Consider the following 57,671-nt stretch of genomic DNA (forward strand, 5'->3'; position numbering starts at 1 on the left):
GATGGATAGGTTCGCCTGCTGTGGGAGAGGCCCATCGAGACCACTGCCTCGACGGTTCTGGTCGCCACCGACGGCGGGTCGATGACGGTGACATCGATCCCCTGGTCGGCGAGCCCTGCTTGGATCAGGTGCGCCTTCCCCGCCAGGCTGGTGCAACCGGGGATGATCACGTGGGCTCCATCCTCCTCGACCGCCCTCGTACTCACGTCGATCGCCACCGACAGCGTCTTGGCCATGTCGTCGTCGAGTTCCATCACGGGGATCTGGAGCGATCGCACCGACGCCAGTCGACAGGTCAGGCCGTAGCGGTCGACTTGCCGTTCCACCAGTGGAATCAGCGAGTCGAGGACGGTGAGCACCGAGAACCGGTACCCGAGCGTCGCCGCCAGGTGCATGGTCGGCTCTGCCGGACCGAACACCGGGATGTCGAGTAGTTCTCTTGCGGGTCGCACACCCGGGTCGAGCATGCAGTCGACGATCACGGCATCGACTCCCTCGTCCTGGGCCTCGACGGCCCGGGCGAGGATTCCGGGGATTACCACAGCCAGGTCCCGATGGCTCTCCAGCGAGACGGTGCCGTGGGTGAGCGTGGTGATGGTCACCTCGGTGTCCGGGCCGGCCGCCAGCCGGTAGGCGTCGAGTGACTCCTGTTCCCAGCTGGTGGTGATGGTCGGGTTGATCACCCTGATGTGCATCATGTCCTCCCCGATTCGAGTCTCGGCCCCAGCTCCATCGACGGGTCGTGCCACTCGAGTGGTTTGGCGACGGGAGGCGGGTAGCTCCGGCGACTGTGTGTCACACCGAGTCGGATCATCGTCTCGATCTGGCGGATCGCCACCAACAGAGGGTTGAGCACCGGGACGGCGGCACCTCGCTCAGCAAGCATTCGCGCCGCGATGCCGGCCATCGACGACAACAAACTGCACCCCGGAATGATCACTCCGGCGCCGTCCTCGAAGACGGCGGCGGCCGATGCTGCAACGAAGGCGTCGAGGGTGGCGCCCGGGTCCGTCACGAGTTCGAGCACCGGCAACCCGAGGGCCCGTACCGGCCCGGCGCTGTCCGACAAGCCGTTTCGGGCGATCAGTTCCTCGACCATCGGGATGTCCTCTTCACTCGTCGTGACAATGGCGAATCGGTGACCGAGCATCGACGCCAGATGCATGCCGGCCTCACCGGGAGCGGACACCGGGATTCGCACCGCTTCCCGGGCGGCGTGGAGCCCCGGATCGTCCATGCAGTTGACCACCACTCCGTCGGCGCCGGACTGCTCGGCGAGAATCGCCTGCTCGATGATCCCCGGCACCGCGAGCTCGTCGTCGACGCGCGATTCGATCGAGGCGGTGCCATAGTCCAGCGCCACCGGCTCGAGGATGATCCCCGGATCGTCGAGGAATGAGGCCATTTCCTCGTTCCACTCGTTGCTTATCGTCGGGTTGATCACCCGAATCCGCAGCACGGTCTGAGTCACGGTCATGCGTTACGCTCCCTCACAGTTGGCCAGTAGACGGAAGGCGATCGACTCGGCGAGTATCCCCCGCTGCAATTCGCGGAGATCCACGCTCTCATCGGGACCGTGCTCACGGCTGAGATGGTCACCGACACCGGTGAGCAGGATCGCCGCATCCGGATACCGTTCGGACAGATCGCCCACAATGGGGATCGAGCCGCCGATGCCGATGTCGGCGGCGTCCCGCCCCCAAGCAATCCGGAATGCCTCACGGTAGGCGTCGTAGGCGGCACCGGTCGTGTTCATTCGGAACGCCTCTCCGAGCCCCCAGTTGCCGATGGTGAGCCGGGCTCCCCACGGCACGTTGGCCACCAGGTGTCGCTCCAGCGCCGCCCTCGCCCGCTCAGGATCCTCACCCGGCGCCAGCCGAAGACTGATCACCGCCCGCGCCGATGCAGCAAGCTGGTTGATCTCCTCTCCCACCGGTGGGGCGTCGATCGCCAGCACCGAGATCGCCGGACGGGTCCACAGCCGGGAAGTGAGGTTCCCGCTACCCACCAACTCGACCCCCTCCATCATGCCGGCAGTCTCACGCAACTCGTCCTCGGTCAGGTCGAGCGGATCGACCTCGTAGGCGACGAGACCTGGGACGGCGACGTTGCCCGCCCCGTCCTGGAGCGACGCCAGCAGCCGGACCAGGGCGCTCAACGCGTCGGGCACCGGCCCGCCGAACATTCCCGAGTGGATCCCGCTCTGGAGCGTTCTCACTTCGATGGTGCAGTCAACGAGACCTCTGACCGACGTGGTGAGCGATGGCGCTCCGGTCTTCAAGTTGCTCGAGTCGGCGATGACGATGGCGTCTGCCCTGAGCTGCTCCCGGTACGCGTCGAGGAAAGCGGTCAGGTTGGGCGAGCCGATCTCCTCTTCCCCTTCCACGAGAATCTTCACGCCCACCGGCGGACGGCCACCGTGAGCCATCACGGCACCGAGATGGACGGCGATGCCTGCCTTGTCGTCGCAGACCCCGCGTCCATACAACCGGCCGTCTCGCTCTGTCGGCTCGAACGGCTCACTCACCCACTCTGCCGTCAGCCCGGGCGGCTGCACGTCGTAGTGGGCGTATAGGAGCACCGTCGGCGCCCCCGCCGGAGCGGGGATCTCACCGAAGACGGACGGATGGGCACCCTCGATCTCGAGCAGCCGCACGTCCTGCATCCCTGCTTTGGCAAGCAACGCTGCCGTCGCCACAGCGGCGCGGCGCACCTCCTCGGCGGGATACTGCTCGGCGCTCACCGACCGGATGCGGGTGAGATCCTCGAGCATACGCCGAACCGACGGGAACAGCTCGGCCACGTTCGCCACCAAGTCGTTATGAGATGTCGTGTTCGTCACGGATCCTCCTGTCAGTATCCGGTCGCTCCCATTGACCGGCAGAGCTCGGCGAGTTCAGGATGGACATAGCGGCCGTGGTCCTGGATCTGGACATCGTCGAGCCACACCGAGGGCGACAGTACGACGCCGTCGGAGTGGATAGGCGAGCCCATCGCCGAGGCGCCGAGTCCGAATTGCATGCAACCGAACACACGCTCGTCCTCGAGAATCCGCCCCGTGGGCTCGGTGACGCCCGGGTTGAATCCGTAGCAGGAGTGATCCATCAGGCGGGCTGCCGGATGATCGAACGCGCCGAGCCATGTCTTGTAGGCACGTGCCTGACGACCGCCTTCGACGCGGGTCACGCAGCCGTTCTCGATCGAGAGGCTCACCGGTTCGGCGAGCAGCCCGATGGAGGCGGGCGGCCAGATGGTTCCGTCGTAGACCAGCACGCCCTGGTAGCTCTCCCGGTGGGCCATGTAGCCCGACTGGCCGCCCAGCATTTGGGCATATCCACCTTGGCTGGGTGGATCCTCGAAGAAGGGGTCACCCGCCGGGTCGATGGTCATGGTCAGGTCGGTACCGAGGTCACAGGTGATGCGCACCTGCTCGGCAGCCTGCGACATCACGTACAGGCGCGTCGCCATCTCCTGAATGGCGGCGTAGTCCACACGGCCGACGGTCCGCACCAGCATGTCGACGTCCATGCCGGTGAGCTCCACGTAGACGCAGCCGGCGTCGATCGCCTGGTGATACGCCTTCGAATAGAGCTGATAGGCAACGCTGAAGTTGACCCACACATCCGCGGCGACGGCGGCCCCCGCCACGGGCGCCGGTGCGTCCTGCATCGGCTCGGCCAGCGTCGGATAGGAGATCAGCGTGGGAATCCCACCTACCGTGTGAACGGCCGCGGCGGTCGCCTGGGCGACCCGCCAGTCTGCGGCTGTGTCTGCGGTGATCAGCACCTCCTGTCCAGGTGAGATCGGCCGTACCTCCGTCACCAGCTTCATAGCCGCGTGGGTCAGTTCAGGGGAGTAGAAGTCCGCAAGAGTCTCTGTGCCGAGCTTGCCCACCATCCTCACCTTCCTTCCATGAGTTGCTCGATCGGAACGTAGGCGAGGTCGAACCCGTAGTACCGGGGTCCAGTTGCACCGTCGAGCGCTTCGGGGGTGCGCTGTTCTTCGAGACCTCTCATCCCGACGGCCACCACTTCGTCTCCTTCGGCAATGAGCGTGTTGGTCGTCCCCTCGCCGGTCAAGGGATAGGCGAGTGTCACCAGGTCGGGGCTGCACACCCACGGTTGCCCGTTGAGCCAGGTGACGTGGTTCTCGTTCTTGAACCAGACCCGCAGAGTGTCGCCCTCATATGAACCGGAACCGGTGATCTCGAGCGTCCCGAACATGTAACCGTCGCGATCCTCCCAGTCCTTCTTGGTGACGATGCCCTCGAAGAGCCGCCATCCGCCGGCCACTGCGATGGCTGCATCGATCGGATCTTCACCGCGCTCGGTGGCGGATCGCATCGCTCGCCCGATGGCGAGGCATTTGCTGAGGGTCCCCCGGACGAGGATCTCCTTCATCTCCGAGCCGGGCAGCACCGTCGACGCCAGGGTGGTGGTCCCGAACGCGGCGACCGCCAGCATCTTCCCGATCCGTTCCAGCATGTGCGGGTTCACCGTGTAGGTGACGATGGCGACGTTGCCCCACTGATCGACAGATGCAAAAGGCCAGCTGTCCTTGCCGGCGAGGAACGGCGTCCCCTGCATCTCGTCGGGGATGGCACGACCGGCGTAGTCCCCATCCACCAGTGGGACTCCGAGACGCGCGGCCGTTACCAGAGGAGCAGGTGTGTTTCCCGCCCCCAGCTCGGCGGCGACGAGACAGCCGATGGGATCGCCGAGGTACCGGCCCAACTCCTTCACCGCCTCGGCCATCGAGTCGTCCCCGAACCGATCCTCGAGGTGCATCTTGGCGATGGATTCCTCGATTTCCGGACCCTTCGGAGCGATCGACCCCATGCCATAACAGGTAGCGGTCGACGTCTCGTCGGGGATGTCGTCGACATCGACCCATTCCAGGTCGAGCCCCTCGTGGAGCGCGGTGCGCAGCATTCCCATGCCCCACTCCACACTGCCCCCTCCCCCGGTCCCCATGAAGAGGCAACCGCGTACGAAATCTTCGCAATCCTCCGGTGTCTTGAGTCTTCCGTTGGGCAATCTATTCCTCCTGATCGGTGACGCAACCCGCCTCTCCGAGGCGGATTTCGGTTCGATGGTCGGCAACGTTCTGAGTGTCGGGTTCACGCCTCCCCGTCATTGAGAATGTGACAGGCCACCGGGTGGCCGGTACCTCTCGAGTCGAGCTCGGGCACCTCCGCCCGGCACCGCTCGACGGCGAGCGGGCAACGCGGTGCAAACGAACAACCCGAGCCGATCTGCTCTCGATCCCGGGTCTTCGGCTCGGATGTCCGCTCACGGCGCCCGATGTTGGCGATTGACGGCATCGAGCCCAGCAGAACATCTGTGTACGGATGCCTGGTCCCGTCCGCGAAAATCGCTTCGGTTGTGCTTATCTCCACCACTCGACCCAGGTACATCACCACCACACGGTCACAGACATGGCGGATGACGCTCAGGTCGTGGGAAATGAAGAGGTAGGCGAGCTTCTGTGTGGCCTGGAGCTCGTCGAGCAGATTGAGGATCTGTGCTTGCACGGAGACATCGAGAGCGGAGGTCGGCTCGTCGAGGACCACCAACCGCGCTCCGAGCGCGAGGGCTCTCGCCACGGCCGCTCGCTGGAGCTGACCGCCACTGAGTTCGTGAGCGTATCGGGTAAGCAGGTCCCCTGGCATCCCCACCCGCCTGAGTAGCTCACGGACCTCGGTCTCGAGCGCTGCGCCACGCAGGTCGGTGTGCGTTCGGAGCGGCTCGGCCACACACTTGAGGATCGTGAACCGGGGGTCGATCGACGAGTACGGGTTCTGGAAGACCATCTGCACGTCGCGTCGCAGCTCCCTCGCCCTCTTGCGGGAAGCACCGTGGAGGTCTTCGCCGTCGAGCAGCACCCGGCCTTCGGTCGGGGCGAGCATCCCCATCACAATCCTGGCAAGCGTTGTCTTGCCGCAGCCGGACTCGCCCACCATCCCGACCGTCTCCTCTGCGCCGACCACGAGGTCGACCCCGTCCAATGCTCTGACATGTCCACGACCCGCCCCGCTACGCGACGCGTAGTCCTTTGTCACGTTGACGAGCTCGAGGAGCGGTGTGCTCACGACCGTACTTCCGTCATAGGGAGGTGACAGGCCACACCGTGGCCATCGGTGTCCTCCACCCACGGCGGCCTGGTCCGGCAGACGTTCATCGCCTCGGGGCATCGGGGCCGGAAAGCGCAGCCCTCGATGGGTGCGAGCCCGTCGGGCACGCTTCCCTCGATGACCCGCATCGCCTGCTCGGGTCCGATCGCTTCGGGCAGAGCCGCCAGCAGTCCCGAGGTGTAGGGATGACCGGGGCGAGTGAGTACCTGGATCGTGCTCCCCTGCTCGACCACTTTCCCGGCGTATGCGACCGCGACCCGATCGCACACCTCGGCCACCACCGCCAGATCGTGGGTGATGAGCACAATCGACAGACCTTCTCGTTCTCGCAGATCGAGCAGAAGGTCGAGGAACTGCGCCTGAATGGTCACGTCGAGAGCCGCTGTGGGCTCGTCGGCGATGATCATCTCGGCCCCGCAGGCCAGGGCCATGCCGATCATCACCCGCTGCTGCATCCCCCCGCTCAGCTCGTGAGGATACGAACGAAGGATCTGCTCGGGGTAGCGCAGGCCGACCGCGCCCAACATCTCGATCGAGAGTCGAACCGCCTCGGGCTTTCCCACGCCGCGGTGGAGTCTCACGAGCCGGATCATCTGTTGGCCGATCGTGAACACCGGATTGAGCGAGGCGGCAGGGTCCTGGAACACCATGGCGATGCGGCGGCCTCGCACGCTCATCATCTCCTCGTCGCTCTTGCCGACCAGGTCCTCGCCGTCAAAGACAACTCGTCCCCCGACGATGCTCCCCGGATGGCGAATCATGTTGAGCACCGCCATCCCGGTGACCGACTTGCCGCAGCCCGACTCACCAACCAACCCGAAGATCTCGCCGCGAGCGACGTCGAAGCACATCCCGTTCACGGCGTGCACCGTTCCGGCGTGCGTGCGGAAGTGGACCCGAAGGTCCTCGACGGAGAGGAGCGGGCCGCTCACGACACCACCCTCCTCGTGCGGGGATCGAGAACGTCACGGGCAGTGTCTCCCAACAGGTTGAATGCCAGCACCACCAGGAAGATCGCCACACCGGCCGATCCGGCATACCACGGACGGCCGATGAAGTAGATCCGCCCGATGCTCACCATCTGGCCCCAATCGGCGGTCGGCGCCTGGACCCCCAGCCCGATGAAACTGATTGCAGCAGCCATGAGGATGGCGGAGCCCATGTCGAGGGTCGCCTGCACCAGCACCGGGGTGAAGACGTTGGGAAGGATGTGAGAGGTGATGATCCGGCGATGGGGCACGCCGATGCTTCGCGCCGCCTCGATGAAGTCCCTCGACCGAAGCGAGAGCGTCTGGGCGCGCACGATCCGCGCGTACCAGGGCCACCAGGTGAAAGAGATCGCGATCATGGTATTGAAGAAGCTGCCCCCCAGAGCGGCGGCCAACGCGATCGCCAGGAGAAGCGGTGGGAACGCCAGGAACACATCGGTAATCCGCATCAGGAGATGGTCGATCCTTCCTCCGACATAGCCTGCGACCGCACCAAGAGGAACACCGACGAGGGCGGCGAAGAAGACCACGAGGAATCCGATGCTGAGCGAACTCCGACCCCCGTACAGGACACGAGCGAGCACGTCGCGACCGAGGTAGTCGGTACCGAGCCAATGGGATGAACTCGGCGCCAGGAACTTCTCGGTGATGTTGGGCGCTCCCAGACCCTGGTCGGCATAGGGCGTGAGCCACGGAGCGAAGATCACTCCGGCGATGATGATCCCGAGCACCAGGAGCGACGCTATGGCCAACGGATCGCGCCGGAACGCCTTCCACATGAGCCGCCATTCACTGACGCTGTGCAGGACCGGGCCGGGATCGTCTGCAGTCGGGACGGGGTTCTCAGTCACCACGGATCACTCCAACACCACGCGGGGGTCGAGCGCCGCCTGAACCAGATCGAGGACGAGATTGATGACCACGTAGAAGAGCGTGACGATCAGCGTGACCGACACGATCACCGGAAAGTCCACCGCCAGTACGGCATTGGTGACGTAGGCACCAAGCCCGGGCCACGAGAAGATCACCTCGATCAGGATCGACCCGGTAAGGGAGAACACGAACGACAGGGCAAGAGCACTGAGCGTGGGAATGACGGCGTTCTTGAGCGCCAGCACAAACAGGCGGATGCGTCGTGGCACGCCGAGCGTCTCGGCGGCCAGGATGTATTTCTCCGACAAGACCTCGATCATCGTCGAACGGGTCATCCGGATCACCAGCCCCACCGGGTACGTGGCCAGTACCACCCCTGGCATGATCAGATGCACCGCCGCGTCACGGAACGCGACCCAGTTCCCTGCGATTGCCGAGTCGATCAGCAGGAACCCGGTCACCGAGACGATCGGGTGGTTGAGCGCCACGTAGGTCGACAATCTCCCACCCAGCGGGAGGAGGCCGAGCTTGCCGAACAGGAACAACTGAAGCAGGAGACCGAGGAAGAACGTTGGTACCGAGATGCCGGCGATCGAGATCAGCCGAGTTGCATGATCGAGCACGCTCCCTTTGCGCGCTCCCGAGAGAACACCGAGCGGAATCCCCAGCAGAATGGCCAGGGCCATGGCCACCATCACCAGCTCGAGCGTGGCCGGAAGGAACACCTTCACGTCCTCGAGGATGGGTCGGCGGGTGGTCACCGACGTACCCAGGTCACCACGAAGTAGGTCCTCGGCATAACGGACGTACTGGGTGGTGAGCGGCTTGTCGAGCCCGAGCTCGCGAGTCACCCGCTGGATCTGCTCTTTAGTGGGATGGGGCCCAACCCAGGCTGCGGCCGGATCGGACGGCACGACACGGGCGATGAAAAAGGTCATCACCGACACGCTCACGATGACGAGCACCGCCATCGCCAGTCGCTTCGCCACATATCTCAGTCGTGCCCTGTACACGTCACCTCCAAGGAAAGGAGATCGGCCACCACACGCCGGCGGCGACGGGCGGTGGCCGATCTCGCTGGCGTGTCAGCGACTCAAGTCGTAGGCGAACACGACGTGGGGGTACGCCGGGTTGTCGACATACCCTTTGATGTCCGCCCTGGCGACATGGATGTTGGCGACGTCGTAGAGGAACACTGCCGCGGCATCATCGACGAGCATCTTCTGCGCATCGATGAACATCTGGGTCGCCGCCTCACGATCCACGCCCGACGTGGCGTCCGCCTTGTCTATGAGGGCGTCGAACTCGGCGTTCTTGTAGTAGCCGAGGTTGAAGAGTGTCTCGTCCTCGCTCCGGAACATCGAGTACAGGAACGAAATCGGTGAGACGTAATCCGGCCACCAGTAGAACAGGAACACGTCCTGGGCGCTCTGCGGGTCGGACTGACCGAGGGCCCACTGAGCCTCCCACGTCATCGCCTGCACGTCGAGGTTGATCCCGACCTTGGCGAGATCTGCCTTCCACACCTCCGCCACCTGCTGCTCGTCGAGATCGCCTGTCGCGTAGGTGAGCAGGAGATCGAAACCGCCATCTGCATATCCGGCCTCGGCAAGCAGCTCTTTCGCCTTGCCCAAATCGTAGGGGTAGCGGAACAGGTCGTCGGAGTGGCCCCACATGCCCGCGGGAACCGGACCGTGGGCGGCGGTGGCCCGCTCGCCCATCACGTTGGCGACGAAGTCGTCGTAGGGGAACGTATAGGAGATGGCCTGGCGCACCTTGGGGTCGTCGAGCGGCGGCTTCTGGGTATTGAGCAGGCCGAGGAGATTCTGGAACGATGGATTGGTGTAGACCACCAGGTCGTCACGAGCCTCGAGCGCCGGCAGGTTGTCGGGCGGGACGTCGTACGTGAAGTCGGCGGTACCCGACTCGATCTTCTGCTGACGAACAGTGGGATCCTCGTCGATCTCGAAGACGACGGTATCGAACTGGCCCTCGGACCATCCACCCCAGTAGTCGTCATTGCGAGTCATCACCAGACGGGAGCCGGGCTCGTAACTCTCGATCGTGTACGGGCCGGTGCCGGCGCAGTTCCCGGCCTGGAACCAGTCGGTGCCGTACTCGTCGGCCTTCGGGCTGAAGATCCACGATCCGTACCCGGAAGAGGCCACCAGATCGAGCGGGGCCGGGTAGCTCAGGGTGAACTCGACCGTCAGATCGTCCACCACCTCGATCGACTCGACCGATGCCCAGATGTACGAGGCACCGAGCCCCATCACCTGGGTGCGCTCGATGGCCGACTTCACGGCGGTGGCGTCGAAAGGCTCGCCATCCTGGAACTTCACACCCTCACGCAGATGGAAGGTCCACACCGTGCTCTCGGGGTTGGATTCCCAACTCGTCGCCAGGCGTGGGCTGAGTACTTCGGCGCTGCCCGGCGGGTTGTAGAAGGTGAGTGTTTCATAGCAATTGGACGTCACTACCGAGTCGTTCGAGAAGCTCACCGACGGATCGAGGTCGGGGAAGTCGGTAACGTTCGAATACACGAAAACGTTCCTGTCGGATTCGGCAGGCGCTTGTACCTGGGTCGTGGCAACGGCCGCCGGAGTGGTCGTCTCCGCCGGCTTCTCGACGACACCGCCGGAGCACGCCGCCAGCAACGCGACAACGAGACTCCCAGTGATCACTCGACTCCATCGAAACACGTTATCCGTCCTCTCTGCCCGAAGGGCTTATGGCCTCACAGGCCAGTTTTCGATCTGTGCAAGAATCATCGGTGTCTTTGGCGTCGGGGGCCCAAGCCGTCACGGCCACGTGACCGGGTTTCGGCGAGCGAGGGACAGACTGACGCCTTGTCCGGTTCGAACCACTCCTGCCCCACTCTCCGGTGGCGCTGTCGGCCTCGCGGACGGTCTCGAGCACCGAGCGCCTGTCAGCGTTCGCAACGGTGACGGCTCTGCATGCGAAGAACGCCGGTACGTCCGGCAAACCCGAAGAGGGACACTGGAGAAACGGTCTGTTTGCCGTGGCCAGAGGGCGAATGGACCGGGACCAGCAGTTCCTGAACGGCAGAACCACCGATCTCCCCGTGGGGTGATGGGCAAGCATCGACTTTCGCTCGAGAGGTGTGACGCGGATGTCCTTCGCCAAACGGTGGGCAACAGATACGCCGGCGGTGCCACCACGGATCACGACAACGTGGGATCGAGTCACTTCGCGGGCGAAGGGGCTGCAGGGACAGTTGTCACGGTCGTTCGCATGGCCTCTCATCGTCCTCCGGGTGGTCCAACCGCCTGCCTGTGCTCGGCAGCCGGATAGATGACTGCCAAATGATGACGCTATCCGCGGACCCACACGGTGTCGTTAGACGATCGTCGGTGTCTCGTGCCGTCTTGTCAGGCAGTTGCAGAACAGGGGGCCAGACTGGGCAGAAGCAGATTCGCCTGCGAGACAGGGTCGTAGGAGCGCAGTCTTGGAGACCTTCGAGGAGAAGAGGTGCATCAGGAGCAGGACCTGGCTGGATTCCATCGGCAGGGAAACGATCGTGAGACCACCGACGTTCCGGTGAATGAGCAGGTCCGGATCCGGTTGGCGGTGCTGCGAGGAAAGCACGATCGTGAAGGCGCCCCACCCGGAAAGGAAATGGATCCTCCGCCGCATCGTATGCTGTCGGCACAACGACCGGGAGTGATCATGGACGAGTCAGGAATCCTCACCGAGGCAGAGGCATTCGAGCTGCTGGCACACCTCGTGTCCTCGGCAGACGTGTCTCTCTTCGAACCGAGGAAGTACCCGCCGTATCGTCTGGTGGATGCCGCAGGACGGCTGGCAGCGCGTGCCGCCGACCGAGTCGAGCCTGCCCATCGCGAGTTCTGGACTGCGCTCGCCGCCAAGATCGAGGCCGAGAAGGACCTCATGATGTTCGACCCGCCTGGCTTCGAGAGGCTTGTCCACTCGCTGTCGGTGGACATCGTCGACGAGATGGCGCGACGTCTCGACGTCCCCGCCCGGGAGCCGGGTCGATGAGTGACAGACCGGTATTCGACGCCATCCGACGACGGAGAGTCACGCGCAACTTCGACGAACGGCCCGTGGCGAGAGACGCCCTCACCGACCTGCTCGAGGCGGCCCGATGGGCTCCCGGCGGAGGCAATTCCCGGTTGCACAAGTTCGTCGTCATCGACGATGCGGACACACTCGATCTGATCAGGCTCGTGTCGCCCGGGATGGAAGAGCGCCCGCCCGCGCTCATCGCCGTCTGCACCGACCTCGAGGTGTGCGAGCGACAGGGCGTCGATCTCGAACTCGACAGCGTCGCCATCATCGACGTGGGAACCGCCACGATGAACATGATGCTCGCAGCGCAGGAACTCTCCCTCGGCACCTGCCCGACCACCTCGTTCAGTCGTTCCGGCGTCGCGGCGGCGTTGCGGCTCCCCGAGCACCTGCGACCCGAATTGCTCCTTCAAGTCGGCCGGCGCGGCGAGGTCCCTCGCCGCCGGCGGCCCGGTACGAGGATCAACATCGACGACCTCGCCCATTGGGGTGCATACCAGTCGGATCGATCCGGTCGGGACGCCCCATCGAAACGAGACTCCCACCGTTCAGACTGACCTGGCACGGCCGGCGAGGCAATCGGGATCGGGACCAAGGTGGCGTGGTCCGTCTTCTTGGTGCCTGGACGGGGACCACCACACCCTCGACAGGTGGAGCCTGCGGTGCGGTCTCGGTGACAATGGCGGGAAAACCGGAGTCCCGTCGTGAGCTACCTCCCACGGCCCTCTTCTTCGCAGAACGACCGACCTCTGGGTACTCTCACCCAGAACCGGCCGGTCGACTACCGGCCGGATGTGAGGAAGCATGAAGAGGGATCATCAGCAGATTCGGCAGGCAGAGGGGCTCTACCACCCTGCCCTCGACCACGACTCGTGCGGCATCGGGTTCGTTGCCGACATCAAGGGCCGCAAGAGTCACCAGATCATCACTCAAGGGCTGACGGTGCTCGCGAACCTCACGCATCGCGGTGCAGTCGGAGCGGATTCGTTGGCGGGTGACGGTGCCGGGATGCTGCTTCAGATACCCGACGGATTCTTCCGGCCCGAGATGGCGGAACAGGGAGTCCGCCTTCCGGAACCCGGTAACTACGGTGTTGGACTGATCTTTCTGCCCCAGGATCCCGTCGACCGCGTCGTGTGTGAGAACCTCTTGACCGAGCTGGTGATACGCGAGGGCCAGCAGCTACTCGGGTGGCGTGACGTTCCCGTAGACTCGTCATGCCTCGGAGTGAGTGTCCGGCCCATCGAACCGGTGATCCGCCAGCTGTTTATCGGCCGTGGCGAGAACATCGTCGATGCCGATCATTTCGAGCGCAAGCTGTACGTGATTCGCAAACAGGCCCATGTCCAGCTGGAGAAACGCGCTCCCTACCTCATAAGACGAGGCGAGTTCTACGTGACCTCGATGTCGGCCAGGACCATCACGTACAAGGGCATGATGCTGGCCAAGAGACTCGCCGTGTACTACAAGGATCTCGCCGATGAGCGGACCGAATCGGCTCTTGCGCTCATCCACCAGCGGTTCTCGACGAACACATCCCCGTCGTGGCGCCTGGCGCAGCCTTTCCGCTATCTGTGTCATAACGGTGAGATCAACACGGTCCAGGGCAACGTCAACTGGATGATGGCTCGCCGGCAGAACATGTCCTCGGAGATCATTGGCGATGACCTCGAGAAGTTGTGGCCCCTGATCGGAGATGGAGCATCAGACTCGGCAACGTTCGACAATGCACTCGACCTGCTGCTGGCGGGCGGGTATCCCCTCGGTCACGCCATGATGCTGATGATCCCCGAAGCTTGGGCGGACAACCCGCTGATGGACAGCGGGCGCAAAGCCTTCTACGAATACCACGCCGCCCTGATGGAACCGTGGGACGGGCCCGCCGCCGTGGCGTTCACCGACGGCAGACAGATCGGTGCCACCCTCGATCGCAACGGGCTTCGCCCGGCCCGGTATTTCGTCACCGATGACGACCTGGTCGTGATGGCGTCGGAGATGGGCGTACTCGACATTCCCGAAGAGAAGATCGTCAAGAAGTGGCGCCTCCAACCTGGCAAGATGCTGCTGATCGATCTCGAACAGGGACGCATCATCGATGATGCGGAACTCAAGAACTCTCTCTCCGGGGCGAAGCCATACCGGCAATGGCTCGACGAAACCCAGATCCATATTGCCGAGCTTCCGCCGGAGGTCGCTGCCATGGGACCGGATGCGGGGACCCTGCGCAATGCTCAGAAGGCCTTTGGCTATACCCGCGAGGACATCGAGTTCTTCTTGAAGCCGATGGCCTCCGAAGGCAAAGACCCCATCGGGTCAATGGGCCGTGACACACCGCCGGCGGTGCTGTCCGACCGTCCCAAGATGCTATACGACTACTTCAAGGAGAGATTCGCCCAGGTCACCAACCCTCCGATCGACCCGATCAGGGAAGAGACGGTGATGTCGCTGGTATCTCTGATCGGGCCTCGACCCAACTTGCTCGATCTCAACACCGGTGGCACCCACAAGCGGCTGGAGGTCACGCACCCGATCCTCACCAATGTGGATCTGGAACGGATTCGCCGCATCGAGAACCATGTCGACGATGCCTTCCGGACCCGCAAGCTGAGCATCTGTTACCCGGCCGGCGAAGGCGCCGCCGGTATGCAAGCAGCGTTGGAGAGACTGTGCGATCGGGCCATCGAGACGGTACGCGAGGGTCGCAACATCCTCATCCTGTCCGACCGTCGCCTGGAGGTGGATCGGATTGCCATCCCGGCCTTGCTGGCGACCGCAGCCGTTCACCACCATCTGATCAGGGCCGGTCTCCGAACCGAAGTGGGACTGGTCGTCGAGACCGGCGAGGCCCGCCAGGTTCATGACTTCTGCCTGCTCGGTGGCTACGGCGCCGAGGCCATCAACCCGTACCTTGCATTCGACAGCATCCATGCTCTCGTTGACGAGCTGCCCGGCAGCCCGTCCCCGGAAGAGGCCGAGAGGCGCTACACCAACGCGCTCAACAAGGGCATGCTCAAGGTGATGTCGAAGATGGGTATTTCAACGTTCCAGTCCTACTGCGGTGCCCAGATCTTCGATGCCGTCGGCTTGAACACCGAGTTCGTCGAGCGGTACTTCACGGGCACTCCCTCGGTGATCGAGGGTATCGGTCTCGACGAGATCGCTGCCGAGACGGTGCGGCGCCACAAAGTTGCCTTTGGCACCAAGACATATCTCACCCCCGGTCTCGATGTTGGCGGCGACTATGCGTTCCGGATGCAGGGCGAGGTGCATGTCTGGACCCCGGACACCATCTCCACGCTGCAGCACTCGGTCCGATCTGGTGACTATGACCTCTTCCGGAAGTACACCGCAATGGTCAACGACCAGACCCACAAGTTGAAGAACCTCCGGGGACTATTCGAACTCGACTTCCTCGACGAACCGATCCCTCTCGAGGAGGTCGAGCCCGCCTGCGAAATCGTAAAGCGCTTTGCGACCGGCGCCATGTCGTTCGGATCGATCTCGTGGGAGGCCCACACCAATCTCGCAATTGCGATGAACCGGCTCGGAGCCAAGTCGAACACGGGCGAAGGTGGCGAGGAACCGAGCCGGTACGTTCCCCTGGAGAACGGGGACTCCATGCGGTCCGCGGTCAAGCAGGTCGCATCGGGTCGCTTCGGGGTGACGACCGAGTACCTGGTACACGCCGACGACATCCAGATCAAGATGGCCCAGGGTGCCAAACCCGGCGAAGGAGGCCAGATTCCCGGCTACAAGGTCAATGAGTGGATCGCCAAGGTGCGCCACTCGACACCGGGCGTCGGCCTGATCTCACCCCCGCCTCACCATGACATCTACTCTATCGAGGACCTCAAGCAGCTCATCTTCGATCTGAAGAACGTAAACCCGACAGCCCGCATCAGCGTGAAGCTGGTGTCCGAGGTCGGTGTCGGCACGATTGCCGCCGGTGTCGCCAAGGCACACGCCGACCATGTCCTCATCTCGGGCAATGAGGGTGGCACGGGCGCCAGCCCCCTCACCTCGGTGATGCAGGCAGGCTCGCATTGGGAGATAGGTCTGGCCGAGGCGCACCAGACCCTGGTCGCCAATGGCCTGCGGGGACGGATCGCGATTCAGACCGACGGTGGCATCCGCACCGGCCGGGATATCGTGATTGCGGCGCTGCTGGGGGCGGACGAAGTTGGTTTCGGCACCGCCGCTCTCATCTCCGAGGGCTGCATCATGATGCGCAAGTGCCACCTCAACACATGCCCGGTCGGTGTGGCCACTCAAGACCCCGAGCTGCGCAAACTCTTCCCCGGCAAGCCGGAGCACGTCGTCAACTTCTTCATGTTCATTGCGGAAGAGACCCGAGAGATCATGGCCAGGTTGGGCTTCCGCACCTTCGCCGAGATGATCGGTCAAAGTGATCGCATCCGCGCAAAGGACGCAATCGAGCATTGGAAGGCTCAGGGTCTGGACTTCTCCAAGGTCCTGTTCAAGCCTCGGCCCCGACCTGGTATCGCCATCAGCAACACCGGAAAGCAACAACATGCTCTGCATCGGGCTCTCGACAACGGTCTCGTCGAGAAGGCGATGCCGGCTCTCGAGAATCGGCAGGCGGTGTCGATCGAGACTTCCGTGAACAACACGAACCTTGCCGTTGGCGCAATGCTGTCGGGTGAGGTTGCCCGTCGATACGGTCACGCCGGTCTCCCCGATGACACGATCCACATCAAGCTGAACGGGACCGCCGGACAGAGCTTCGGCGCCTGGCTGGCTCACGGCATCACGCTTCACCTCGAAGGAGACGCCAACGACTACGTCGGCAAGGGGCTGTCAGGCGGTCGCATCATCATCGAGGCGGAACCTTCCGGCCCGATCGTCCCACGGGAGAACATCATCATCGGCAACACGGTGCTCTACGGCGCCATCTCCGGCGACTGCTACTTCAACGGCGGGGCCGGGGAGCGATTCGCCGTCCGGAACTCCGGCGCCATTGCCGTCGTCGAACGAATTGGCGACCACGGCTGCGAGTACATGACCGGTGGCTGTGTCGTGGTAATCGGCAAGGCCGGCAGGAACTTTGGAGCCGGGATGAGCGGCGGGATCGCATACGTGATCGACGATGCCGGCGATTTCGAGCAGCGGGTCAATCACCACATGGTCGAGATCGAGCGAGTCGCGGCAGACGACGGTGCCCCGCTCGAAGTCACCGATGACCCCACTCCGGAGGAGCTTCTCGCCGATCCGCTGAGACACGACGTGTGGCGGCTGAAGACCCTCATCGCCCGCCACGCCCACCTCACGAACAGTTCCCGGGCCGAGGAGATCCTTGACAACTTCGACGATTACCTGCCCAGGTTCTACAAGGTCGTGCCGGTGGAGTATCGGCGGGCGATGCAGCAGCGCACGCTGACGGTGGGGAGCGTGTGATGGGCTCGCCGACAGGGTTTCAGAAGACCGATCGCCAGGAGCGTGGCTACCTGCCGGTGGAGGAGCGCCGCAAAAACTATCGCGAGTTCTCGATTCCACTGACGGATGAAGCGCTGGCGAAGCAAGGATCCCGTTGCATGGACTGTGGCGTCCCGTACTGCCATTCCGGCTGCCCGATCCATAACATCATTCCCGATTGGAACCGCCTCGTATACCGGGACAACTGGCGTGAGGCCGTTGACGTGCTGCATTCGACGAACAACTTCCCCGAGTTCACCGGCCGGGTCTGTCCGGCTCCCTGCGAGGAGGCGTGCACACTCAACCTCCACGATGCCCCGGTGACCATCAGGACGATCGAGCACGCGATCATCGAAAAGGCCTGGGAGAACCGGTGGATCGACCCCAAGATCCCGGGTAGGCACACTGACAGGCGCGTCGCCGTCATCGGGTCGGGGCCCTCCGGTCTGGCCGCGGCGCAGCAGTTGGCCCGGGCCGGTCACCAGGTCGAGGTGTTCGAAAAGAACCCCAAGATCGGGGGCCTTCTCCGCTACGGGATCCCGGATTTCAAGCTCGCCAAGTCTGTAATCGACCGCCGGCTGGCACAGATGCAGGCAGAGGGCGTCGAGTTTCGTGTCAACAGCCATGTCGGTGTAAACGTGCCGGTGGAGCGTCTCGTCAACAAATACGACGCGCTGGTGCTGGCGGCCGGGTGTGAGAAGCCGCGAGATCTCGTCATCCCCGGGCGCGATCTCCACGGCGTGCATTTTGCGATGTCGTTCTTGACTCAGCAGAACCGAAGGGTTGGCCGCGAGTCCCTCGGTGATCTGGAGCCGATCACCGCCGAGGGCAAGCACATCGTGGTTATCGGTGGTGGCGACACCGGCGCCGATTGTGTCGGGACATCGAACCGCCAGGGCGCTGCCTTCGTCACGCAACTGGAGCTGTTACCACGGCCCCCGGATCATCCCGACAAGATGCTCATCTGGCCCAACTGGCCGACGAAGCTACGAACGTCTACGTCTCACGACGAGGGGTGTGAGCGGTTGTGGTCGGTGGCGACCACATCATTCGAGGGCTCGGCCGGGCGGATCGAGATGCTGCGAGGTGTCGGCGTCGACTGGAAGCAGATTGACGGCCGCTGGGTGATGACCGAAGTCGCCGGAAGCGAGTTCGAACTGCAAGCGGATCTCGTCCTGTTGGCAACTGGGTTTGTCAGCCCCGTCCATGAGGGCCTGCTCGAGCAACTCGGCATCGAGTTCGATCAGCAAGGGAATGTGGCTGCGAACGCCGACGACTACGAGACGAGCGTGCCCGGCATCTTTGCGGCCGGTGACATGCGCCGCGGCCAGTCGTTGGTCGTACGGGCCATCAACGAGGGTCGTCGGTGTGCGCGCGCAGTCGACGAATACTTGATGGGCCACAGCGACCTTCCCCGCTGAGCCTCGATCGCGCCGCCGGTACCGCCCTCCGGTTACATGGCCTCATAGATCGCCTGGAGCTCCGAGTAGAAATCCAACGCGACCACACCTTGCTCCCGCCACCCATACCCACTGGCCTTCATTCCCCCGAAGGGCGCATGAAGCTCGACACCGGAGGTAGGACGATTCACAACCACGACGCCGGCCTCGATCTCTGCTTCGAATCTCGCTGCCGAGGCGAGACTCGCGGTGTGGATGGCGGCCGACAAACCGAACGGCGTTGCGTTGGCACTGGCGATCGCATGGTCGAGATCGCGCACGGGCTCCAGCACGAGGACCGGACCGAACACCTCGTCGCAGCCGAGGTCGACGTCGGCAGGCACACGGCTCACGATGGTCGGCACGACAACGTCGCCATCGCCCTCCGGATCCCCCCATATGAGTTCTGCCCCGGCTTCGACCGCCTCGCGGATCGACGCCCGCACGGCATCGGCGGCCCGCCGGCTGATGAGAGGCCCGACGACGGTGGCGCGATCGAGGGGATCTCCGGGCACCATCCTCTCGGCGGCCGCCGTCAACAGTGCTTGAACGTCGTCGTACACGGAGTCTTGGATCAGCGCCCTTCGGGTAGCGGTGCATTTCTGTCCGGCGTAGCCGAACGCCCCACCGGCCACCGCGGCAGCCGCTGCCTCGAGGTCGGCATCGGCAAGAACGATCGCCGGGTTCCGACCCCCCAGCTCTGTTTGTATGCGGATGCCTCGCTCGGCACACGCCACTCGTATCGCTCGACCCACCTCGACAGAGCCCGTAAAGCTCACTCCGCGAATATGCGGATCCCCCACCAGAGCATCCGCAACGACGGAGCCCCTGCCCGTGACGAGCGCAACCAGTCCGTCGGGAATCGGCGCTTTCTCAACGCATTCCATCAGTGCAGCCGCCACTCCGGCACCGGCAGTGGCCGGCTTGAGTACCACACCGTTTCCGGCCGCGAGAGCAGGTGCCATCTTCCAGGCCGGAATCGCCAGCGGGAAATTCCATGGCGTTATGAGACCCACCACGCCCAGGGGGCGCCGCCGAGTGAACACTCGCATCGACGGGACCGGGCCCTGGAGAACCTCGCCGATACCGACGCGAAGCATGCTCGAGTAGAAGCGGAAGATGGCGACGGTCCGAGCCACCTCCCCCTCAGCTTCGACGATCGGCTTGCCAACCTCCCGTGCCAGAAGCACAGCAAGGTCATCTCGACGCTCGAGCTCATCCGCGATAGAACGAAGCGCCAACTCCCTTTCCGCCAACGGGAGAGCGACCCATTCTCTCTGTGCCGGCATCGCGATCTCGCAGGCCAGGGCGACATCCTCCCAGGAAGCCTCCCGCACCGCCGCGAGAGGCTCGCCGGTCCAAGGCTCGGTGCGCTCTATGAGAGGGCCACCTTCGGAGGACCAATCGTGGATGCGACTGTTGATAACGGCGGCTCGTGTCACTCTTCGCTCCTATCTGGCTGGTTTGGACGGTTCCTGCTCATTTCTTCGCATTCCCACCGGTCGACGTCCCGCCGAGTGGTGCATGTAGTGAGGTGCCTCTCGGCGACTCCCCTTCATCTCGGGCGGTGGAAATTCGCGAATCTGTGTGGTGGGGACCTCCTTGATCGGTCGGATCAGCTCATGTCGATTCCGATACGAAGACCTTCTCGTGCCGACTCGTAGGCGGATTCGATGACCTGTACGATCCGACGGCCGTCGGCGCCGGTCACCGGAGGCTCCGTCCCGTTCACCACCGCTGCACAGAAACCGTCTACCGACGCCTTGACCGATCCGGCCCAGTCGTCGGCCGAGTCGTACTCCGTCCAGGTCCCGTTGCGCCATGCCCGGAGCGCCGGGCCGGCTGCAAAGCCCTCGAAGAGAGCCTCACATCCGGTCACACGGGCGATCGCCTCGGTACCAACCACCTCGATCTGATCGTCGAACAGGCCAACCGGACCGCCATAGGTCGCATCGATCGTGCCGATCGCACCCGTGGCGAACTCGAACAGGATCGAGTACACATCCTCGCTCCCCGGTCGGTCCATCACTGCGGTGACGGCGGTGATCGGCCCTCCCAGCGCGTCGAGTACATAGACACGGTGGACCCCGGCGTCCATGAGGAGGCCACCGCCGGCCTGAGCCGGGTCCGATCGCCATCCACCGTACTTGCCCCCGATCGCAAGCCTTGCCCGAATCGTCCGCAGGTCGCCGAGGTCGCCACGCTCCAGCATCCCGGCGAGCATGCGGTGAGGCTCGTAGAACAACTGGTTGTGTGACACGCCGACCCTGCGGCCCGCCTCCGCTGCGCCGGCCAGGATCTGGTCACACTCGGCCACGGACATCGCCATCGGCTTCTCGAGCAGCACGTGCCGCCCGGCCGCCAGCGCCTGCAACGCGTAGGACGCATGGAGGTGGTGTGGCAGGCAGATGTCGACGACCTCGACGTCATCGTCGGCGAGCAACTCGTCGAGCGACGCGGCTACCCGCTCGTCGCCCCGAGACCGTTCCACCAGGTCTGCATCGAGATCACAGATCGCCACCGGTCCGACTTGTGCCGATTCCCGCAGTCCGGCGAGATGGACCTGACCGATCTCCCCGAGACCGACCAGGCCGACGCCCACCATCAGGCGACCTCCGGGACAAGAGCGCGTACCTGGTCCATCGCGAGACGTGCTGCCGCGATGGGGTCGTTCCCGAGTATCTGATCGAGGTACCGATAAGCCTCGAACTCGACCGAGAGGGGGCCTGTGTACGCGACGTCGTCGAGCGCCGCGAAGAACTCCGGCCACGGCACCTTGCCCTCACCGAGCAGACAGAAGAGGAAGTCCTCTCCCTCCACGCCCGGTACTCCGAAGGCATCTTTGAGGTGGACATGGACGATTCGATCGCCTACGTCACGCACGAACCCGGGGATGTCGTCATCCTCCATCACGAAGTGGCTCGGATCGAAGTTGACCATGCAGGGCACCTCGGCAAGCACCCTGTGCATGGTGGCCGCATCGTGGGCCAACGTGCCCCAGCAGGGCTCCAAGGCGACGTTGACGCCAAGAAGCTCGGCATGAGCGCACGCGGCCTCCAGGGCCCGCAGCGAATCCGCCCACGCGGCTTCGTCGTGGCGCTCCACGGCACCGTCCTCCCACAGGTTTGGGCCAGTGAGCACGTTGACCGTCGGAACGCCGCGCCGCGCGGCCACGTCGATCGCGGACTTCGTGCGCTCGAGTCCGCCGACAGGGTCGGTGACCAGATCCTGCTGGCACGCGATAGCGCACGCCGGTTCGATGAAGTCGTCGATGTGCGCCATGGTCCACTCGATGCTGTCGTAGCCCGCTCCGGTGATCGCCGCAGCGACCTCGCCGGCCGGCATCGCGGCAAATCCGATCTCGGCGAGGAACGCGATGGGGCGTCTCACGGCAGCGCCCCCACGTCGGTGAGAGCCGCTTCGAAGCGATCGACCATCTCCATGAGCTCGTCCCGGGTCGAGTTGACTGCCGGCTTGAGCTTGATCGTGTTACCGAGATCGCCGAACACCGGGCCGGTGCGCCCAACCATCAGACTTCGTTCGAGAGAAGCATGGACGACCTCCGCAGCCTTCTCGAAGGCAGGCTCACGGGTGACCGCGTCCTCAACCAACTCGATACCGATCATGAGGCCCTGTCCCCGCACATCACCGATGAAGCCGGAGCGTTCCTGCAAGTCGCGAAGACGGTCGACGATCATCGCCCCCATCTCCTGCGAGTGCGCCGGCAGGTCTTCCTCCTCCATCACCTCGATCATGGCGATGGCCGCAGCGCACGACACGGGATGACCGGACATCGTGAAGCCGTACTCCCAGGCTGCGAGGTTGGCGTACTCGGGCGTCGCCAGCGTCGCGGACACCGGGAACCCACCGCCGACGGCCTTGCCGAGCACGATCATGTCGGGCTCAATGTCGTAGTTCTCGCTCGCAAACATCGGGCCGCATCGGCAGAACGCTCCCTGCACCTCGTCCACGATCAGCGGAACCTCTCGATCCTTGCAGATCTCTGCGACGCGCTCCATGTACCCGTCCGGCGCGGGGATCATGCCGCCGTTCGCCTGAAACGTCTCGACGATCACGCCGGCCGGCTTGTGCGTGTGCGCCCGCTCCAGCGACCAGTCGATCAACTCGGCGCACGCCAGCCCGCAGGTCTCCCGCTCGAGGTTGAGAGGACACCGATAGCAGTAGTACTGCGGCACCCTGATCTGACGTTTCAGATAGCTGTCCAACCCCTTGTTGGAGCCTTCGTACATGCCCGGATACACGTAGCTCAACGGGATCGTGCCGAAGGTCCTGCCGTGAAACGCCCCGTCGAGGCACACGAAGTCGGTGCCTTCGGTCGTCCGCATCGCCATGTGCATGGCTCCCTCGACGGCTTCACCTCCCGACAGCGCGTACAGCGTCTTCGAGAGGTCGCCCGGCGCCAGTGCCGCCAGCTTCTCGGCAAGCCGTGTCCGCGCCTCGGACTCCCACACCGGCGTCGTGTACTCCGTGTTCCCGATCTGCTCCAGCACCGCCTCCCGAATCTTCGGGTGGTTGTATCCGAGGTTGACGACCCATTCACCGGAAATGGCATCGAGGTACTCTCTCCCGTCTGCGGCGGTGACCCACACACCCTGTGCCCTGGCGATACCGATCGGCTCGTCGCCCATGCTCTTGAGTACGTAACGCTGAGAGACCTCGCGGAGTTCTTCGTAGGATCCGTAGAACCGCAGCAGCGATTCCTCACCCATCACTCTCACCTCCGAGGTACGCGGGCTTCGGGAGATCCCAGTGCCCGACGTTGATGTTCTCCGTGTCGGCGGGATCCCGGCTGAGACGGAAGTCGATGAGGTACGGACCCCCGCTCGATTGGGCCCGCCCGAGCGCTGCGTTCACCTGGCCCACCTCCGTGACCGTCTCGGCCTCGCACCCCATGGCCCTGGCGACGCCGGCGAAGTCGATCGGGTTCGACGACCCGTCAGCCTTGACGAAGTCCACGGCCACCGGTCGTTCCTCACCGAACATGCCTCGCTGGAAGTCACGGATCGACACCCAGCCGGCGTTGTTCAGGCAGGCAATCACGACGGGTACGCCCAGCTCGGCCGCAAGGTGCAGCTCTTGCACGGTCTGCAGCAGGTCGCCGTCACCGGCAAGAGCGATGACGGGGTGCTCGGGCTTCCCGAGCTTGGTCCCGATCGACGCCGGGAGCGTGTACCCCATCGTCGAGTAGCCACCGGGCGACAACCACGGCTCGAACACCGGGAACTCTTGAAAGGCTTGGATCTGCGGATGTCCGGCAGATGCGATCGCGATCGTCTCGCGCGGCATGGCATCCCGGATCATGGCGAGGACCCGGCTCATCGACAGGGTGTCCTCACGCCACCGGGCCCGGACCATCTTCCACCACTCCTCGGTCCGGCCATGTACCTCGGCGACATAGTCTCTGCGGTCCAGCCGCCCGCCCGTCAGGCTCTGGACCGCATCCAGCAGGTCGGCGAGACCGGTCTTCGCATCGCACACGATCCCGACCGCGACCGGGTAGTTCTTCCCGATCTCGTAGGGATCGATGTCCAGGTGGACGAGTTTCGTCGGCGGTATGTTGAATGACTTGCCCGGGACGTACGACGAGGCCGTCTGCTCCGCGAAGCGCGTGCCGACCGCGAGAATGACGTCCGCGGAGGCGGTGAGCGCGTTGCCGCACGACGTACCGCACGCACCCGTGTGCTGGGCACACAACGCGTGATCCTCCGGGAGGATGCCCTTGGACATCATCGTCGTCACGACCGGTGCCTGCAGAAACTCGGCGAGCGCCCGCAGCTCTGCCGCAGCATCGGCGCGCACACACCCTCCCCCGGCAAGGATCACCGGCCGCTCCGAAGAGATGAGCAACCGGGCCGCCCGTTCGACCTCGTGGGGATCTGGCCGCGCTCTGCCGACAGGGCGCCGCTCTGCCGGCAGCAAGGCCCGGGCCTCGACGGCCTCCGACTGGACGTCCATGGGCATCTCGACATGTACCGGACCCGGTCGACCGGTGAGCGCTTCGTTGAAGGCCCTGGCGATGATCGACGGAACCCGGTCGCCGCGATGGGCCACGAAGCTGCGCTTCACCACGGGGCGCATCAGGTTCGAGAAGTCCGCGTCGGCGTGCCGCTCGATCTCCTGCAGCACACCGGTGCCGTCCATGTAGGTCTGCGGGCCACCGGTAACCGCCACCACCGGAATCGAATCGACGAACGAGGTCGCCAAGCCGACGATGGTGTTCACCGAGCCGGGTCCGATCGAAGTGACCGTGGCAAGTGGAGCGCCGCTCGCTCGGCAGTAGGCGTCGGCAATGTGGGCAGCCGACTGCTCGTGCCTGGACTTCACCAGAGTGATGTCGCGCTGCCGGTCCTTCAGTGCGTCGAAGATGCTCATGTTCCCGTGTCCGGGGATGCCGCACACGTACGGCACTCCCTCTGCGATGAGATAATCGGCGAGAATCTCGCCGCCCGTCTTCGGCATTTTGGTGTCCTCCTTCAGATGGCGTTCACATCACCGTCGATGGCCTGCCTTGCGCGTTGTCACCTCCCCGCAGCCGCCGCAACCCGGCCCGCAAACGTCGCGGCAGAGCCGGGATCCAACTCCCAATCGATCACGATCTCCGTACGGACGCCGGCGAGAAGATTGGCATCGATCGCAATCGCCCCCGGGTGAACGAGGACATCGATGCCCTCGAACGGCGCATCGCTCTCTGGGTCCGGTGTGAGGATCGTCCCTGCGTAGTACTGACTCACCAGAGCCCTTACCCGCTCCACTCCACGCGGAGTCGGAGCAGCCACCGCTGCGACGGCCGACGCCGGGATCGTGGCCAACTGACGCAGCACCGACCGTGACGGAATGAAGTTCAGGTCGACGACCCGGTTGAGGTCGTACGACAACTCGGCGAGATCGGCCAGATGGAATACAGGAGTCGCCACGACATCGATCTCGTCCTCCCATCCAGGCTTCAAGTCATCGAAGAGCATCGGCCTCAGGGCGACACCCGTAGTGTTCTCGACGAGCGGAGTCATGTGGTCGAGGTCGTATCGGTTGCACTCGACGAAAGCCACTGCGCCAACACCCCTCCCACCCACCGCGAGCGCCGACTCGAACAGCTCCTGGATGCGTGCCGGGCCGAGGCCCGCGCGCCGAGCGGTGAGGACTGCGTCGCGCACAACGCGCTCCACTTCGTCATGGCCGAGTTCGGGGGCTGCACCGGCGTTCACCAGGAAGGCCCCGCGTCGCGGTTCGGTCCGCACCAGGCCGTGGCGCGACAGGCGCCGGATGGCGCGATTCACCGTACTCGGATTCGATCCGAACTCTTCGGCGAGCACCCGGCACGACGGCAGCTTGGCGCCGACCTCGATCGTCCCTGCACCGATTCGTTCCAGTAGGGCGACATAGACCTCGTCGACACCCGCCACTCGAATGTTCATGCCACCCTCCCCATCAATAGCGTGACGGGCTCGGGAAGATCCACGACGCGAACCCCCTGCAAACCCGCCAACTCGAGCATGGACCGCAGCGTCGCAAGCGGATATGCGGCGCCACCGGTCTCGATACGCATCATCACATCAAACAAGGGACCGAATGCACCGGGTCCTGCATCACCCGCGAAGTCGTTCACGACGACGGTGCCCCCCGAACGTACCGCCGAGCACACCCTGCGGAGCAGATCGACCCCTTCGGCCTCGGACAGATCGTGAACCATGTGTGAGACCAGGGCAGCGTCGACGCTGTCGGCATCGACTCCACATGATGGGGCCGTCATCACGTCGACTCCAATCAGCTCGATGGATGCGTTCGGGAACATGTCGAGACGACGTTCCAGCGCTTCGGTCACCGGCGGCAGGTCCACCAGCACGACGGTTGAGCCCGCCTCGGCAAGGCGCAGCGCGTAGTAACCGAAGCCGCCGCCGACGTCGAGGACCCGTCGGCCGGGCGCGAGCTCAGGAAGCTCCCACGGTCTGGGACCCGTGTGCTCGGCGAGAACATTCAGCGCCTCGAGGAACATATGGGCGGTCGCCGGATCGGAGGCGAGGCGGTTCCGCCACGGTTCGAGCACCGGCCGGCCCGTTCGCACCACGTCGTCGAGTGACAGCCAGGCCCTGGCAAAGTACTCCTCCTTCTCGATCACCAGAGCGAGATCCCGACCACCTGCAAGGTGGGCGGTGACGAAGGGGGTAGCGGCGAAGCGGTTCCCGTCCTCAACGACGAGACCGATCCCGGCGAGGGACCGCAGCAACGCCCCCAGGGCTGCAGGGTCTGCTCCAATCGCCGCTCCCAGGTCGGCAACGTCACGCGGCTCGGCGGTCAGATTGTCGAACACGCCGAGGCGCCGTGCCGCCATGACCACCATTGCGGGCTGGTATCCCGCAAGTAGGTCGAGGAACCCGAAGACATCGGTAGTCTCGCTCACGCCCTTCTCCTCATTGATCGATATAGGCCGAACGCGTTCCAGAGTCCCTTGATCTCGCGCCGCCACCTGCCCATGCGATGTGGACGCGATCCCAAATCGGCAAGCAGGGCCTGTGCTGCGTTGCGGCCTGGCAGCCCCGACACGCCCCCGCCAGGAAAGGTCCCGGCCCCGGTCAAGTAGAGCCATGGTAGCTCCGTCCGGTACCCGCGAGCCCCCGGTGGACGCCAGCCGAACAACTGGTCGAGCGTGAGATCCAGATGGTTCGGGTTGCCTCCCGGCGCACCGATACGTCGCTCCCAGCCGGCCGGGCCGAGGACTCTCCGGTCGACCGTAATGGGCCGGAGATCGATGCCGCTGATCCGTGCGAACCCCTCGAGGACGTCGTCCGCGGCCTGCTCCTCGGCCGCAGCATCCCAGGAACGATCGCGCAACCGAGCCGGAACGAAGGCCGAGAGCCACACTGTTCCCCCTCCATCGGGTGCCGCGGTCGGGTCGAGCACCGACGGAGCGGCCCACATCATCGCTGGACTGGCGGGCATGCGACCGGCGACGATATCCCCAAAGGAGGTGCGCAGCGAGTCGGGCCGCTCCTGAAGCAGCCACAAGGCGGCGTCTGCATCCCCGCCAACGACCGTCGCCGGGGTCGACAACGCGAGATCTATCTTGAGCTCACCGATATTGAGGGCGCCCGACTGCACGGCTTTGGCGGCCAACCGTATGGCGGGAGGCGGCTCGGCCAGCAGGTGTGCCGTGCGACGGATGTCGAGCGACGACATCACACGACGGGCCGCCACGGACTCCCCGCCCTCGAGCTGTATCACGGCGCCCTCCACGGCGGGATTGATGCGGAGCACTCTCGCATTGGTCCGCAGGGTGCCGCCCGACGCTTCGAGCGATGAGACGACAGCGTCGATGAAGGCACCCGCCCCTCCCCTCGGGCGATGACTCCTGCTGCCGTGGGAGCCGGGCAACATCAGGGCGAACAGCCCGGTTCCAGGGAGCCACGGCGGCAGCTGGCCGTGCGCCCCGTACATCGCGATGGCACTGGCGAGGCGCTGGTCGTGGATGCGTCGCCCGATGACCGACTCGGCCGACGAAACGAGCAACCGGGCGAGATCGACGCCGATCGAGAGCGACTCTGCGAGCCTGATGACCTCGCCGAAGCTGGGCACGCCGGGGAGAGCATCGAACGCGTCGGTGGCCCGACCTGCCAGATCGGCGAACGACCGGTAGGCCTCGCGGTCGGACTGCCCGATCCCGGCCCACCCGTCGATGGTTGCCTCGAGGTCGGAATGGAACAGCAGGCGGGCACCATCGCCGAACCCGGCGCCGACAAGGATCTCACGATCGAGCAGGTGCAGCCCGTGGTCGGTGAGACGGAGGTCGGCGACGACGTCGTCGATCATCGTCAGGTCCACGGCCCCTCGCTCGAGTCGGTACCCGCTGTCGAGCGTTTCCGTCCAGATACACCCACCGGCGCCGTCGTTGGCCTCGAGAACCTCTACGTCGAGTCCGCCGGCCGCCAGGTAGGCGGCACATACGAGGCCGTTGTGGCCTCCACCGACGATGGCTACATCTCGCACAACCTGGACATCCCCTCCGCCACGAGCCCAGACTCCCTCACCAGGGTCTCGGCGAGGGGACGGCATCGAGCGATCTGCTCCGCTTCATCGACGGTCGTCGGCACTCCTGCTGCGAGGAGCCGTCTCCCGTCCACCCATACGTCGGATACGGAGCGCGGGCTGATGCAGTAGGCGATCTGCTGGTACGGATCGTGGATGTTGGCCAGCTCCGCCGTCCCGCCAAGAAGCACGACGTCGGCCCGCTTGCCTGGTTCCAGACTGCCGATGCGGTCGGCGACGCCAAGCGCCTCGGCTCCACCGATCGTCGCCATTCGCAGCACTTCAGACGCTGTCAGCGACGCAGGGTCGAGCCGATGGACCTTCTGGAGCAGCGCCGCCATCTTCATGACCTCGAGCATGTTCTGGGAGTCGTTCGATGCCGCGCCGTCGGTGCCGAGCCCGAGTCGCAGGCCTGCAGCCCGAAGCCTGGGCACGCAGCTCACTCCCGATCCGAGGATCATGTTGGCGATCGGGTTGTGAGCGCCTGCGGTGCGGTGGGCGACGAGCAGCTCGACATCGCCCTCGGAGAGCCAGATGAGGTGGGCGGCAATGACCTCGAGATCGAGCAGACCGATGGCCGCCGCCTGCTCGACACTGTTCCTGCCCCAACGCGACCGCGCCTCGACGACCTCCTCGCGGACCTCGGCGAGATGAGTATGTACCGGCCAGCTCCGCTCGGACGCCGTGCCGATGGCGGCCTCGAGCAGCATGTCGGTCGATCCCAGCATCGTCCCGACACCCATCCGGAATTCGAGCAGCTCGGCCCCTGCAGTCGCTTCTTCGAGCGCCAGGTGCTCTTCCATGGCCTCTTCCACCGTGAACCGGCGACCCCCAAAGACCTCGAAGGCGTCCTCCGCGCCGAAGGCAACCATGCCGCGAAGCCCCACCTCCGTCAGGCCCTCCACGACCCCGAGGCTGGCGAACGAGCCCGCGTGGTAGTGGTGAAACATGTCGTTGACGCAGGTGACCCCGGAGTGGAGCAACTCGGCCGCCTTCAGGAGACTGCCCTCCCTGGCCATCTCCCGGGTGAGTACCGTCCCCGCCGGAGTGACCACCCGGGTCCCCCACTCGAACAGCGTCAGGTCCGATCCCATCCCCGGGATCAGTGCCTCGGAGAGATGCGTGTGAGCGTTCACGAGGCCCGGGATGACGACCCCGGTGCCATCGCCGACAACCGTGATGGCGGGATGCGCCCTTCGCAGGTCTGCATAGGAGCCGACGGCTGCGATCGTGCCGTCGGCGATCAACACGGCGCCGTCGCGGACCTCCCCAACGGTGGCGGAGGTGAGCACCCAGGCCCCGCGGACGAGCACTTCCTCGCGGGTAGGCAGGCTCATGTGACACCCTCGAGTTCGGTGAGTGACTCGTCGAGGGCATCGAGCAGCTCATCCAGCTCATCGGTTGTGACAATGAGCGGTGGGGCCACACGGATCGTTCCATCTGCATTGAGCATGGAGCCCACGATCACCCCGCGCCGCTCCATCGCCTGGACAACCGGCATCGCCAGGTCGTCGGGAGCGACGTCGAACGCCCACCACAGGCCGAGTCCGCGCGCCGCCACCAGGGTCTCATGGCGATCCATCAGCCGGGCAAAACCTGCACTGAGGTACTCACCCATCTCGACAGCCCGCTCGACCAGGCCGTCGCGTTCGATGATATCGAAGGCGGCGGTCGCCGCCGCACACGACACCGGGTTGCCGCCGAACGTGGTCAGGTGTGACAAGGGCGGGTCGAGGAACGTGGCAAAGATCTCGGCGGTGGAGATGAAGGCGCCCAGCGGCAGCCCTCCGCCCACGGCCTTGGCGACGGTGATCACGTCGGGGGTGACCCCCCACTCCTGGCAGGTGTACCAGTGACCGGACCTGCCCATGGCCCCCTGGACATCATCGGCAATGAGCAGCGCCCCGCGCTCGGTGCACACCTCCCTGAGACCGGGGAGGAAATCGTCCGACGGGATTCGAACACCGGCCTCGCCCTGTACGGGCTCCACGATCACGCCTGCGGTGTCGTCCCCGATGGCTGCCGCCGCTGCGTCGAGATCGCCGAACGGCACGAAGGTGACCTTTTCGAGGAGCGGCTGGAAGGGCGCCCGGTAGCGCTCGCGCCAACTCACCGACAACGACCCGTAGGTGCGGCCGTGAAAGGACCCCTCGAAGGCCACGTACCCGGGACGACCCGTGTACTTGCGCGCCAGTTTGAGAGCGCCCTCGTTGGCCTCGGTGCCGGTGCTTGTGAGGAATGCGATGTCGAGTTCTCCAGGGGCGACCCTGGTGAGGCGCTCGGCGATATCGACCTGGGGCGGCAGCACGAAGCGTCCGAAGACGTTGACGTGTGCGAACCGCCGCATCTGGTGCTCGACGGCGGCGACGACCTCCGGGTGGGAGTGACCGACGTTGGACACGGCGATGCCCGAGATCATGTCGAGGTAGGAGACTCCGTCGGCGGCGGTGATTCGGCACCCGGAAGCGCTCGTGATGACCATCTCCTTACGTCCGGGAACCGTCTGGGACAAGTGGGCAAGGAAGCCGTCCTTGTATCGTTCGGCGACTTCCGCCGGCATGGGGTTGGTCATTGAGCACCTTCCATCTGACGAGCCTTGTGGTACCAGGGGATCGTGATCCGTTCGATGAGGACGATGAGGCTGAAGAAACCCACTCCGAGGACCGACAGGGCGAAGATGATGGCGAACACCTCATCGGTGTTGACCGCGCGATTCTTCAGCAGCAGCAGGTAGCCGAGCCCGCCTTTCGCGCCGACCCACTCTCCGAACACTGCGCCCAGCACGCTGAACGCCGCGGCGACTTTCATCCCGGTGAAGATATGCGGCAATGCCACGGGGATGCGAACCTCTCTGAAGATGCGGGCGCGGCTCGACCCGAACGTCCGCATGAGTCGTACCATCTCCGGATCGACCGCCTTCAATCCGTCGACCGTGCTGACAGCGATGGGGAAAAAGGCGATCAGCACCACCACCAGCACCTTCGGCAGCATGGAGAAGCCGAACCAGATCACCAGTACCGCCGCGACGGCCGGAATCGGGATGGTCTGGCTGACGATGAGCCATGGGTAGACCGCAGAACGCACGACCTTCGAGTATGCGAGCAGGATGCCGATGCTGATGCCGACCACTGCGCCGAGCGCGAAGCCCAACACCATTTCGAGGGTCGTGATCCGCGCGTTGCTCAGCAGGCTGCCCGGGTTCTTGAACAAGGCGACCGCGATCTCGCTCGGCGCCGGGTAGATGCGGGGGTCGGCATTCGTGACGATAGTGAGCAGCTCCCACCCCAGGATCACGAGCAGGCCGAAGACGACGGGAGGCAGGGTCTTCTTGAGCCAGCTAGGCATCTGGGATCATCTCCTTGCTGCTCATGTCCTGTGCGTCGGGGTGCAGGTAACGGATGGCTTGCACTTTCAGGGCCGCGAACTCGGGAGACAGCACCGTTTCATACGGGCGGGGGCGCGGCAAATCGATCTCGAGGGTGAGCACGACCCTCGCAGGGCGCTCCGACAGAACGTAGACCCGATCGGACAACCGAATGGCCTCGTCCACGTCGTGAGTGATGAACAGGATGGATGCTTCCGACTCCTGCCAGATGTCGAGCAGCCACGACTGCATCTGCAGCCGGGTGAGACTGTCGAGGGCCCCGAACGGCTCGTCTAGCAGCAATACGTCGTCACCGGCGAGGAAGGTCCGAGCGAGTGCCGCCCGCTGCCGCATTCCGCCAGAGATCTCACTGGCATAGCAATGACCGAATCCACCAAGCCCGAACCGCTCCAGGATCTCCTCGGCTCTGGCACGCGCCTCCCGGCGCGGCGTCCCCTTTACCATGAGGCCGAGTGCCACGTTGTCGGTGATGCGCTTCCAGGGCATCAGCAAATCCTTCTGCTGCATGTATCCGCATGTGCCGAGCCGCTCCGGCGACCCATCGACCAGCGCCACACCCTCACTCGGTTCGAAAAGCCCCGAGACGATGTTGAACAGCGTGGACTTGCCGCAGCCGCTGGGACCGAGAAGGCTGACGAAGTGATGTCGGCCGACATGGACGTTGATACCGTCAAGGACTTCGACGCGGCCAGAACCCTTCCCGAAACCCTTCGAGATGTTCCTGACGCTGATCCGTTCTTTCATGGGGCCCTTTCCATGGCGGGTGGCCGGGGAGAACACGATACGTTCTCCCCGGCCAACACCATCGTTCAGGGGAGGAACTCGGTGGTGATCAGGTTCTCCGGCATGGACTCGAGCACGCCGACTTCCACTGCCCAGGTTAGGTAGTCGGCGATCGCCTCGTCGGAGATCTCGCCGAACTTGCCATTCGGTCCGAGGAAGTACGGCTTGACGTTGTTGAACTCCGCGTTTGCGAACTCGACGTCGATGCCGTCCGCATTGGCGGACAGGTCGGCAATGGCCTTGTCCTGATTGTTCAACGCGAAGTCATAGCCGCGCGCCAGCGCGTCGGAGAAGGCGGCCAGGACCTCCGGTCGGTTCTTGATCGTGTCGCCGCTGGCAAAGAGCACCAGCTCCGGGTAGGGCGGTGCGCCGTACTCGTCGGGCCGGAACACGTAGGGCGTCTCGCCTTCGAGCTCCAATACAACCGCCTCGGCGCTCCAGAAGCCGATGGCCGCATCGACCGTTTGGCCGATGAGGTTGCCGACCGCGTCGAAGCCGATGGTGACAAACTCGACGCTGTTCACGTCGACACCAGAACTCGACAGGATCACCCGTGCGATCGCCTCGTCCGATGGCACACCGGTGACACCGATCGTAGCCCCGGTCAACTGGCTCGGGTCGGTGATGCCGATCGCGGCGGTCGACATCAAGGCCGCAAGCGGCACCTGCTCGAGGGCCATGAAGATCTGGATGTCCTCACCCTGAGCACGCAACGATGCAACGTCGGCGATCGGAGCGATGCCGATGGTGGCCTTCCCGGCCATCACCAGGCGCAGCGTGTCCGCGGACGATGTCGGCGGTTGAATGTCGAGGTTGATATTGGCGTCGTCGAAGTAGCCCTCGGCGAGCGCCGCGTAGATGCCGGTGTGGATACCACCGGGGACGAAGTCCAGGATCAGCGTCGCATCCGTCTTCTCGTCGAGTCCTCCCTTGTCGCCGCCACAGGCTGTGGCAACGAGCGAAATGGCCAGCACCAGCACCAGCAGCGTGGCCATCCGTCCTCGTTTCGCTCCACTCCTCATACCTTGCTCCTCTCTGCGTCGGTTCGCATGTCGTCGGTCGTCGGACTCATGTCTCTCCGTGCGGTCTTGGGAACCCTGAGTACCCGAAGGTTGCCTCCACCCAGGCCATCGCTCGCGGCAACTCAGCGCCGGTATGCCGAAGGCGGTTCCCCCAATCGGTCTCTCCTCTCTCGATCCCCTGGTCGAGAGCGACTCGCGCCCGTTCCTCGAGGAAATAGAGGCGGGTAAGCGCTTCGAGTGGTGTCGCCCCAACGGCCAAACAGCCGTTGGCCCGCAGGATCACGGCGAAGGCGTCCTTCAACGTCGCGGCTACCGCTGAGCCCTGAGCGAGGGTCGCGATGAGGTCGACGTCGGGATGGATGGCTACCCGCTCGCCAGCGAGTGCTCCCAGGCCGTGGAGAAGCGGCAGATCCTCTGTACCAACCCCCCACGAGACGACGGCGGGCGGATGTCCCCGGCAGATGGCTCCGACATCGGGGCGCTCCACGTACACGGCAGCGTGCATCGCGGTCTCGAGCGGTACGCCGTCGACCCCCGACGGTGGGTCCGACCGGTCGGGTACGATGATCACGTCGTCCGGACTGGCGCCGGCGAACGGAAGCGTGCTCGTGATGGCGAACCCGTCGCGCCATCTGGCCGACACGTGCCCGAAGGCCTCGGCGAGGCCGGCGCCGGCCATCATTCGGGCGGTCCGGGCAACGATCTCACGGACGGCACGCTCATCCATCTGCGCTACCCCCCAACGGGACACCAGGAGGACGCACCCCGCGAACGGCGATGAACCGGGTCCGAGTCAAATCTTCATACGTGTAGCCGATGCCCTCCCTGCCCGTGCCTGCGAGCCCAACACCTCCGAAGGGCACCACCGGAGGCCGATAGTTGTTCGTGCCGTTGACGACGACGCCACCAACCTCAAAACGCTGGGCGGCGGCGAGGGCCCGCTCCAGATCGCCGGAGAAGATCGCCGCGGTCAGGGCCAGCTGCGACGAGTTGACGATCTCGATCGATTCCTCGTCCGTGTCGAAGGGGATCGTGGTGACCACAGGTCCAAAAATCTCGTCGTCGACTGCCACGTCGGCTCCCGCGGGTACCGACCTGAGCAGCGCCGGCGGGTACCACGCATCACGCGCCGACATCTCGCCGCGAACCAGGGTCGCTCCCTGCGAAACGGCCTTGGAGACCTGGGCTGCAACCCGCGAGGCACTGCGGGCATCGATGAGCGGACCTACCTCGCTGGATTCGTCGGTGGGATCGCCGACGGTGATGGCGGCCAGCACCGCTTCCAGCCGTTCAACGACCTCTGTGACAACCGAGCGGTGCACGACGAGACGTTTAGTCGCGGCGCAGGCCTGGCCATTCATGAGCATTCTGCCCCTCAGCGTCTCGGACACGACGAGGTCCACATCGGCATCGTCGAATACGACGGCCGCTCCGTTCCCGCCCAGCTCGAGGTGGAGCGGTCGCAGCATGTGGGCGGTTGCCTGAGCGACAGCGACCCCGGCACCGACGCTTCCGGTGAGGGAGACGGCATCGACGCCCGGGGCCGCGCAGAGGGCGGCGCTGACCTCGCGACCACCGGGGAGAACCGTCAGCACGCCCTCCGGCAGTCCGGCATCGATGAGAGCCTGCACGGTGGCGATGGTCGCCAGTGGGTTTTGTGGAGGCGGTTTGACCACCACCGTGTTGCCGGCGGCGAGGGCTGCCCCCGCCTTCTCGATGGTGAGTTCTACCGGGAAATTGAAGGGAATCACGCACGCCACCACCCCGAGAGGCACCCGCTCGACCAGAGTCAGGTCACGCTCACCACCGGGCAGGGCTCCGGTGGGTGCCAGATAGCCGGCGTCGAAGCGCCCGATGTGAGCGTTCTCATCGAGCAGCGCCGCCGCCCCAAATATCTCCTTGCGGGCCTGGGTGATGACCTTGCCGCTCTCGCGAGCGTGGAGTAGTCCGAGTTCCTCGGCCCGGTTCTCGAGCAACGCCGCCGCCCGGGACAAAACGGCCGCCCGGTCGTACGGAGCGGCCCGTCGCCAGTCGTCGAGCGACCGTCGGGCGGCGGCAACGGCATGCGTGATGTCATCGAGAGTGGCCTCACGTATCGAACCGACGACCGTGCCATCGGCAGGGGCGTAGATGGCACGCTCGGCACCTGAGGTAATCAGCATGGAAACGACCCTCGCTCACCTCGCCTGGAATTCGAACAACCATCCATGCGCCCTGCCTATCGTGTCTCTGACAGAGACACAGCCTACAGGACGCGCCCAACAAATGCACGGCCCAGGCGGCGGTCCCACGCCGAAGGGTCACATTGTGGCTCCCAACGGACATTCCCGACAGGAACACTCGACAGTTGGGTCACCATCGTCACCGCCGGGGCCTCCAACCTCGGACGTGCCGACCGCCTGGGGGTCGCCGGCCTGATCCAGGTCAACGGTGGCTCTCGCCTTCCGTGAGCACGATTCGAAGGGAGAATCAGCCCAGTCCGGCGGCCCGAAGGATCCTGCGGGCGATTGGGCGGGAGCGCTCCACCACCTCGACCGGATCGACGTGTACGATCCGGCCGCCTTCGACGGAGCGGGTGCCGGCAACCCAGACCTCCTTAACCTCCGTAGGCCCGGCACAGTAGACGATCGCGCCAAACGGATCGTGGATGTTGGCCAGTGCCGCGGCTTCTCCGTCGAAGACCACCAGATCGGCGGCCTTTCCCGGAATGAGCGAGCCGAGTTCGTGATCGAGGCCGAGCGAGCGAGCGCCGTCGATCGTGGCCATCGCGAAGGCCTCGCCTGCCGAGAACGCTGTCGCCTGCAGCCGATCGACCCGCTGCAGCAGCACAGTCGTCTTGATCGCCTCGAGCATGTCCTGTCGGTCGTTGCTGGCGGGACCGTCGACCCCGATGCCCACCGCGATGCCGAGGGCACGCAGCTCCGGCACCGGGCAGACTCCCGATGCCAGGATCATGTTGGACACCGGGTTGTGGGCCACGCCCACGCCGTGCTCGGCCAGGAGTTCGTGATCGTCGGCATCCACCCATACGCAATGGGCTGCGACGGTCGGCGCGGCGAACAGCCCCAAGCGTGCACAGCGGCCGATGGGTGTGACGCCATACCGTGCACGGATCGCGGTCACCTCCTCCCTGACCTCCTGGAGATGGATGTGTACGCCGTCGTGCCCACCCGAAACGGCAAGCTCGACGCTCCCCGCGAACAACGCCTCGGACTGAGCGCCGAGGGCGGCGATCCCCACCCTGAACCGCGACAGTCGGCTCGCCGCGGCGGCTTCGGCGAGCGCGGCGTGCTCTTCGAGGATGACCGGTATGCTCGTGCCTCTGACGTCGCCCGCCCCGAACGACACGACACCGCGCAGCCCCAGGTCGTCGAGCGCACGCACCACACCGGGCGTGACCGGACGATCCTGCCGCGGATCGCATACGAACATGTCGTTGGCCACCGTGATCCCGCTTCGCAGCATCTGCATCCCACCGATCAGCGTGCCGACGTAGGCCGCCTCGTCGTCGAGATGTGGGGCCACGGGCCCGATCAAGGCGTCGATCCACTCCCAGAGCGTGTACCGCTTGGCGATTCCGGTGATGAGTGCCTCCGAGAAGTGACCGTGGGTGTTGACGAACCCCGGTGTGACCACATCGTTCGGCCCGCCGGCAACGCCGTCCTCGGGGAACCGTGCTCGGAGATCCTTCCAGGTCCCGACTGCATCGATGCGATCACCCAGGATCCTGACCGCGCCGTCGGTAATCACCGCCGGCTCGGCTGCGGTCAGCACGTAACGGGCGCGGACCAGCGTTGCGTTCATCATGTCTTCATCCACGGTCTACCGAGTGCCGCGGGAGGCTTGCCGCTGCGCGCGGCGACGGCGTAGGCGACCAGCGTCAGCACGAATGGGATCATCAGGGACACCTGGAACGGGATGGAAGCGATGCCGAGTGCTTGCACCCGCACAGCGATGGCATCGGCCGCCCCGAAGAACAGCGCAACACCGATCGCCCACATGGGCCGCCATCTCGTGACGATGACGAGAGCAAGGGCGATGAAGCCCTTCCCTCCTGTCATGTTCTCGATGAAGGTGAACAGCTGTGCAAGCGAGATCGCCCCGCCCCCGAGCCCGGCAAGGGCCCCACACAGAAGCAGTGCCCCCCACCGGGTCCGGGCGACCGACACACCGACGCTGTCGAGCGCATCCGGATCCTCGCCGGACGCGCGCCAACGGAGGCCGGGCCTCGATCGAAACAGCACAAGGCTGAGGGTGACCGCAATCGCCACGGCAAGATAAAAGAACGGCGACTGCTGGAACAGGACCTCGCCGAAGAAGGGGATGTTGGACAGGCCGGGGATGTTGATCGGCTCGAAGTGGGGCACCTCCATCTGCCGGGTCGTATCGAACATCAATCGTGACAGATAGGTGGTGAGTCCGAGAGCCCCGAGGTTGAGGGCGAGCCCGCTCACGATCTGATCACCCGACCATCGGATGACCACCAGGCCATGGAGTGCCGCCACCGCCATTCCACCCAGTGCGGCGGCCAGAGCTCCGAGCCACGGGCTGCCGGTCACTTCCGCACCTACGACACCGGTGAAGGCACCCATGAGCATCATTCCCTCGAGGCCGATGTTGAGGATGCCGACGCGCTCCGAGATCACCTCTCCGGTACCGGCGAAGATGATCGGCACCGCCAGGCGCACGGCACTGGCGAAAAAGGCGGTGGAGACGAAGAGATCGACGATGACATCCACGGTCACTCCTCCCCACCGCCGGCGAGCAATTCGCCGACGCTTCTGCGCTGCCTCATCCACAGAGCCAGCCGCTCTGATCTGGCGATGACGAGCAGGAGGATGATGATCGCCTGGGCGATCAGGCTGGTGGCAGCCGGAACCTGGGCGATCCGCTCCATGGAGGACGCGCCGGCGCGCAGGCCTCCGAACAGGAGAGCCGCTGCAACCACACCACCGGATCGCGCGTTTCCGACCAGTGCCACGGCGATGGCGGTGAACCCGTACCCGGGCGAGAAGAAGTCGCTGAGTCGGTGTTGCGTTCCGGCGAGTTCCACGACGCCGGCGAGACCCGAGAGGCCACCGGCGATCACCATCGCCAGGACGGTGAGACGGCGCACCGACATTCCCGAGTACTCGGCGACATCCGGGTTGTCCCCCAACGTCCGGAGTTGCAGCCCGAAGCGGGATCGCTCGAGGAGCACGTACACCCCAACGGCGAAAACACCCGCGAGCACGATGCCGAACGGGATCGACAACGGTCCGATCTCGAGGACCGGGAGGCGGAACTGGACCCCGATTGCCTTCGACCAGGGGTACCCGCCGCCTGCCCGGTCGCGCAGTGGCCCGTGGATGGCCCATCCGGCGAGCAGGATGCCGATCTCGTTGAGAAGGATCGTGGTGATGACCTCGTTCATGCCCAGGCGCGATTTCATCCACCCTGCGGACCCGCCCCACACCACACCGGCAGCCACCCCCACGACGAGGATCATCATGACCGCGAAGAACGGAATGCCGATCGGGACTGCCTGTGAAATCACGATGGCGGCGAGGGCCGCGACGTACAGCTGGCCCTCTCCCCCGATGTTGAAGAGACCTGCCCTGAGGCCAACGGCTACACCGAGGCCGATGAACATGAGGGGAATGGACTGACGAAGGGTCTCCTCGAATGCCCGCGCGTCCCCTGCGGCCCCCTTGGCAAGCGCGGGCAGTGCCTCGCTCAGGTCGACGCCGCTCACCGCGAGGAACGCGATGGAGAGGCCGACGCCGAGGGCGACGACCGCAATGCTGATCACTCGCTCGGAAGCAAGGAGGCTCGCGACGGTGAAGCGGCGCGTGGTCATGACTGATCCAACTTCTCGCCGCTCATGAGCAGGCCGATGCGCTCGGCGGCCCCGTCACCCGGAAGTACCTCGCCCGCTATCCGGCCCGACGACATCACCAGGATCCGGTCCGCCACCGACAGAATCTCGTCGAGATCATATGACACGAACAGCACTCCCCCTCCCCGACCTCGGACGGCGAGGAGTTGCTCGAGCACGAACCTGGCCGCTGAGATGTCGAGGCCCCGGCACGGGTTCATGGCAATGACCAGCTCGGGCTGATCGCCGAGTTCGCGGGCCAGGACGGCCTTCTGCTGATTGCCTCCCGACAGCTCGCCGGCCAACTGGTCCGGTCCGGCGGCCCGCACGTCGAAACGCTCGAGGAGTGCGGCACACATACGATGTGCCTTCTGGCGATCGATCAAGCCTTGATGCACCAGGCCGCGCTGGCGCCAGCGCCCCAGGTGCAGGTTCTCCCAGAGCGCGAGGCCGCGAGCCAAACCGTGACGATGTCGATCCTCGGGAATGCGTGCGATGGATGCCGACAACCCGTGATGCCAGCATCTCGAACCGTCGTCGAACCAGATCTCTCCCTTGTCGGCCTCACGGATCCCACAGATCACCTCGATGAGCTCCCGCTGGCCGTTGCCGTCCACGCCTGCGATACCCACGATCTCGCCGGCCCGCACCTTGAGTCCGACGTCCTGCACGGAACGACGCTCACCGGAGATGTGCAGACCTTCGATCCTCAGCAGCGGCCTCCCCACAGTCGTAGGAGGTGGGTCGAAGCCCGTCTCGATCCGCCGTCCCACCATGTGGATAACCAGCTCCTGGCGATCGGTGGCGGCGGTGTCAAGAGTCGCAACTTCATGTCCGTTCCGCAGAACCGTCACCCGATCACTCACCGCAAAAACCTCGTCCAGCTTGTGTGTGATGAAGATGACGCTCAGCCCCAAGGCCCGGTATTCCCGGAGGGCATCAAAGAGGACATCGCGCTCCAATGGCGTCAGCGTCGCAGTAGGCTCGTCGAGGACCAGCAGCGTCACGTCCTGGGCCAGTACTCGCAGCAGGCTTACCCACTGCCGCTGACCCACGGAGAGACCGGCGACGATCGCGTCCGGATCTACGTTCCCACCGAACCGACGCTCGACCTCCTTGACTGTGCCCCGCACGGAGTCCATGTCGAGCCGGAACCGCCCACCCAAGGCGAGCGCGAAGTTCTCGGCGACGGTGAGCGCCGGGACGAGCCGATCGTGCTGATGAACCATGCCGATGCCCAATGCAGCGGCCGCCTGCGGTGAAGCGATCTCGACGCGCCCACCGCGCCAGAAGATCTCACCGGAATTCGGACGGGTGATCCCGTCGAGAACGCTCATCAACGTGGTCTTGCCCGCTCCGTTCTCGCCGAGGAGTGCGTGGATCTCCCCGGGTCGGACCGACAACGACGCACCACTCAGAGCGACGGTCGTCGCATACCGCTTCCTGATCTCTTTCAGCCGGAGCAGGTCGGTGCCGCCGGAGGGTATCGCACCCTCCGGCGGCTCCACAGCCCGCTGTGCGTCAAGACCGCTCAGCTCTGCGGCTCCGGGATGAACGGCACCTGGAGGGTGCCCGACAGGATCTCTGCGGTCACGTCGGAGACCTTCGCCTCGATCTGGGCGGCCAAGGCGTCGTCGACGACCCTGATCGGCGCCAGGCCGAGTACCGGAGAGTCCAGCTCAAAGAAGCGCTGCTCACCGGAGAAGTTGCCCTTCACGATGTCTCCTACCGCCTCGACAATGAGTGCGCGCTGATCGACGATCTGAGAAGTGACGACCGCCTCCGGTGCCACGTCGTACTGATCGCCACCCCAGCCGATAGCGTAGACGCCCTCTTCCCGCGCTGCCTGGATGACCCCGATGCCGGCGGCGTCGGCGATCTGATACAGCACGTCGACACCACCCGAGATCATCGCCCGGGCGGTCTCCTTGCCCTTCTCCACATCGTCGAAGGTCCCCAGATAGGTGATCGTCACAGCGATATCCGGGGTCACGGACTGGGCCCCGAGACGGAATGCTTCCATCTGCGCAACGATGACCGGGAACTCAAAGCCGGCGATCCCGCCGATCTGACCGGTCTTGGTCACCATCGCCGCAACGATGCCCGCCAGGTAGGCGGCCTCGTGCGACGCCGGCTGCAGGCCCTGCATGTTGGGACCGGACAGGTTGGGGTTGTTGGTCACCAGGAAGATCGTGTCCGGGAACTGTGGAGCAACCTCCGCGGCCACGTCACCGAACTCGAAACCCTGCCCGATCACGATGTCGTATCCGGCCGAGGCGTAGTCCTCGAAAGCCTTCACGAACTCCGGTACCGGGGTCATCTCCGTGTAGGCGGTCTCGATTCCGAACTCTTCCTCGAGCTGTGCCAGAGCCTCGAACGCCAGCTGGTTGAAGCCCTTGTCATTCGCCGAGCCCGGCAGGACCAGAGCCACCTTGAGCGGCTCCACCGCCGCCTCGGTCGTCGTGGTTTCCTGGGTGCCGGCGGACGACTGTGCAGTGGTGGTCGGCTGCGCCGTGGTGGTCGGCTGCGCAGCAGTGGTCGTCGCCGCGTCGCCCCCACCACAGGCTGCGGCCACCAGGGCCATCGCCACCAGTAATCCGAGCAAGTGTATCCATCGTCGTGTCATGAGTTGGCTTCCTCTCGTGCGATCGGCCACCGATCGGCGGCACACCTATATCAGGATCAGGCCATGGGTGGCCCGTCTTTCTCCTCACTCCTCTTCATCAGCACCTCCGCCCCTCCGGCGGGTGGGCCTCAGCCGTCACCTCCCTTCCAACCAGGCCGTCAGGTGATCCAGCGCCTCCGGCAACCCCAGCGGGGTGTCGTTGCCGTCACCCCGCGCGTATACCGCGCGGACCGCACCCGGTGTGGCCGACCTGCCCTCGCGGGCGAGCCGCTTCGCCAGCACCGCCTTGGCCTGGTCGAGTTGCTCCGCCGTCGGCATGATCGTGACGGCGCCCGGCAACTGATCGAGCACACCGCGCAGCGCCACCGGCCCTTCCGGCCCACTGCGTGTCAGTGGAAGCCCTTCGGCCTTCCTCAGCGCCGCATCGGCCAGAAACGAGCGGTGTGTGAGCCCGGGTGACACCCATGCGCCGATGGCGGCGTAGCGGGCGCCCACCCGCCGCAATGTGGCAGCGATGATGTCGACGAGTCGGTTGTGCATCTCCACGTAGGCGGCGCGCTCGTTCGGACCCCATCGCCACTTCCCGTTTCCGAGATCGACGGCCGTGCAGTCGTTCCGCTCCGGCGACACCGATGTGCCTCGCGCTTCGAACAAACCCGGGTCGTCGTAGCTGGTCGCCGGACTCTGCTCGCCACGCCACTCGTAGATGTAGGGATAGGGCACCATCGCCAGGGGCTCGGACATGACAATGCGGTCGAGCACCGTGTCCCCCTTGCGCAACGGTCCGATGTGCAGCAGCGCAGGATCCTCATCCGGGTCGAGTACATCGCGCAATGGAAGTGGCACTGCAAAACCGCCCTCTGGCTCCCACCCCGCAGCCAGCAGCGCCCCGTTGATGGCACGGTGCTCCCGGCTGGTGTTGTACGGCTTGTACTTGGTGCACGGCACGATGAGCGCCAGCCGGCGGCCGCCTACCTGCGGCGGCTCCCACTCGTGCACGAGGAATTGAAGCCACGCCTTCACCCTTGGGTGCTCGAGCGCGTCCAGGTTCGCCTGGGGAGAGTAGATGCACAAAGTGGGATCGAGTTCGAACGGAGAACGGATCTTCCGCCGTGAATCCGCGAGGCGATCGGCCGGGAGGACACTCATTGGATCAGCCCTCGTCGATGACGCGCAGCAGCATCGGCGTCGGGTTGAAGTTGTTGCAGGGGGTGAGGTCCTGGGGGCAGGCCGACAGGAGCACCACGAGGTCTTCGTGAGCCTTCAGCGTGATCGTCGCCCCCGCCTCGTGGGCGGCAGGGTCGGTGACTACCGAGCCGTCCGGTTGGACACGGTTGTGCATGAACACGTTCCAGGCCGTCTCGCCATGCAGCTCGTAGTCCTCCCCGAGAAGGTCCCTGGCCTGCTCCAGGTTGCCGAGGCAATGTGCGTGGTCGGGGAGGCCGTAGTCGTTGAGATATCGTTCGCGATCACAACACGGCACGATGATGTCGTGCCTCTCGACATCGTCCCGCACAATGGTGAACACCGGGTTGCGATGATTGGAGAAGACCTGCGACCCGGTCTTCAGCACCACCGACTGGTTGCAGGACACGGTGTGCGTCGGCGACATGTACTCGGAAGGATCCTTGCGATACCAGGCGACGATGTCGCCTACCTGGTGGCCCACAACGTCGACGATGTCGAGCAACTGGCCCTTTTTGACATAGACGCCCCGACCCTCGCGTGAGGGGACGAGGACCTCCTCTACAGTCGTACTCATCGCTGCTCCTCTCGTTGTATCTCGTTCACACGTGACCTGAACCGGGCGGCTCGGGAATCTCTGGGGTGACTGTGACCGACCTGGAAGCGGCCGGCGTGTTGCGGCTCCGCAGCGCCCGGACGATGCCGTCGATGATCACGGCACTGATGCCCGGGATGTCACCTCGCGTCAGAGCGCTGCACGCATCATCGGCAAGGGAACCCCACGGCGCGTCGCACACCACCAGATCGGCCGGCCGACCGACCTCGACCTTGCCCGACTCCAGGTCATAGACGTCGGTAGTGTTCCCCGACGCCCACGCCCACGCGAGTCCGGGCTCCACCCCGGCCAGCGAGCACAGCTCGGCCATCGTCTTGATGATCGCCAGCGGAATGACCCCCGTGCCGGTCGGTGTGTCCGAGCCGATGATGACCCGATGCTCCGCACCGGCCTCTCGGACAGCCTTGGTGATATGGATGGCACTGCGCAGATTGCCGGCCTGAACGAATTGGAGAACGAGATCGGTCTCGTTGACGAGCGTGAGCAAGCCCTCGTCGTCGAGCGACGTCGGCCCACCGTTGATGTGCCCGCACACGTCGGGCCGGAGCAACAGCAGGTGATCGACGGTGATCGGTTTCGACCCGGGGATCGACGCCCCACCGGAGTGGCACATCACCTTGATACCCGCCGCCTGTGCGGCCTTGACCTGAGGCAACCCGTCTGCGGGGTCCTGGTAGTTGCCGAATCCGAACTTGGCGAGCCATACGCCCTGGGATGCAATCTCGAGGAAATCCTCGTCGGTGAGCACCGGTTCGATGATCACCGCCCCACCGTGCACCTTCATGCCGTTGGGCCGATAAGTGTCCCACCAGTGCGCAGCTGCCACCGCCAGTGCCTTGACACCGACGCGGTCCCGCGGCCGCCCGGGTGTGTGGATCTCACCGGGTGAGATTGCCTGGCAGATACCGCCGTGAACGTATGACGACAGGAACCCGATCGTGTTCTGCCGTGGCGTGAAGTCGCCCATCACCACGTGACAATGGGAGTCGATGAAGCCGGGACCCACGGTGGCGCCGTGGACGTCGATCACCCGCTCGGCATCACCCATGGAGACACCGCCGATGGTCGCAATCAGACCGTCATCGATGAGCAGTGACTCCGCCTCGGCGATGGGCGCGGTGAGATCACCGGTGAGCAGTGTCCCGATGTTGACGACAGCTGTGGTCTTCGGCTCGGACATGTCGCCTCCTCGCTCGTGGTAGCACCTCGACACACGCAGCCGTTCCGAGCTGTCGCGGTGCTATTCCTCCTGTCTTGCCTGTCTTGCCGCCTTCGCTGCCGGCGGATATGTCTCGTCGAACAATCCCTCCTCGAGACCCTCGAGGTACTCGAGCACGTCGGCAACGTCCGTGACATCCACGTACTTCATGTGGAGATCGAACAGAGCGATCTTGTGAGATACCTCGCCCCGGTCGAACACGGCCTCGTGCGGGATGGTCACCCGCAGATCGTATGAGAGGGCATCGACCGCAGTCGCCCGCACGCACCCGCTCGTGGTACTCCCGGTGAGGATGAGCGAGTCGGCACCCATCTGGTTGAGATGGCTCATCAGCGTGGTGCCAAAGAATGCGGACGGCTTGCGCTTCTCGATGAACAGGTCGTCCGGCAGCGGGGCCACTTCGGCGACGATGTCATTGCCCTTGTGACCCATGACGTCGACCTCGTCCTCGGCCCGGTAACTCTTCAGCGTCCACACGCCCAGGTCGAACCCGTCCTGGCGGCGAGGGTTCGTGGTGTAGATCACGGGAAGCCGCTTACGGCGTGCCGCATCGAGGATCGACCGGATCGCCGGGATGCCTCGCGACCAGGCGACACCGCCACACGAGTAGCGCCACCGCTTGATCGAGTCGAGGATCGGCTCTTCACGATCGCCGGAGAAGTTGTAGTTCACGTCGATCACCATCACCGCGGGCCGCTTGCCGTAGCCGGCACGCTTGCCCCACCCGGCAGCCGCAAACACGGCCCGGTCGGTATCGGTGATCACGTCGTCCCAGATCGCCATGGATCAGCCTCCGATGGGCCCGGTGTACTTGGTGGTCTCAGGACTGAAACCGGGCTTGACAAAGTCATCGCTCAGCCAGCGATCCGTCGGCGCCAGGCGCACCGGGCTGGTGAGCTGGGCCGGCGGACCTGCACTGCGCAGCGTGCGGGGCAAGTACTGCCCTCGGGGATCACCCACCGGACGCATGCCCGGCGAGTCGTCCGCCCACTCCGCCGTTACCTTGCCGCGCATGATCGTCTTGATGGGCCATCCCGTGAAGGTGTGGCCTTCCATGAGCGACCAGCCGGCCCTCGTGTTGATGTGCTTCTTGTTGACCTCGACCTCACGCCCAAGATCGATGATCACCATGTCGGCATCGAAGCCAGGCATGAGCGAGCCCTTTTTGCCCCACAGGCCGGACGTCTTGGCCGGGTTCTCGCATGACACTTGAACGACACGTTCCAGGCTGCAACGGTGTTTGTTGACGCCTTCGGACAGCATCACCGGCAGGAACAGCTCCACCCGGCTGAAGCCGGTGCGCAGCTTCCAGATGTTCTCGTTGTACATCTCCTCGCGCGTGATGCCGGCTCCCAGCCGACCACATGGTCGGACCCCACCACGTCGACGATGCCTTCGGCGAGGGCCTCCCACAGTGCCTCGATGTTGTCGCGGCGCCGTAGTGGCACGTTGATCCGCCAGCCGTACTCCGGCTCCGCCCACAGCCAGGCCGGACCGGTCTGGGCGTACAGCTGCAGACCTTCGGCGCGGGCCTTGAGGACCTCCTCGAAGCTGAGTCGGGTGGTGCAGTGCTGCAGGTAGAGCGGCACGTTGCCGGGAGTCTGAGCTGCGAGATAGGCGTAAGCCCTGACGTGCTGCGCCTCGAGGAAGTCGGGCGAGCGATCGGTCCAAGCCCCGAAGTCGGTGCGGCCGGCCTCGAGAAGGCGGTCCTCGAAGATGCGGCCGATCTCCCAGTTCTCCGGGTGGATGTGAACAATCCCCGGATAACCGAGGTGTCCGACCTCTTCCATGACGCGGTAGACGGTGCCATCGTCGATGCCGGCGCCGAGGCCTGCCCTGCGGCTCGGCCAGTTGGTGTCGACGTCATCGGACGTACCCTTCATGCTGCGGGTCTGGAGGTACAGTTTGTACGAGGTGACGCCGTGTTCCTCCGCGTACTGGGGGATCTCGTCCGCGTGTTGATCTGTTTCGAGCATGTAGGTGAAGTACGCGTCGACATGGCTGACCGTCTCGACGACTTCCTTGCCGGCGGGGAACGACTCGTTGAACGAACCAACGTCCGCTTTGGCGACGACCTCCTTGAAGGGCTTGGTGCCGAGTCGGGTGACGGGCGCCTGGATGCCCCACGTGGTGACCCCGGCGCAGGCCGCGGCGCGTGACTCGCTGGTCATGTCGTACTCGAACGGCACATAGCAGCCCGGGTGGGCCTCGGAGTCGACGATACCCGGGAGGATGTAGTGCCCCCTGGCGTCGATGGTCTCCTTGGCGTTCGGGAGCAACTCGTCGGGAGCCAGCAGCGCAACTTTGCCGTCCTTGACTCCGACTCCGACACGATACCGACCGTCACCGAGGACGACGGTCCCATTCACGACCTTCAGATCGAGAGGCTCGCCCACCATGAAGTCCTCCTCTCCTGGCCTGACACATCATCAGGCACTAGGGTTGTCTCTTACAGAGAGACAGCCTACCATCGGTGCCGGGGCGGCGACAACCGGAACTCGGCCGGGCCCCACACCGCAGGCGGACCACACGCACACGAGAGGACTCATCCGATGCCGAGCATCCGCAAGATCGCCACTTTCATAGAGGACGGCCTCACAGAGGCGGGCATTCCTGTCGACCCGCTGTACCGCAAGGTGGCCGTCGCCGCCGTCATCGAGAACCCCTACGCCGGACGGTTCTCCGAGGACCTCGGCGAGATCATCGACTTCAGCGTCGGCCTCGGCGATCTCCTCGCCAACCGTCTCGTCGAGGCGATGGGTGAGCAGGTCAATGGTTATGGCAAGGCGAGCATCGTCGGTATGAAAGGCGAGGTCGAGCACGGCCACGCCTTCCTGACCACCCCGATGGCCAATCGCTTCCGGGAAGCCGTCGGCGGCGGCAGGGCCTGGATCTCGTCGACCGGCAAGCGGGGCGCCCTCGGGACGATCATCGATGTGCCTCTCGCCCACAAGGATGCTCTGAAGGTCCGCTCGTTCTACGACACGATGACCGTGAGCGTCCCCGATGCCCCCGAGCCCGACGAGGTGGTCGTCATCATCGCAGGCGTGAACCGGGGTCGGCCCAACTTTCGACTCGGGGGCCTGTTACTCGAAGACATGATCGGCGAGGACGGCCTCCACTAGCGACACGAGTTTCCGAGGACGACACACCACCCGCCGCTGCGGGGAGAAGGAGGACAGACAAGATGACGCTGCTACCGGAGCCACAAGCGGAGTACGGCACGCTCAAGAACTACGTCGGCGGGGAGTGGAAGGAGTCCACAGGCTCTCTCCGGGACGTGGTCAACCCCGCGACGGGGAACGTCATCGCCCGTGTGCCGGACTCGACCCCGAAGGAGGTCGCCGAGGCCGTGGCGATCGCAAAGGAAGCCTTCCAGGAGTGGAAGCACACCTCGGTAGTCAAGCGGACTCGCCCGTTCTTCCACCTCAAGTGCCTGCTCGAGGAGCACAAGGAGGATCTGGCGCGCTCCCTGGTCCAGGAGATGGGCAAGACCATCAAGGACGCCCGCGCCGAAATGCTGCGGGCCATCGAAGAGATCGAAGCCGCCTGCGCGATCCCGACGACTACCAGGGGCTACCACCAGGAGAACATCGGCCCGGATCTCAATCTCAGGGTCACCTACATCCCTCGTGGCGTGTTCTTCATGGTCCCGTCGTTCAACTTCCCGGCGATGGTCCCCCTCGAGTACCTGCCGTATGCCGTGGCAGCCGGCTGCACGTACATCAACAAGCCATCGTCGCGGGTTCCGATCACCCAGGCACGCATCTTCGAGTTGATCGACCAGTGCGGTTTCCCTCCGGGTGTGATCAACCTGGTCCACGGAGGAGCAAACGTGGTGAATGCCCTCATGGAGCATCCCGACACCGAGGGCTTCTCCTTCGTCGGATCCACCCGGGTCGGCGCGGCCCTCTACGCGAAGGCGGCGTCGCTGGGAAAGCGGGGACAGGCGGCGACCGAGGCCAAGAACCACTTCGTGGTCATGCCCGACGCCGATCTCGACACCGTGGTGAACGCTGCGCTGGCCTCGTTCTTCGGAGCAGGGGGTCAGCGCTGTCTTGCTGGATCGGTGCTCGTGCCCGTGGGCGAGATCTACGAGCCGCTCCGCGATCGATTCGTGGAGGCGGCGTCGCAGTGGAAGCTGGGGTACGGGCTCGACGAGACCGTGAACCTGGGCCCCGTCGTGACACATCGCGATCGCGACCGGATCAACGGCATGATCGACACTGCCGTCGCCGAAGGTGCCGCTCCTCTGCTCGATGGACGCAATCCTGACGTTCCGGACTGGCAGAACGGCGCCTTCGTGGGTCCGACGATTCTCGACGGTGTCACCCCCGACATGAAGATCGCCCAGGATGAGGTGTTCGGCCCGGTCGCGGCGATCAGCGCCGTGGACAGCCTCGACGAGGCGATCACGCTGATCGAGCGCAGCCGCTTCGGACACTCGGCGATGCTCTTCACCACGAGTGGCCCGGCGGCCCGGTCGTTCGAGTCACGGGTGCCGGTCGGCAACATCGGCATCAACGTCGGCGTGCCGGCGACCCAGGCGTGGGCGACGCTCGGCGGCCTCAAGGAATCCGGGTATGGAGCCGTGCACGGTCGGGGCGAGTCCTACCTGTTCTTCACCGACCGCAAGATCGTCGCCGAACGCTGGGCCTGACCCTGTCCCGCAGGCAGGAACCCACGGCCTGCTCCCGATTCCTCGGGGGGAGCAGGCCCCTGTGTCGATGTGCGCCGGATCTTGCGTCCGGAGCGAGTCGCCCTGATGGGCAAATCCGTCGAAGGTCGTCCCGGCTCCGCGTAGACGGCCGCTCCGGTGCCCAAACACGTGAAAGGCGGTTTGGGATCGTGCCGGCGAGCAGGCCGGCAACGACCTCGTCGAGATCGTTCCTCACGACCTGCGACACGGATGCACGTCGATGAGGAGAGCGGAATGGATGCGATGGACCGCCTCGCGAGACCTGTCAAATCGCGGGACCCTGTCAAGTCGCGGGACCCTGATTCGTCCCAGGCGGAGTCGTCGACCTACCCCAGAACGGCTGAAACCCCCGCTGAGCAGGGGTTTCGCAAGCTCCGGGGGTGAGACTCGAACTCACAACCTGCGGATTAACAGTCCGTTGCTCTGCCGATTGAGCTACCCCGGATCGGAGAGGGATGGTACCACCGTAGAATTGGGTCCCGTACGAAGGGAGCAACGATGAGGTTTCGACTTGGCTTGGCGCTCGGTTTCGCCCTCGGATACATTCTCGGCGCCAAGGCCGGCAAGGAACGCTACGAACAGATCGTCAAAGCGTTCCGCGGGCTGACCGAAATCGAGGGTGTTCAGAGCGCGACCGACAAGGTGAAAGAGACTGTTGGCGAGGGAATGGCAACGGCATCACAACTGATCCGGGATCGCGTCGAGACCTGACCGATCCCCCGGCTCAGTCGTCGCCGAGGAATCCTTCGAGCCGCTTCGACCGGGCCGGATGCCGCAGTTTCGCCAAGGCTTTCGTTTCGAGCTGGCGAATCCGCTCCCTGGTCACGCTGAAGTGCTTCCCGACCTCTTCGAGCGTACGCACTCGCCCGTCCTCGAGTCCGAACCGCATCACGATGACCTGTCGTTCCCGCTCGTTGAGCTCTTCGAGAGCGTGTGCGACGTACTCCTGAAGCAGCTTGAAGGCCGCCGCCTCGACCGGAACGTCGGCTTCGGGATCCTGTACAAAATCACCCAGGGTGGAATCGTCCTCCTCCCCGAGCGGCGTCTCGAGTGACACGGGATCCTGAGCGATGCGACGAAGCTCAGAAACTCTGTCCGGGTCCACCTCGAGTTCGGCTGCAATCTCTGCAATCGTCGGCTCTCGGCCGAGTTCCTGCAAGAGACGCCGTTGCGCGTACGCGAGCTTGTTGATCGTCTCCACCATGTGCACCGGCACTCTGATTGTGCGCCCCTGGTCGGCAAGAGCCCGCGTCACCGACTGTCGGATCCACCAAGTTGCATACGTCGAGAACTTGAAGCCCTTGCGATAGTCGAATTTCTCCACTGCACGCATGAGGCCGAGATTCCCTTCCTGGATCAAGTCCAGCAGCGGCATGCCGCGTCCCACGTACCGCTTGGCGATGGACACCACCAGCCGGAGGTTCGCCTCCACGAGCCGCTGCTGAGCGGAATCACCTCGGCGTCGGTCCCGCTCGAGAATCGCACGATCTTCGGTGCTGAGCGACAAACTCTCGCTCTCGAGCTGCTCTGCGGCACGTCGCCCCGCCTCGAGCAGCATTGCCAGTTCGACCTCCTGCTGCGGGGTGAGTAACGCAACCCGCCCGATCTCCCTCAGATACATTCGCACGGGATCGGAGACCGCCATCAGGTCATCCTCGACGACGCGAATGTCCAGAACATCCTCGCTGTCCTCCTCGATGCGTACATCTCGGTTCCTCAGCCGATCAGACACATAGTCAAATGCTTCGACAGGCGCCTTCAGGTCTTCGAGTTCCTGCTGAATCTCACCCACGGTCACGAACCCACGCTGGCGGGCACGTTGGACAAGGATCTCGATCAGGTCATGGAAGGATTCCAACTAGTTCCTCTTTCCCATCTCGCGCTTCCTACGCTCCAAACCTATCAACTCACCGAACAACGTGGAATGGGCCTGTGGCTCCGATCCCGGATCAATCTGCTCCAGCCGGCGGCGAATCTCCGTCACCTGAACGTCGATCCGGGCAATCTCCAGCCTTCGGACGAGCGCCGCGGGATCCTCCAGCGGCTGCTCGTCGACGATCAATGATCGAATCATCTGGCCGATCCGATCGTTTCGTTCGCCGACCACACTGCCCAATTCGGGGCGCATGCCGGGAGGTAGCCCGGCCAGCGCGCTTTGGAGCAGATCGTACGCTTCGCGATGATCCTCCCCATCGAAGAGGTCCCGGTCGATCTCGAGTCCTTCGAGTCCCGGATCGTTGACTGCAAGAGCTCGAAGAAGTTGACGCTCCGCCTTTTCGATTCCAGACCGGCGAGCGGGCGGGCGCTCCGTCACCGGTTCGCTCCGTCCACCACCGTATGCCTTCTCAACGGCGGAGAGAACCGGCGCGAACTCGGAGCCAACCTTCCTGGCAAGAAAACGGGCGTACTCGCGACGCACGAGCGAGTCGGGCTGTCGGGCGAGCAGGCCCACGATCGATCGGATCGCCCGTGCCCGTGCTTCCGGTTCGTCCAAGTTGTACTCGAGCAGTTCCCGTTCGATCCGAAACTGCAGCAGAGGCTGGGACTGCTCGATCGCCTCCCGCAGCTCGTCGACTCGCCCGCCTTGCACCATGTCGGCGGGATCTTCTCCCTCGGGCATGACCGCGACGCGCACGTCGAGATCCAGCTGCACGGGAGTGCGCAGCTCGTTTCCGCGGATCGCTGCTCCGGCTCCCGCCTGATCGGCATCGAACGCGAGAACCACACGGTCGGCAAAGCGGCGCAACACGTCGAAGTGATCCTCGCCAAGCGCGGTGCCACACGTTGCCACGGCCTGAGAGATACCGGCCTGATGCATGCCGATCACATCGGTGTATCCCTCGACGACCACCGAGAACCCGGAACGGCTGATGTCCCCCTTCGCCCAGTTGAGGCCGTAGAGCAGCCTCGCCTTCTGATAGATCCGGGTCTCAGGGCTGTTCAGGTACTTGGGTCCTGTGCCTTCGAGAAGGCGGGCTCCGAATCCGACCGGATCACCGCGAAGATCAAAGATCGGGAACATCACCCGGTTCCGAAACCAGTCCCTCAGCCGTCCCTGGCTGGTCCGGGCTGCGAGGCCTGCGCCCACCATCATCTTCTCCGACACCTTGTGCTCGCGCAGGTGATCGATGAGAGCGCTCCACTGCTCCGGCGCATAGCCGATCTGGAACCGATCGATCACGTCACCGTCATACCCGCGACCGCGAAGGTAGGCACGCGCATGGCCTGCGTCGACACCGCTACGCAGACGCTCGTTGTAGAACGAAACGGCAAGCCGAACTGCTTCGACCAGGGCCTCCCTCTCCCCCTTTCGACGGGCGGCCTGTGGATCACGATGCAGTGTGATACCCGCCTGTGCAGCCAGGTACTCGACTGCCTCACTGAAATCGAGACCCTGTGTTTCCTGCACGAACCGAAAGATGTCTCCGCCGGCGCCGCAGCCAAAACAATGGTAAAGACCTTGAGCGATGTCGATGGACAATGATGGCGTCTTCTCCTGGTGGAACGGACAGATGGCCTTGTAGCTGCGGCCCGTTCTCTTGACGGTGGTAACGGCTTCAAGCAGATCCACGATATTGACTGCAGATCTGACACGCTCGATGTCGGTACGCTGAAAGGCCATCACGGCGAGTGTAAACCGGTACCGTGCCGGCGGGAACGGCGACGAACGCCCTCGACTCCGTACAATCACCCGTATGCATATTGCTTTCATCAACCCACAAGGGAATTTCGATCCTCAGGATCGATACTGGACCCAGCACCCCGACTTCGGTGGCCAGTTGGTGTACGTCAAACAGGTGGCGAACGCACTCACTGCACAAGGGCATGACGTCGACATCCTCACTCGACGCATCGTCGATCCCCGGTGGCCCGGCTTCGAAGCCGAGCAGGACGCCTACCCCGATGGCGCCCGAATCGTGCGACTCCACGCAGGACCGAACGACCGGTTCGTGTGCAAGGAGGACCTCTGGCCTCTGCTCGGCTCGGACTGGGTGCCCAACATCCTCGCCTTCTATGGAGCGGATCTCCCCGACGTATTCACGGCGCACTATGGCGACGGCGGAATCAGCGCCGCACTCGTCCGATCGAGAACCGGGATTCCGTACACGTTCACGGCACATTCGCTCGGCGCACAGAAGCGCGACGGCCTCCTCGCCGCCGGGGAATCCATCGACGAAGCCCACTATCACTTCGAGCGACGCCTCGAGGCCGAACGCGTCGCCATGAACCACGCCGGCATCGTGATCACGTCGACGAACCAAGAACGATCTGTCCAATACGGTCATCCCGCCTACGAAGAGGCCATCGACCCGAGCGACGACCGGCGTTTCGCCGTCGTACCGCCAGGGGTAGACCAATCTGTGTTCTCCCCGGGGGTCGCCGACGAAACTACCTCTCGACAGATTCGTGCTTTCCTGGAAAGAGATCTGGAAGCCTCTCGGATCGGACTCCCTGCCGTGGTGTCGTCGAGCAGGCTCGATCCGAAGAAGAATCATCGCGTCCTCATCGATGCTTTCGGCCACAATCAGGAGCTGCGATCTCGTGCGAATCTGGTGCTCATCACGGGGGCGATCAGAGATCCGCTGCGTGACGACGGTTCCGCCTCGCCGGCCGAGAAGCTCGTCCTCGCCGATTTGCGCGATGCGATCGCCTCCTACGGCCTGGGCGGAATCCTCTCGGGTTTCGCCATCAGCGGCCAACGCTTTCTCGCCGACGCGTACCGGTTCTTCGCCGCCCGAACATCCGTCTTTGCTCTCACAGCGCTGTACGAGCCGTTCGGACTCGCGCCCCTCGAGGCTGCTTCGACCGGCCTCCCTGCCGTGGTGACTCGTAACGGGGGCCCCACCGAAGTTTTTCACGACGAACATGGGGAGTATGGGATCTTGGTCGACCCGTCCGATCCCGACGACGTCGCCGACGGCCTCCTCAGGGCACTCGATCAATGGCATCACTTTGCCGAAGCAGGCCGGCGTCGCGTGCTCGAGCGGTACACGTGGGACCGCACGGCGCAGGGGTACGTCGCCGCGATTCGGCGGGCCCTCACGCATCCGTCCCATCCCACGGAGCCCATTCCGGCGTGGTGCTCTCTCAGGAGCTGACGATCCTGCGCTTCCGCTCGGAGAACAGGTCCGCCACGCCGACGGCGAACAGCGGAAGGAGTGGCCCCGCGACCAAACCCGCCTCGGTGACAGTTCTCAAGAGTACGAACACGTAGGCCGTCACGACTCCGACGGAGATCCAACGCCCGAGACGCGAGTGCCGCTCTGGATCAAACCGCAGCGCGATGACGGCCCCCGCCCCGTACCCGGCCACCATTCCGGTGACCACATCACGGGCCACGGCCAGCACCGGAACGGCAACCACGATCGACAGCAGCATCGCGACGACCGTTGCCGCCGCCGGACTTGGATGTTTCGAGCCGAACGCCAATACGAGGAATGCAAAGGGGACGGCTGCCAAGCCAAGCGCCAGCAGTCCGCCTGGCTGTATTTGGCCGTCGATCTTGCCGGAGAGGAACGCGAGCAGGACGGCAATCGAGCTTCCGGCGGCGATCACCGTCGCGAGCGTCAGCGCCAACCACGTGCGCCGAGCTGTGATCGACTCGTCGGCCAACGATCAGCCTTTGACCGAGCCGGCAGTCAGGCCACGAACGAAGTACCGCTGGAGTGAGAAGAACACCGCCAGTGGGAGGACCATCGTGATGAATGCGCCCGAAGTCAGCAAATGCCAGGCTTCCCCGCGGGTGCCGTTCAATTCGGCCAGCGCCTGGGTGACCACCCGCACGTCGTGAGTGCCACCCAAGAAGACGAGGGCCACCAGGAAATCGTTCCACACCCAGAGGAACTGGAAGATCGTGAACGACGCCAAGGCAGGCACCGAGAGCGGAATGACCAGCCGCCAGAAGATCGTGAAGTGGCTCGCTCCGTCGATCTTGGCCGACTCGATCGTCGAAGACGGCAACGAGCCGATGTAGTTCCGCAACAGATAGACCGCGAGCGGAAGCCCGAAGCCGGTATGGGCGAGCCACACCGCCATATAGGTTCCGGTCAGGTGCAGGTTCGGAAAGATCGTCACCCCCATGAAGTGCCCACCGCGTGAGTACAGGCTGAGAATCGGGATCAGGGTCATCTGCAGCGGAACCACCATCAGGCCGACGACCGCCACGAACAGCCACTGGCGTCCCTTGAAGTCCATCCAAGCGAACGAGTATGCAGCGAACGCGGCGATCGTGATCGGAATCACCGTCGCTGGAATGGACACGGCAAGGCTGTTCAGGAAAGCGTTCCCAAAGCCCTCAGAGGCGAGGACGTCCTTGTAGTTCACAAGGGTCCACTGGGCCCCGTCGAACAAGTGAGGCAAGGCCGTCCACCATCCTGACGTTCGGACCAGATTCGGGTTGCGGAACGAGCTGATGAGCAGCCCGAGGCTCGGAATTACCCACAGCAGAGAGATGACGATGATCGTCAACTTGCTGGGCATGCCCTGGAAGAGCCGCCGGAAGAACCCGGGCGGGCTTTCGAGGCGGACCGTTGCCGTTGTCATCGGATCGCCTCCTCTGCTCGGAATCTCCTCACGTTGAGCACCATGATCGGCATCACTGCCACAAAGAGCACGACAGCGATCGCAGCTCCCTTGCCGTTATCTCCGAACTTGAAGAACCAACGAAGCATCCGCTCCGCGATCACCTCCGTACCGTTTTGACCGTTCGTCATCACCCAGATGATGTCGAAGATCTTCATCGCATTGATGACCATCGTCGTGGTGACCACCACGATCGTCGACATGATCGATGGAACGATCACCAGCCAGAACACCTGGAACTCTCTCGCCCCGTCGATGCGGGCGGCCTCGAGGATGTCATCGGGAACGGCTTTGATCGCAGCAGAGAGGATCACCATGGCGAAGCCGGTCTGGAGCCACACCATGACCACCATGAGCAGGAGGTTGTTCCATGGCTGTTCCTGGAGCCAGGGAACCGGCTGCTTGCCGGCGCTGACCATGATGCCGTTGAGCAGCCCGATCTGATTGCCGAAACCTTCCGGTCGAAAGCTGTACACGAATCGCCAGACGATCGACGCGCCAACGAATGAAACGGCCATCGGCAGGAAGATCAGCGACTTGGCCACCGCTTCGCCCCGCTGGAGACGGTCGACGAGCATGGCGAATCCGAGACCTACCCCGACGGTGAACAGAGGAATGGCGACGACCCACCCGAAGGTGTTGCGAATCGACCGCAGCATCGCCGGGTCGGTGAACACGAACTTGTAGTTGTCCAGACCCACGAACGACGTGGACGTGGCATCTTTGAAACTCAGCACCG

General features: G+C 64.6%; 48 protein-coding genes, 1 tRNA gene and 1 pseudogene (1 of these 50 running past the window's edge). 9 read left to right on the top strand and 41 right to left on the bottom strand.

Annotated elements, in window-relative coordinates:
• The 10 genes from GWP04_02910 to GWP04_02955 all read right to left on the bottom strand — a co-directional run.
• Positions 1 to 698: hydrogenase expression protein HupH (locus tag GWP04_02910; GenBank protein NIA24500.1), on the bottom strand; the 698-nt coding region annotated here is incomplete at its 3' end.
• Positions 695 to 1,477 (bottom strand): hydrogenase expression protein HupH, encoded by a 783-nt coding sequence (locus GWP04_02915; protein NIA24501.1) that lies wholly within the window; start codon positions 1,475 to 1,477, stop codon positions 695 to 697. The genes GWP04_02910 and GWP04_02915, both read right to left, overlap by 4 nt.
• A 3-nt stretch (positions 1,478 to 1,480) precedes the next feature.
• Positions 1,481 to 2,842 (bottom strand): M20/M25/M40 family metallo-hydrolase, encoded by a 1,362-nt coding sequence (locus tag GWP04_02920; protein NIA24502.1) that lies wholly within the window; start codon positions 2,840 to 2,842, stop codon positions 1,481 to 1,483.
• A gap of 11 nt (positions 2,843 to 2,853) precedes the next feature.
• A complete protein-coding gene (locus GWP04_02925; GenBank protein NIA24503.1) occupies positions 2,854 to 3,897 on the bottom strand; it encodes a hypothetical protein in 1,044 nt (347 codons plus the stop codon).
• A 2-nt stretch (positions 3,898 to 3,899) separates the two neighbouring features.
• The gene (locus GWP04_02930) at positions 3,900 to 5,036 is read right to left on the bottom strand and encodes a DUF917 family protein (protein ID NIA24504.1); all 1,137 of its coding nucleotides are present in this window, start codon (positions 5,034 to 5,036) and stop codon (positions 3,900 to 3,902) included.
• A gap of 83 nt (positions 5,037 to 5,119) precedes the next feature.
• Positions 5,120 to 6,193 carry an ATP-binding cassette domain-containing protein gene (locus GWP04_02935; GenBank protein NIA24505.1) on the bottom strand — a complete coding sequence of 358 codons (1,074 nt, stop codon included), beginning with the start codon at positions 6,191 to 6,193 and terminating at the stop codon, positions 5,120 to 5,122.
• A complete protein-coding gene (locus GWP04_02940; GenBank protein ID NIA24506.1) occupies positions 6,088 to 6,984 on the bottom strand; it encodes an ATP-binding cassette domain-containing protein in 897 nt (298 codons plus the stop codon). Before GWP04_02940 ends, GWP04_02935 begins: the two co-directional genes overlap by 106 nt.
• Before the next feature lie 77 nt (positions 6,985 to 7,061).
• Positions 7,062 to 7,901: an ABC transporter permease subunit gene (locus tag GWP04_02945; protein ID NIA24507.1), complete on the bottom strand. Its 840-nt coding sequence runs from the start codon at positions 7,899 to 7,901 to the stop codon at positions 7,062 to 7,064.
• A gap of 78 nt (positions 7,902 to 7,979) precedes the next feature.
• Positions 7,980 to 8,966 (bottom strand): ABC transporter permease subunit, encoded by a 987-nt coding sequence (locus tag GWP04_02950; protein ID NIA24508.1) that lies wholly within the window; start codon positions 8,964 to 8,966, stop codon positions 7,980 to 7,982.
• Positions 8,967 to 9,080: 114 nt separating this feature from the next.
• Positions 9,081 to 10,679 carry an ABC transporter substrate-binding protein gene (locus tag GWP04_02955; protein ID NIA24509.1) on the bottom strand — a complete coding sequence of 533 codons (1,599 nt, stop codon included), beginning with the start codon at positions 10,677 to 10,679 and terminating at the stop codon, positions 9,081 to 9,083.
• Positions 10,680 to 10,939: 260 nt separating this feature from the next.
• Here GWP04_02955 and GWP04_02960 point away from each other — a divergent pair, with 260 nt between their 5' ends.
• The 5 genes from GWP04_02960 (at position 10,940) to gltD (ending at position 18,902) form a co-directional block, all read left to right on the top strand.
• A complete protein-coding gene (locus GWP04_02960) occupies positions 10,940 to 11,089 on the top strand; it encodes a hypothetical protein (GenBank protein NIA24510.1) in 150 nt (49 codons plus the stop codon).
• A 398-nt stretch (positions 11,090 to 11,487) separates the two neighbouring features.
• The gene (locus GWP04_02965) at positions 11,488 to 12,018 is read left to right on the top strand and encodes a hypothetical protein (GenBank protein NIA24511.1); all 531 of its coding nucleotides are present in this window, start codon (positions 11,488 to 11,490) and stop codon (positions 12,016 to 12,018) included.
• Complete coding sequence (locus tag GWP04_02970; protein ID NIA24512.1) at positions 12,015 to 12,605, top strand: hypothetical protein; 591 nt, start codon at positions 12,015 to 12,017, stop codon at positions 12,603 to 12,605. The genes GWP04_02965 and GWP04_02970 overlap by 4 nt, the downstream gene beginning before the upstream one ends.
• A 247-nt stretch (positions 12,606 to 12,852) precedes the next feature.
• A complete protein-coding gene (gltB, locus tag GWP04_02975) occupies positions 12,853 to 17,463 on the top strand; it encodes a glutamate synthase large subunit (GenBank protein ID NIA24513.1) in 4,611 nt (1,536 codons plus the stop codon).
• Complete coding sequence (gene gltD, locus GWP04_02980; GenBank protein NIA24514.1) at positions 17,463 to 18,902, top strand: glutamate synthase small subunit; 1,440 nt, start codon at positions 17,463 to 17,465, stop codon at positions 18,900 to 18,902. The genes gltB and gltD overlap by 1 nt, the downstream gene beginning before the upstream one ends.
• 32 nt (positions 18,903 to 18,934) lie before the next feature.
• Here the strand turns inward: gltD and GWP04_02985 are convergent, their stop codons facing one another.
• From GWP04_02985 to GWP04_03105, 25 genes and pseudogenes are all read right to left on the bottom strand, one after another.
• The gene (locus GWP04_02985; GenBank protein NIA24515.1) at positions 18,935 to 20,362 is read right to left on the bottom strand and encodes an aldehyde dehydrogenase family protein; all 1,428 of its coding nucleotides are present in this window, start codon (positions 20,360 to 20,362) and stop codon (positions 18,935 to 18,937) included.
• Positions 20,363 to 20,535: 173 nt separating this feature from the next.
• Entirely contained in the window at positions 20,536 to 21,525 is a 990-nt protein-coding gene (locus GWP04_02990) for a Gfo/Idh/MocA family oxidoreductase (GenBank protein ID NIA24516.1), read from the bottom strand.
• Positions 21,525 to 22,310 (bottom strand): TIM barrel protein, encoded by a 786-nt coding sequence (locus tag GWP04_02995; GenBank protein NIA24517.1) that lies wholly within the window; start codon positions 22,308 to 22,310, stop codon positions 21,525 to 21,527. Before GWP04_02995 ends, GWP04_02990 begins: the two co-directional genes overlap by 1 nt.
• Positions 22,307 to 23,650: an aminotransferase class III-fold pyridoxal phosphate-dependent enzyme gene (locus tag GWP04_03000; protein NIA24518.1), complete on the bottom strand. Its 1,344-nt coding sequence runs from the start codon at positions 23,648 to 23,650 to the stop codon at positions 22,307 to 22,309. Before GWP04_03000 ends, GWP04_02995 begins: the two co-directional genes overlap by 4 nt.
• Positions 23,643 to 25,400 carry a thiamine pyrophosphate-binding protein gene (locus GWP04_03005; GenBank protein NIA24519.1) on the bottom strand — a complete coding sequence of 586 codons (1,758 nt, stop codon included), beginning with the start codon at positions 25,398 to 25,400 and terminating at the stop codon, positions 23,643 to 23,645. The genes GWP04_03000 and GWP04_03005 overlap by 8 nt, the downstream gene beginning before the upstream one ends.
• Before the next feature lie 59 nt (positions 25,401 to 25,459).
• Entirely contained in the window at positions 25,460 to 26,353 is an 894-nt protein-coding gene (locus tag GWP04_03010; GenBank protein NIA24520.1) for a GntR family transcriptional regulator, read from the bottom strand.
• The gene (locus tag GWP04_03015; protein NIA24521.1) at positions 26,350 to 27,336 is read right to left on the bottom strand and encodes a methyltransferase domain-containing protein; all 987 of its coding nucleotides are present in this window, start codon (positions 27,334 to 27,336) and stop codon (positions 26,350 to 26,352) included. The genes GWP04_03010 and GWP04_03015 overlap by 4 nt, the downstream gene beginning before the upstream one ends.
• Complete coding sequence (locus tag GWP04_03020) at positions 27,333 to 28,919, bottom strand: NAD(P)-binding protein (protein NIA24522.1); 1,587 nt, start codon at positions 28,917 to 28,919, stop codon at positions 27,333 to 27,335. Before GWP04_03020 ends, GWP04_03015 begins: the two co-directional genes overlap by 4 nt.
• Entirely contained in the window at positions 28,907 to 30,295 is a 1,389-nt protein-coding gene (locus GWP04_03025) for an amidohydrolase family protein (GenBank protein ID NIA24523.1), read from the bottom strand. The genes GWP04_03020 and GWP04_03025 overlap by 13 nt, the downstream gene beginning before the upstream one ends.
• Positions 30,292 to 31,530: an aminotransferase class III-fold pyridoxal phosphate-dependent enzyme gene (locus GWP04_03030; protein NIA24524.1), complete on the bottom strand. Its 1,239-nt coding sequence runs from the start codon at positions 31,528 to 31,530 to the stop codon at positions 30,292 to 30,294. The genes GWP04_03025 and GWP04_03030 overlap by 4 nt, the downstream gene beginning before the upstream one ends.
• Complete coding sequence (locus tag GWP04_03035) at positions 31,527 to 32,303, bottom strand: ABC transporter permease subunit (protein NIA24525.1); 777 nt, start codon at positions 32,301 to 32,303, stop codon at positions 31,527 to 31,529. Before GWP04_03035 ends, GWP04_03030 begins: the two co-directional genes overlap by 4 nt.
• Positions 32,296 to 33,087: an ATP-binding cassette domain-containing protein gene (locus tag GWP04_03040; GenBank protein ID NIA24526.1), complete on the bottom strand. Its 792-nt coding sequence runs from the start codon at positions 33,085 to 33,087 to the stop codon at positions 32,296 to 32,298. The genes GWP04_03035 and GWP04_03040 overlap by 8 nt, the downstream gene beginning before the upstream one ends.
• A gap of 65 nt (positions 33,088 to 33,152) precedes the next feature.
• A complete protein-coding gene (locus GWP04_03045; GenBank protein ID NIA24527.1) occupies positions 33,153 to 34,148 on the bottom strand; it encodes an ABC transporter substrate-binding protein in 996 nt (331 codons plus the stop codon).
• Between the two features lie 46 nt (positions 34,149 to 34,194).
• The gene (locus tag GWP04_03050) at positions 34,195 to 34,875 is read right to left on the bottom strand and encodes a hypothetical protein (GenBank protein NIA24528.1); all 681 of its coding nucleotides are present in this window, start codon (positions 34,873 to 34,875) and stop codon (positions 34,195 to 34,197) included.
• Positions 34,868 to 36,310, bottom strand: coding sequence for an aldehyde dehydrogenase family protein (locus tag GWP04_03055; GenBank protein NIA24529.1), 1,443 nt, complete (start codon positions 36,308 to 36,310; stop codon positions 34,868 to 34,870). The genes GWP04_03050 and GWP04_03055 overlap by 8 nt, the downstream gene beginning before the upstream one ends.
• Before the next feature lie 307 nt (positions 36,311 to 36,617).
• Positions 36,618 to 37,952 (bottom strand): amidohydrolase family protein, encoded by a 1,335-nt coding sequence (locus GWP04_03060; GenBank protein ID NIA24530.1) that lies wholly within the window; start codon positions 37,950 to 37,952, stop codon positions 36,618 to 36,620.
• Complete coding sequence (locus tag GWP04_03065; GenBank protein ID NIA24531.1) at positions 37,952 to 38,887, bottom strand: ABC transporter permease; 936 nt, start codon at positions 38,885 to 38,887, stop codon at positions 37,952 to 37,954. Before GWP04_03065 ends, GWP04_03060 begins: the two co-directional genes overlap by 1 nt.
• Positions 38,888 to 38,889: 2 nt before the next feature.
• Positions 38,890 to 39,987 (bottom strand): ABC transporter permease, encoded by a 1,098-nt coding sequence (locus tag GWP04_03070; protein NIA24532.1) that lies wholly within the window; start codon positions 39,985 to 39,987, stop codon positions 38,890 to 38,892.
• On the bottom strand, positions 39,984 to 41,513 hold the full coding sequence (locus GWP04_03075) for an ATP-binding cassette domain-containing protein (protein NIA24533.1): 1,530 nt from the start codon (positions 41,511 to 41,513) through the stop codon (positions 39,984 to 39,986). Before GWP04_03075 ends, GWP04_03070 begins: the two co-directional genes overlap by 4 nt.
• Before the next feature lie 23 nt (positions 41,514 to 41,536).
• A complete protein-coding gene (locus GWP04_03080; GenBank protein NIA24534.1) occupies positions 41,537 to 42,631 on the bottom strand; it encodes a BMP family ABC transporter substrate-binding protein in 1,095 nt (364 codons plus the stop codon).
• 135 nt (positions 42,632 to 42,766) lie between these two features.
• The gene (locus GWP04_03085; protein NIA24535.1) at positions 42,767 to 43,780 is read right to left on the bottom strand and encodes a hypothetical protein; all 1,014 of its coding nucleotides are present in this window, start codon (positions 43,778 to 43,780) and stop codon (positions 42,767 to 42,769) included.
• 4 nt (positions 43,781 to 43,784) lie between these two features.
• A complete protein-coding gene (locus GWP04_03090) occupies positions 43,785 to 44,393 on the bottom strand; it encodes a DUF1989 domain-containing protein (protein NIA24536.1) in 609 nt (202 codons plus the stop codon).
• Positions 44,394 to 44,418: 25 nt separating this feature from the next.
• On the bottom strand, positions 44,419 to 45,612 hold the full coding sequence (locus tag GWP04_03095) for an amidohydrolase family protein (GenBank protein NIA24537.1): 1,194 nt from the start codon (positions 45,610 to 45,612) through the stop codon (positions 44,419 to 44,421).
• 60 nt (positions 45,613 to 45,672) lie between these two features.
• Positions 45,673 to 46,434 carry an isochorismatase family protein gene (locus tag GWP04_03100; protein ID NIA24538.1) on the bottom strand — a complete coding sequence of 254 codons (762 nt, stop codon included), beginning with the start codon at positions 46,432 to 46,434 and terminating at the stop codon, positions 45,673 to 45,675.
• 3 nt (positions 46,435 to 46,437) lie between these two features.
• A pseudogene (locus GWP04_03105) lies at positions 46,438 to 48,050 on the bottom strand (amidohydrolase family protein).
• A gap of 153 nt (positions 48,051 to 48,203) precedes the next feature.
• Between GWP04_03105 and GWP04_03110 the strand changes: the two are divergent.
• Together GWP04_03110 and mmsA are read left to right on the top strand one after the other, a co-directional pair.
• Positions 48,204 to 48,776 (top strand): amino acid synthesis family protein, encoded by a 573-nt coding sequence (locus tag GWP04_03110; protein ID NIA24539.1) that lies wholly within the window; start codon positions 48,204 to 48,206, stop codon positions 48,774 to 48,776.
• 62 nt (positions 48,777 to 48,838) lie between these two features.
• On the top strand, positions 48,839 to 50,311 hold the full coding sequence (gene mmsA, locus GWP04_03115; protein NIA24540.1) for a CoA-acylating methylmalonate-semialdehyde dehydrogenase: 1,473 nt from the start codon (positions 48,839 to 48,841) through the stop codon (positions 50,309 to 50,311).
• 411 nt (positions 50,312 to 50,722) lie between these two features.
• On the opposite strand, the gene GWP04_03120 is transcribed toward mmsA, so the two are convergent.
• Positions 50,723 to 50,795: transfer RNA gene (locus GWP04_03120), tRNA-Asn, on the bottom strand.
• Between the two features lie 53 nt (positions 50,796 to 50,848).
• Here GWP04_03120 and GWP04_03125 point away from each other — a divergent pair.
• Entirely contained in the window at positions 50,849 to 51,061 is a 213-nt protein-coding gene (locus tag GWP04_03125; GenBank protein ID NIA24541.1) for a hypothetical protein, read from the top strand.
• A 13-nt stretch (positions 51,062 to 51,074) separates the two neighbouring features.
• On the opposite strand, the gene rpoD is transcribed toward GWP04_03125, so the two are convergent.
• Both rpoD and GWP04_03135 read right to left on the bottom strand, forming a co-directional pair.
• The gene (rpoD, locus tag GWP04_03130; protein NIA24542.1) at positions 51,075 to 51,995 is read right to left on the bottom strand and encodes an RNA polymerase sigma factor RpoD; all 921 of its coding nucleotides are present in this window, start codon (positions 51,993 to 51,995) and stop codon (positions 51,075 to 51,077) included.
• A 213-nt stretch (positions 51,996 to 52,208) separates the two neighbouring features.
• A complete protein-coding gene (locus tag GWP04_03135; GenBank protein NIA24543.1) occupies positions 52,209 to 53,972 on the bottom strand; it encodes a DNA primase in 1,764 nt (587 codons plus the stop codon).
• A gap of 73 nt (positions 53,973 to 54,045) precedes the next feature.
• Between GWP04_03135 and GWP04_03140 the strand changes: the two genes are divergently transcribed.
• A complete protein-coding gene (locus GWP04_03140; GenBank protein ID NIA24544.1) occupies positions 54,046 to 55,449 on the top strand; it encodes a glycosyltransferase in 1,404 nt (467 codons plus the stop codon).
• On the opposite strand, the gene GWP04_03145 is transcribed toward GWP04_03140, so the two are convergent.
• The 3 genes in view from GWP04_03145 to GWP04_03155 are tightly spaced (at most 3 nt apart) and all read right to left on the bottom strand, a layout consistent with a single transcriptional unit that may run on beyond the window.
• The gene (locus GWP04_03145; GenBank protein NIA24545.1) at positions 55,439 to 55,963 is read right to left on the bottom strand and encodes a hypothetical protein; all 525 of its coding nucleotides are present in this window, start codon (positions 55,961 to 55,963) and stop codon (positions 55,439 to 55,441) included. The genes GWP04_03140 and GWP04_03145 overlap by 11 nt on opposite strands.
• Positions 55,964 to 55,966: 3 nt before the next feature.
• Positions 55,967 to 56,893 (bottom strand): ABC transporter permease subunit, encoded by a 927-nt coding sequence (locus tag GWP04_03150; protein ID NIA24546.1) that lies wholly within the window; start codon positions 56,891 to 56,893, stop codon positions 55,967 to 55,969.
• Positions 56,890 to 57,671, bottom strand: partial view of an ABC transporter permease subunit gene (locus GWP04_03155; GenBank protein NIA24547.1) — the 3' portion only. Its footprint extends 121 nt past the window's final position; 782 of the gene's 903 nt are visible here — the last part of the coding sequence; the start codon falls outside the window, past its right edge — the gene reads right to left on this strand; the stop codon is at positions 56,890 to 56,892. Before GWP04_03155 ends, GWP04_03150 begins: the two co-directional genes overlap by 4 nt.

It is taken from the genome of Gammaproteobacteria bacterium, assembly GCA_011682695.1.
GTDB lineage: Bacteria > Actinomycetota > Acidimicrobiia > Spongiisociales > UBA4744 > BMS3Bbin01.

Coding starts and splice junctions, on each gene's coding strand:
- GWP04_03070 (NIA24532.1), bottom strand. CDS start 39,987: ATGACCACGCGCCGCTTCACCGTCGCGAGCCTCCTTGCTTCCGAGCGA.
- GWP04_03050 (NIA24528.1), bottom strand. CDS start 34,875: ATGGATGAGCGTGCCGTCCGTGAGATCGTTGCCCGGACCGCCCGAATG.
- GWP04_03080 (NIA24534.1), bottom strand. CDS start 42,631: ATGACACGACGATGGATACACTTGCTCGGATTACTGGTGGCGATGGCC.
- GWP04_03135 (NIA24543.1), bottom strand. CDS start 53,972: ATGGCCTTTCAGCGTACCGACATCGAGCGTGTCAGATCTGCAGTCAAT.
- GWP04_03140 (NIA24544.1), top strand. CDS start 54,046: ATGCATATTGCTTTCATCAACCCACAAGGGAATTTCGATCCTCAGGAT.
- rpoD (NIA24542.1), bottom strand. CDS start 51,995: ATGGCGGTCTCCGATCCCGTGCGAATGTATCTGAGGGAGATCGGGCGG.
- GWP04_03035 (NIA24525.1), bottom strand. CDS start 32,303: ATGCCTAGCTGGCTCAAGAAGACCCTGCCTCCCGTCGTCTTCGGCCTG.
- GWP04_02925 (NIA24503.1), bottom strand. CDS start 3,897: ATGGTGGGCAAGCTCGGCACAGAGACTCTTGCGGACTTCTACTCCCCT.
- GWP04_03085 (NIA24535.1), bottom strand. CDS start 43,780: ATGAGTGTCCTCCCGGCCGATCGCCTCGCGGATTCACGGCGGAAGATC.
- GWP04_03045 (NIA24527.1), bottom strand. CDS start 34,148: ATGAGGAGTGGAGCGAAACGAGGACGGATGGCCACGCTGCTGGTGCTG.
- GWP04_03060 (NIA24530.1), bottom strand. CDS start 37,952: ATGAACGCAACGCTGGTCCGCGCCCGTTACGTGCTGACCGCAGCCGAG.
- GWP04_02990 (NIA24516.1), bottom strand. CDS start 21,525: ATGGTGGGCGTCGGCCTGGTCGGTCTCGGGGAGATCGGTCAGGTCCAT.
- gltB (NIA24513.1), top strand. CDS start 12,853: ATGAAGAGGGATCATCAGCAGATTCGGCAGGCAGAGGGGCTCTACCAC.
- GWP04_03000 (NIA24518.1), bottom strand. CDS start 23,650: ATGGGTGAGGAATCGCTGCTGCGGTTCTACGGATCCTACGAAGAACTC.
- GWP04_03150 (NIA24546.1), bottom strand. CDS start 56,893: ATGACAACGGCAACGGTCCGCCTCGAAAGCCCGCCCGGGTTCTTCCGG.
- GWP04_03040 (NIA24526.1), bottom strand. CDS start 33,087: ATGAAAGAACGGATCAGCGTCAGGAACATCTCGAAGGGTTTCGGGAAG.
- GWP04_03005 (NIA24519.1), bottom strand. CDS start 25,400: ATGCCGAAGACGGGCGGCGAGATTCTCGCCGATTATCTCATCGCAGAG.
- GWP04_03025 (NIA24523.1), bottom strand. CDS start 30,295: ATGAGCCTGCCTACCCGCGAGGAAGTGCTCGTCCGCGGGGCCTGGGTG.
- mmsA (NIA24540.1), top strand. CDS start 48,839: ATGACGCTGCTACCGGAGCCACAAGCGGAGTACGGCACGCTCAAGAAC.
- GWP04_03090 (NIA24536.1), bottom strand. CDS start 44,393: ATGAGTACGACTGTAGAGGAGGTCCTCGTCCCCTCACGCGAGGGTCGG.
- GWP04_03030 (NIA24524.1), bottom strand. CDS start 31,530: ATGACCAACCCCATGCCGGCGGAAGTCGCCGAACGATACAAGGACGGC.
- GWP04_02915 (NIA24501.1), bottom strand. CDS start 1,477: ATGACCGTGACTCAGACCGTGCTGCGGATTCGGGTGATCAACCCGACG.
- GWP04_03110 (NIA24539.1), top strand. CDS start 48,204: ATGCCGAGCATCCGCAAGATCGCCACTTTCATAGAGGACGGCCTCACA.
- GWP04_03125 (NIA24541.1), top strand. CDS start 50,849: ATGAGGTTTCGACTTGGCTTGGCGCTCGGTTTCGCCCTCGGATACATT.
- GWP04_02935 (NIA24505.1), bottom strand. CDS start 6,193: ATGCCCCGAGGCGATGAACGTCTGCCGGACCAGGCCGCCGTGGGTGGA.
- GWP04_03100 (NIA24538.1), bottom strand. CDS start 46,434: ATGGCGATCTGGGACGACGTGATCACCGATACCGACCGGGCCGTGTTT.
- GWP04_03095 (NIA24537.1), bottom strand. CDS start 45,612: ATGTCCGAGCCGAAGACCACAGCTGTCGTCAACATCGGGACACTGCTC.
- GWP04_02940 (NIA24506.1), bottom strand. CDS start 6,984: ATGTGCTTCGACGTCGCTCGCGGCGAGATCTTCGGGTTGGTTGGTGAG.
- gltD (NIA24514.1), top strand. CDS start 17,463: ATGGGCTCGCCGACAGGGTTTCAGAAGACCGATCGCCAGGAGCGTGGC.
- GWP04_02950 (NIA24508.1), bottom strand. CDS start 8,966: ATGGCGGTGCTCGTCATCGTGAGCGTGTCGGTGATGACCTTTTTCATC.
- GWP04_02945 (NIA24507.1), bottom strand. CDS start 7,901: ATGTGGAAGGCGTTCCGGCGCGATCCGTTGGCCATAGCGTCGCTCCTG.
- GWP04_02970 (NIA24512.1), top strand. CDS start 12,015: ATGAGTGACAGACCGGTATTCGACGCCATCCGACGACGGAGAGTCACG.
- GWP04_03055 (NIA24529.1), bottom strand. CDS start 36,310: ATGCTGATTACCTCAGGTGCCGAGCGTGCCATCTACGCCCCTGCCGAT.
- GWP04_03010 (NIA24520.1), bottom strand. CDS start 26,353: ATGAACATTCGAGTGGCGGGTGTCGACGAGGTCTATGTCGCCCTACTG.